52 protein-coding genes, 3 tRNA genes and 2 pseudogenes are annotated in these 56380 nt (G+C 69.5%); 42 read left to right on the top strand and 15 right to left on the bottom strand.

Annotated elements, in window-relative coordinates:
* Positions 1-236 precede the first annotated feature (236 nt).
* Complete coding sequence (locus AC3WLN_RS09795; RefSeq protein WP_492480811.1) at positions 237-1481, bottom strand: methyl-accepting chemotaxis protein; 1245 nt, start codon at positions 1479-1481, stop codon at positions 237-239.
* A gap of 319 nt (positions 1482-1800) precedes the next feature.
* Between AC3WLN_RS09795 and AC3WLN_RS09790 the strand changes: the two are divergent.
* From AC3WLN_RS09790 to AC3WLN_RS09780, 3 genes and pseudogenes are all read left to right on the top strand, one after another.
* Positions 1801-2439, top strand: a pseudogene (locus tag AC3WLN_RS09790) (transposase); the annotation flags it as partial.
* 39 nt (positions 2440-2478) lie between these two features.
* Positions 2479-3201, top strand: coding sequence for an autotransporter outer membrane beta-barrel domain-containing protein (locus tag AC3WLN_RS09785; RefSeq protein WP_492480823.1), 723 nt, complete (start codon positions 2479-2481; stop codon positions 3199-3201).
* On the top strand, positions 3194-3397 hold the full coding sequence (locus AC3WLN_RS09780) for a hypothetical protein (RefSeq protein ID WP_492480810.1): 204 nt from the start codon (positions 3194-3196) through the stop codon (positions 3395-3397). Before AC3WLN_RS09785 ends, AC3WLN_RS09780 begins: the two co-directional genes overlap by 8 nt.
* Before the next feature lie 105 nt (positions 3398-3502).
* Here AC3WLN_RS09780 and AC3WLN_RS09775 read toward each other — a convergent pair whose 3' ends face one another.
* Complete coding sequence (locus AC3WLN_RS09775) at positions 3503-4354, bottom strand: alpha/beta fold hydrolase (RefSeq protein ID WP_492480809.1); 852 nt, start codon at positions 4352-4354, stop codon at positions 3503-3505.
* 236 nt (positions 4355-4590) lie between these two features.
* The gene (locus AC3WLN_RS09770) at positions 4591-5400 is read right to left on the bottom strand and encodes a glutathione S-transferase family protein (protein ID WP_492480808.1); all 810 of its coding nucleotides are present in this window, start codon (positions 5398-5400) and stop codon (positions 4591-4593) included.
* 148 nt (positions 5401-5548) lie between these two features.
* On the opposite strand from AC3WLN_RS09770, the gene AC3WLN_RS09765 reads away from it, so the two are divergent.
* The 3 genes and pseudogenes from AC3WLN_RS09765 to AC3WLN_RS09755 form a co-directional block, all read left to right on the top strand.
* On the top strand, positions 5549-6202 hold the full coding sequence (locus AC3WLN_RS09765) for a TetR/AcrR family transcriptional regulator (protein ID WP_492480807.1): 654 nt from the start codon (positions 5549-5551) through the stop codon (positions 6200-6202).
* Positions 6199-7167: a quinone oxidoreductase family protein gene (locus AC3WLN_RS09760; protein WP_492480806.1), complete on the top strand. Its 969-nt coding sequence runs from the start codon at positions 6199-6201 to the stop codon at positions 7165-7167. Before AC3WLN_RS09765 ends, AC3WLN_RS09760 begins: the two co-directional genes overlap by 4 nt.
* A 253-nt stretch (positions 7168-7420) precedes the next feature.
* A pseudogene (locus tag AC3WLN_RS09755) lies at positions 7421-7594 on the top strand (IS481 family transposase); the annotation flags it as partial.
* A 289-nt stretch (positions 7595-7883) separates the two neighbouring features.
* Here the strand turns inward: AC3WLN_RS09755 and AC3WLN_RS09750 are convergent.
* Positions 7884-7959: transfer RNA gene (locus AC3WLN_RS09750), tRNA-Ile, on the bottom strand.
* Positions 7960-8290: 331 nt separating this feature from the next.
* On the opposite strand from AC3WLN_RS09750, the gene AC3WLN_RS09745 reads away from it, so the two are divergent.
* From AC3WLN_RS09745 to AC3WLN_RS09730, 4 genes are all read left to right on the top strand, one after another.
* Positions 8291-9382 carry an alkene reductase gene (locus tag AC3WLN_RS09745; RefSeq protein ID WP_492480805.1) on the top strand — a complete coding sequence of 364 codons (1092 nt, stop codon included), beginning with the start codon at positions 8291-8293 and terminating at the stop codon, positions 9380-9382.
* A 170-nt stretch (positions 9383-9552) separates the two neighbouring features.
* Positions 9553-11451, top strand: a complete 1899-nt coding sequence (locus AC3WLN_RS09740; protein ID WP_492480804.1) for a PAS domain S-box protein — start codon at positions 9553-9555, stop codon at positions 11449-11451.
* Entirely contained in the window at positions 11448-12167 is a 720-nt protein-coding gene (locus AC3WLN_RS09735) for an HAD-IA family hydrolase (RefSeq protein WP_492480803.1), read from the top strand. Before AC3WLN_RS09740 ends, AC3WLN_RS09735 begins: the two co-directional genes overlap by 4 nt.
* A gap of 32 nt (positions 12168-12199) precedes the next feature.
* Positions 12200-12424 carry a hypothetical protein gene (locus AC3WLN_RS09730; RefSeq protein WP_492480802.1) on the top strand — a complete coding sequence of 75 codons (225 nt, stop codon included), beginning with the start codon at positions 12200-12202 and terminating at the stop codon, positions 12422-12424.
* A 5-nt stretch (positions 12425-12429) separates the two neighbouring features.
* Here AC3WLN_RS09730 and AC3WLN_RS09725 read toward each other — a convergent pair whose 3' ends face one another.
* Entirely contained in the window at positions 12430-14880 is a 2451-nt protein-coding gene (locus AC3WLN_RS09725; protein WP_492480801.1) for a PAS domain-containing protein, read from the bottom strand.
* 108 nt (positions 14881-14988) lie between these two features.
* Positions 14989-15486 (bottom strand): outer membrane protein assembly factor BamE, encoded by a 498-nt coding sequence (locus AC3WLN_RS09720; protein WP_492480800.1) that lies wholly within the window; start codon positions 15484-15486, stop codon positions 14989-14991.
* A gap of 267 nt (positions 15487-15753) precedes the next feature.
* Here AC3WLN_RS09720 and AC3WLN_RS09715 point away from each other — a divergent pair, with 267 nt between their 5' ends.
* The 10 genes from AC3WLN_RS09715 (at position 15754) to AC3WLN_RS09670 (ending at position 25895) form a co-directional block, all read left to right on the top strand.
* Positions 15754-16353: a ubiquinol-cytochrome C chaperone family protein gene (locus AC3WLN_RS09715; RefSeq protein ID WP_492480822.1), complete on the top strand. Its 600-nt coding sequence runs from the start codon at positions 15754-15756 to the stop codon at positions 16351-16353.
* Complete coding sequence (locus AC3WLN_RS09710) at positions 16350-16904, top strand: YceD family protein (protein WP_492480799.1); 555 nt, start codon at positions 16350-16352, stop codon at positions 16902-16904. The genes AC3WLN_RS09715 and AC3WLN_RS09710 overlap by 4 nt, the downstream gene beginning before the upstream one ends.
* A 187-nt stretch (positions 16905-17091) precedes the next feature.
* Positions 17092-18126 (top strand): phosphate acyltransferase PlsX, encoded by a 1035-nt coding sequence (plsX, locus tag AC3WLN_RS09705; protein WP_492480798.1) that lies wholly within the window; start codon positions 17092-17094, stop codon positions 18124-18126.
* Positions 18127-18158: 32 nt separating this feature from the next.
* On the top strand, positions 18159-19151 hold the full coding sequence (locus AC3WLN_RS09700) for a beta-ketoacyl-ACP synthase III (protein ID WP_492480797.1): 993 nt from the start codon (positions 18159-18161) through the stop codon (positions 19149-19151).
* Positions 19152-19267: 116 nt separating this feature from the next.
* Positions 19268-19588 carry an integration host factor subunit alpha gene (locus tag AC3WLN_RS09695; RefSeq protein WP_056474070.1) on the top strand — a complete coding sequence of 107 codons (321 nt, stop codon included), beginning with the start codon at positions 19268-19270 and terminating at the stop codon, positions 19586-19588.
* A gap of 7 nt (positions 19589-19595) precedes the next feature.
* Positions 19596-20150 carry a MerR family transcriptional regulator gene (locus tag AC3WLN_RS09690; protein ID WP_492480796.1) on the top strand — a complete coding sequence of 185 codons (555 nt, stop codon included), beginning with the start codon at positions 19596-19598 and terminating at the stop codon, positions 20148-20150.
* Between the two features lie 137 nt (positions 20151-20287).
* On the top strand, positions 20288-20719 hold the full coding sequence (locus AC3WLN_RS09685; protein ID WP_492480795.1) for a 4-aminobutyrate aminotransferase: 432 nt from the start codon (positions 20288-20290) through the stop codon (positions 20717-20719).
* A 198-nt stretch (positions 20720-20917) separates the two neighbouring features.
* Positions 20918-22864, top strand: coding sequence for a PrkA family serine protein kinase (locus AC3WLN_RS09680; RefSeq protein WP_492480794.1), 1947 nt, complete (start codon positions 20918-20920; stop codon positions 22862-22864).
* A 105-nt stretch (positions 22865-22969) separates the two neighbouring features.
* Positions 22970-24271, top strand: coding sequence for a YeaH/YhbH family protein (locus AC3WLN_RS09675; protein ID WP_463776333.1), 1302 nt, complete (start codon positions 22970-22972; stop codon positions 24269-24271).
* 49 nt (positions 24272-24320) lie between these two features.
* Positions 24321-25895 (top strand): SpoVR family protein, encoded by a 1575-nt coding sequence (locus AC3WLN_RS09670; RefSeq protein WP_463776336.1) that lies wholly within the window; start codon positions 24321-24323, stop codon positions 25893-25895.
* A 200-nt stretch (positions 25896-26095) separates the two neighbouring features.
* On the opposite strand, the gene AC3WLN_RS09665 is transcribed toward AC3WLN_RS09670, so the two are convergent.
* The 4 genes from AC3WLN_RS09665 to AC3WLN_RS09650 all read right to left on the bottom strand — a co-directional run bounded on the left by AC3WLN_RS09665 (position 26096) and on the right by AC3WLN_RS09650 (position 29506).
* On the bottom strand, positions 26096-26407 hold the full coding sequence (locus tag AC3WLN_RS09665; protein WP_055950667.1) for an ETC complex I subunit: 312 nt from the start codon (positions 26405-26407) through the stop codon (positions 26096-26098).
* 38 nt (positions 26408-26445) lie between these two features.
* Positions 26446-26522: transfer RNA gene (locus tag AC3WLN_RS09660), tRNA-Pro, on the bottom strand.
* Between the two features lie 183 nt (positions 26523-26705).
* On the bottom strand, positions 26706-27833 hold the full coding sequence (locus tag AC3WLN_RS09655; protein WP_492480793.1) for an HD domain-containing phosphohydrolase: 1128 nt from the start codon (positions 27831-27833) through the stop codon (positions 26706-26708).
* Positions 27834-28027: 194 nt separating this feature from the next.
* Positions 28028-29506, bottom strand: a complete 1479-nt coding sequence (locus AC3WLN_RS09650) for a methyl-accepting chemotaxis protein (protein WP_492480792.1) — start codon at positions 29504-29506, stop codon at positions 28028-28030.
* Positions 29507-29957: 451 nt separating this feature from the next.
* On the opposite strand from AC3WLN_RS09650, the gene AC3WLN_RS09645 reads away from it, so the two are divergent.
* The 6 genes from AC3WLN_RS09645 (at position 29958) to AC3WLN_RS09620 (ending at position 31992) form a co-directional block, all read left to right on the top strand.
* Positions 29958-30161, top strand: a complete 204-nt coding sequence (locus AC3WLN_RS09645; protein WP_492480791.1) for a hypothetical protein — start codon at positions 29958-29960, stop codon at positions 30159-30161.
* 64 nt (positions 30162-30225) lie between these two features.
* Positions 30226-30447, top strand: coding sequence for a hypothetical protein (locus tag AC3WLN_RS09640; RefSeq protein ID WP_463776353.1), 222 nt, complete (start codon positions 30226-30228; stop codon positions 30445-30447).
* Positions 30448-30688: 241 nt separating this feature from the next.
* Entirely contained in the window at positions 30689-30961 is a 273-nt protein-coding gene (locus tag AC3WLN_RS09635) for a hypothetical protein (protein ID WP_492480790.1), read from the top strand.
* A gap of 118 nt (positions 30962-31079) precedes the next feature.
* On the top strand, positions 31080-31307 hold the full coding sequence (locus AC3WLN_RS09630; RefSeq protein WP_492480789.1) for a hypothetical protein: 228 nt from the start codon (positions 31080-31082) through the stop codon (positions 31305-31307).
* 88 nt (positions 31308-31395) lie between these two features.
* Positions 31396-31545, top strand: coding sequence for a hypothetical protein (locus tag AC3WLN_RS09625; protein ID WP_492480788.1), 150 nt, complete (start codon positions 31396-31398; stop codon positions 31543-31545).
* Positions 31546-31692: 147 nt separating this feature from the next.
* Entirely contained in the window at positions 31693-31992 is a 300-nt protein-coding gene (locus AC3WLN_RS09620; RefSeq protein ID WP_492480787.1) for a hypothetical protein, read from the top strand.
* 368 nt (positions 31993-32360) lie between these two features.
* On the opposite strand, the gene AC3WLN_RS09615 is transcribed toward AC3WLN_RS09620, so the two are convergent.
* The gene (locus AC3WLN_RS09615; protein WP_492480786.1) at positions 32361-32552 is read right to left on the bottom strand and encodes a hypothetical protein; all 192 of its coding nucleotides are present in this window, start codon (positions 32550-32552) and stop codon (positions 32361-32363) included.
* A gap of 40 nt (positions 32553-32592) precedes the next feature.
* Positions 32593-32826 carry a hypothetical protein gene (locus AC3WLN_RS09610; protein WP_492480785.1) on the bottom strand — a complete coding sequence of 78 codons (234 nt, stop codon included), beginning with the start codon at positions 32824-32826 and terminating at the stop codon, positions 32593-32595.
* A gap of 179 nt (positions 32827-33005) precedes the next feature.
* Between AC3WLN_RS09610 and AC3WLN_RS09605 the strand changes: the two genes are divergently transcribed.
* Complete coding sequence (locus tag AC3WLN_RS09605) at positions 33006-33710, top strand: glutathione binding-like protein (RefSeq protein WP_492480784.1); 705 nt, start codon at positions 33006-33008, stop codon at positions 33708-33710.
* Positions 33711-33717: 7 nt separating this feature from the next.
* On the opposite strand, the gene AC3WLN_RS09600 is transcribed toward AC3WLN_RS09605, so the two are convergent.
* Complete coding sequence (locus AC3WLN_RS09600) at positions 33718-34587, bottom strand: MBL fold metallo-hydrolase (RefSeq protein ID WP_492480783.1); 870 nt, start codon at positions 34585-34587, stop codon at positions 33718-33720.
* Positions 34588-34705: 118 nt separating this feature from the next.
* Here AC3WLN_RS09600 and AC3WLN_RS09595 point away from each other — a divergent pair, with 118 nt between their 5' ends.
* The 15 genes from AC3WLN_RS09595 to AC3WLN_RS09525 all read left to right on the top strand — a co-directional run bounded on the left by AC3WLN_RS09595 (position 34706) and on the right by AC3WLN_RS09525 (position 54928).
* Positions 34706-36010, top strand: a complete 1305-nt coding sequence (locus tag AC3WLN_RS09595; protein WP_492480782.1) for a glycosyltransferase family 4 protein — start codon at positions 34706-34708, stop codon at positions 36008-36010.
* A 64-nt stretch (positions 36011-36074) separates the two neighbouring features.
* Positions 36075-36398, top strand: coding sequence for a rhodanese-like domain-containing protein (locus tag AC3WLN_RS09590; RefSeq protein WP_463776383.1), 324 nt, complete (start codon positions 36075-36077; stop codon positions 36396-36398).
* A gap of 85 nt (positions 36399-36483) precedes the next feature.
* Positions 36484-37635, top strand: coding sequence for an efflux RND transporter periplasmic adaptor subunit (locus AC3WLN_RS09585; protein WP_492480821.1), 1152 nt, complete (start codon positions 36484-36486; stop codon positions 37633-37635).
* Between the two features lie 135 nt (positions 37636-37770).
* Positions 37771-40983 (top strand): efflux RND transporter permease subunit, encoded by a 3213-nt coding sequence (locus AC3WLN_RS09580; RefSeq protein ID WP_492480781.1) that lies wholly within the window; start codon positions 37771-37773, stop codon positions 40981-40983.
* 103 nt (positions 40984-41086) lie between these two features.
* A tRNA-Pro gene (locus tag AC3WLN_RS09575) sits at positions 41087-41164 on the top strand.
* Positions 41165-41606: 442 nt separating this feature from the next.
* Entirely contained in the window at positions 41607-41966 is a 360-nt protein-coding gene (locus AC3WLN_RS09570; protein WP_492480780.1) for a hypothetical protein, read from the top strand.
* Positions 41967-42552: 586 nt separating this feature from the next.
* The gene (locus tag AC3WLN_RS09565; protein WP_492480779.1) at positions 42553-43836 is read left to right on the top strand and encodes an efflux RND transporter periplasmic adaptor subunit; all 1284 of its coding nucleotides are present in this window, start codon (positions 42553-42555) and stop codon (positions 43834-43836) included.
* 63 nt (positions 43837-43899) lie between these two features.
* Positions 43900-47061 (top strand): efflux RND transporter permease subunit, encoded by a 3162-nt coding sequence (locus AC3WLN_RS09560; RefSeq protein WP_492480778.1) that lies wholly within the window; start codon positions 43900-43902, stop codon positions 47059-47061.
* Between the two features lie 101 nt (positions 47062-47162).
* Positions 47163-48725 (top strand): efflux transporter outer membrane subunit, encoded by a 1563-nt coding sequence (locus AC3WLN_RS09555; protein WP_492480777.1) that lies wholly within the window; start codon positions 47163-47165, stop codon positions 48723-48725.
* A gap of 236 nt (positions 48726-48961) precedes the next feature.
* A complete protein-coding gene (gyrA, locus tag AC3WLN_RS09550) occupies positions 48962-51700 on the top strand; it encodes a DNA gyrase subunit A (protein WP_492480776.1) in 2739 nt (912 codons plus the stop codon).
* A gap of 130 nt (positions 51701-51830) precedes the next feature.
* Entirely contained in the window at positions 51831-52331 is a 501-nt protein-coding gene (gene coaD, locus AC3WLN_RS09545; RefSeq protein ID WP_492480775.1) for a pantetheine-phosphate adenylyltransferase, read from the top strand.
* A 53-nt stretch (positions 52332-52384) separates the two neighbouring features.
* Positions 52385-52930 carry a peptidylprolyl isomerase gene (locus tag AC3WLN_RS09540; protein WP_492480820.1) on the top strand — a complete coding sequence of 182 codons (546 nt, stop codon included), beginning with the start codon at positions 52385-52387 and terminating at the stop codon, positions 52928-52930.
* 58 nt (positions 52931-52988) lie between these two features.
* On the top strand, positions 52989-53441 hold the full coding sequence (locus AC3WLN_RS09535; protein WP_492480819.1) for a UCP034077 family protein: 453 nt from the start codon (positions 52989-52991) through the stop codon (positions 53439-53441).
* Positions 53442-53445: 4 nt separating this feature from the next.
* Positions 53446-53904 (top strand): peptidylprolyl isomerase, encoded by a 459-nt coding sequence (locus AC3WLN_RS09530; RefSeq protein WP_463776407.1) that lies wholly within the window; start codon positions 53446-53448, stop codon positions 53902-53904.
* Between the two features lie 121 nt (positions 53905-54025).
* Positions 54026-54928: an EamA family transporter gene (locus AC3WLN_RS09525; protein WP_492480774.1), complete on the top strand. Its 903-nt coding sequence runs from the start codon at positions 54026-54028 to the stop codon at positions 54926-54928.
* 4 nt (positions 54929-54932) lie between these two features.
* Here the strand turns inward: AC3WLN_RS09525 and mobA are convergent, their stop codons facing one another.
* Positions 54933-55568 carry a molybdenum cofactor guanylyltransferase MobA gene (gene mobA / locus AC3WLN_RS09520; RefSeq protein ID WP_492480773.1) on the bottom strand — a complete coding sequence of 212 codons (636 nt, stop codon included), beginning with the start codon at positions 55566-55568 and terminating at the stop codon, positions 54933-54935.
* A gap of 5 nt (positions 55569-55573) precedes the next feature.
* Positions 55574-56380 (bottom strand): Mrp/NBP35 family ATP-binding protein (locus tag AC3WLN_RS09515; RefSeq protein ID WP_492480772.1); only part of this gene is annotated, 807 nt, incomplete at its 5' end.

Raw genomic sequence — 56380 nt, 5'->3', positions numbered from 1 at the left:
TTTTCCCTGGCCTGGTCCAGGATATCGGTCAGTTTTACCCTACAAAGCCGAATCAAGGAAAAGACCCGCATTTTTCGCAGGGCTCTCTACGGGATCGAAGCGGACGTCCAGCACACTTTCGAAATGCTCAAACGCTTCAGGCGAGTCATTTTACAACGCAAGAAGATCGAGGTCAGATTCTCAACCTTCGCCTCTTTGATGATCGAGTTCATGATTATCAAATTCATCCATTTGGCCTAAGAAGAATAGGACTTCACCTCTTGGCGCAATCGAGACGAATCATTACTCAGATTTGACGTTCGTTCTAGAATATTAGACGAGTTTCGCTTATTGTTGGAAACAACGGAACTCAGCTCATTGATGACATTGTTTAGAGACTGTGCTGCAGTGCTTGATATCTTCACCGCGTCGTCGATCTTGACGATCGCGTTGCGCTGCATCTCCAGATCCTTCCCCAGGGCCGACGTGTCGCCGCAGAGCTCATCGACGCTGCCGGAAACCTCTTGAATCGATCCCACGATCGCCGAGACGATCTGCTGGATTTCGCCGACACGAAGTTTGATCTCCTTCGCGGCAGTGGCCGAACCGACGGCCAGTTGCTTGACCTCCGAGGCCACCACGGAAAAGCCGCGGCCCGCCTGCCCGGCCCGCGCCGCTTCGATCGTGGCATTCAGCGCGAGGAGCTGTGTCTGGCTGGAAATCGAGCCGACGACGTCGATGATATTGCCGATCCGGCCGGCCGCGTCGGCTAAGCTGGCAACCGTTGCCTGGATGTCGGCGGCGCGCTTGGCGAGATCGGAGGTGCGGGACTGGCTGCCCTCCATCCGGCTGGAGACCATATCCACGGTGCTGCGCAGGCGATCGGTCGAATCCGCGATCGAAAGTGCCGTGGATGCGGACTCGTCCGCAGACGCCATCGCGGCCTCGATCCGGGTCGCAGCAATCTCGGCCGCGACCACCAGCTCCCGGGCGGAGGCGGTCAGTTCCTGCGCCGTGTCGGCGACCCGGTAGGCGACCATTGCGATCAGGCCGTCCTCGGCAAGCGCCTGGGCCGCCCTCTGCCGCAGGGCGTGCTCGGCCGCGAATGTGTCGAGATGTTCCACAATCGCGACAGAGCATCGCTCCGTCGGGTGTGGAATCGCCGTGACGGTCGACCTGACCGTCAGCGAAGTTCCATCGAGGCGCTTGAACGCCCACATGCGGCGGACGAACCCGTGCGCTTGGTAGGCCGCATTGAACGCAGCCATGGATTCCTTGACGGCGAGTCCGTCGGGCTGCTCGTCCGCCAAACGCTGCATGATCCCGTGGCCGAGGATGTCCTCGACCCGCTTGGCGCCGAACGCGGTGCAGCAAGCTGGGTTTGCAAAAACGATCGTGCCGTTGTGCAGAATGAGGATAGGTGAACTGAAGTGATCGAGTGTGGTCGATTTGACGGCCTCAAGGTCAAGCCCGACCTTCGATGTATCGGATGACTTGCGCATGCGTGCCGAACGCCATCGGCGCATCGTTCCAATCATAGTCGCCATCTCACACGGTTCGTTGCTATGCCTAGATTGCAATTTAGCTTTGCCATAATTAATACTAATTTTCTTTCGCGAGTCGTTGACGTGTCTAGCATGTCATTTATCTCTGACATGATTAACGCTCGTTTTCTGCGGTCAGAGGAAGACGCGCAACCATCGGTTCGTGCGCTGGCGATCAAGGAGCTATGCGGGAAACCGGGTGACGACGGTGGATTGAAGGCGGCGTATCGAGGCGGGTGTCGAGCCAGCCAGAACCTCTCGGCGAGAGCGAGACGCCATGGAGACGCCGATCAACATCGTCCGGCTTCGTCAGTCCGAGGCCATCGACGCCCCCCTGACCGAGGTGCTGCGGGCCGGGGCCCGGCGCCTGTTTGCCCAAGCCGTGGCGCTGGAGGCGGACGCCTTTCTGAGTGCACTGCAGGATCTGCGGCGGCCGGACGGATGCGCGCGGCTGGTGCGGCACGGACACGGGCCGGAGCGGGCGATCCAGACCGGCATCGGCCCGGTGGCGCGGGTCCGCGTCCGGGATCGCGGTGGGGCAGGACCTGCTGATCGGGTCCGGTTCCCCTCGACGCGCCTGCCGAAGTGGGCGCGGCGCACCCGCATCCTGGCTGCGCTGCTTCCGGTCCTGTACCTGCGCGGCATCTCGACCAACGACTTCCAGGAGGCGCTGGCCGCCCTGCTGGGTCGGGACGCCCCGACCCTGTCGCCGGCCGTCATCGCCCGGCTGACGGCAAGATGGGCTGACGAAGATGCCCGCTGGCAGGGACGCGACCTCTCGGCGCGCCGCCACGTCTCCGTCTGGGCCGACGGCGTCGACCTCCAGGCCCGGATGGAGGATCAGGCCGCGTGCAGGCTCGTGCTGATCGGGTCGATGCCCGAGGGCCGGAAGCAACTCGTCGGCTTCCAGGTCGGGGCCGCGAGAGCGCCCAACCGCGACTTCACGGCACCGGCGGTGACGGACAACAGCGCGCCGTCGCCGGACATCTCAACCGCTCCTACCTGTTTCAGGCGCAGGGCGACCTCGACACGGTGTTCTTTGCCCTCGACCGGACCGAGACGGCTGCGGGCCGCGCAGCTGGCCTCCAATCCCTGTCGGGCGAGGCCATCGGCAACGCCACGGCCGCGGCGGACCTCACCGGAGCGATCCCGTCCGCCGGCGGCGCGCCGGGGACGGAGGGACTATCCCTGTGGGCGCGCGCTCGGCGGCCCCGGCCGTGTCGGCGGTCGCAGCGGGTTCGATCTCAACCAGGCCGGCGTGCTGGTGGGCGCGGACAAGCAGTTCGATGGCGGCCTGCTCGGCGTGAGCTTCGGCTATGCCGACGGCACGACCACCGGCGTTGCGAGCCCGAACCGCAGCTCGGCCGGCGCCTATCAGGGCTCCGTCTACGGCGCCTTCGCATTCGATGCCGTCTTCGTGGACGCCGTCGCGGCCTACACCCACACCGACAACCGGACGAGCCGCGGCCTCAGCTTCGGCGACCTGTCGCGCACCGCCATCGGCAGCTTCGGCGGCGGCGACGTCAACACGGCGATCAGGCTCGGGACCCGTACGCGCATCGGCGCCCCCTACGCCGAGCCGAGCGTCGGCCTCGACTGGGACCGCCTGAGCCGTGACGGGGTTCGCCGAGCAGAATGCCGGATCGGCCGGCCGCCTCTCGCGATCCGAGGTGCATGACATCGTGCAGCCCTCGGTCGGCCTGCGGGTGGGTTCGGACTTCCTGCAGGACGGCATCCTCGTCAGGATTGCCACAGTCCGTGTGGTGGGTCAGTCCCGGCGCCGGCCGACGGCGCTCGATCGCCGCGCGCAGAGCTGCGATGGTCAGGCGTGCGTCGATCGACCGACCGGTAGGGCCGCCGACTGGCAGGCCTGACGATGCGCTCGTGGTCGACGGCGGTTACCGCCGGATCGAGCGCGTCGCCGACGAACAATTCATCGGGCTCGTGAACCAGCCCCACGCAGATCCGTCCGTCGGCGGTCACCTCAGGAAGGGGCGCAGCATCTCCACGAGCTTCGTCGGCTGTTCCTCCGGGATCCAGTGACCGCTCCCCGTCACCACGGACGCCGTGACGTCGTCGGCCAGTTGCCGCATCACCTGCCCGACCATCTCGCCCAGGCTGAACTCGGCGCCGAGGGCCAGCACCGGCATGGTCAGCCTGACGCGGGCGTTCTCCGTGTTGTTCGCGGCGTCGAGCGGGAACGTCCGGTAATGTGCGAACGCGGCCCGCAGGCCACCGGGCGCTTTCAGGCGATCCACGTAGAAGGCGATGTCGTCCTCGCCGACGGCATCGGGATCGTAGCTGAACTTGCGGATGAAGTCGGTGAAGAACGCGCGTTCGCGCCCGGCGATCAGGGTCTCGGCGACATCGGGGATGGAGAAGAACGGCACGTGCCAGACGTGCGGGAACTTGCCCACGTCCATCACCGCCTCCAGTCCGAAGCCGGGCAAGACGCTCTCCAGCACCGCGAGCCGGCGGACCTTGCCGGGGTTCCGGGCCGCATAGTCGTAGGCCACCAGCATCCCGACGTCGTGACCGACCAGGTTGATCTCGTCGAAGCCGAGATGGCGCACGAGGTCGGACACGTCCTGCGCGACGGTGCGCTTGTCGTAGCCCGTGAGGGGCCGGTCGGAGTCACCGAACCCGCGCAGGTCGGGCGCGATGACCGTATAGTCGGAGGCGAGGGACGGGATGACGTGGCGCCAGGTGCGCGAGCTCTGGGGGAAGCCGTGCAGCAGGACCAAGGGCGGCCCCTCGCCCGCGCGCGCGAAGCGGATGCGGATGCCGTTCACATGGGCGCTGTGATGGGTGACGGGGTGCGGATGGGCCATCGGCTGCTCCTTGGCGAGGCGAGCGGCGGCAGTGCCGCCGGCGCGCGTCGCAGGGATGTCGGGGTCTCTGGGGCGGGAAGGCCCGGCCGACGGGAGCCGTGCCCCCCATCGGCCGGACGAGGCATGCGAGATGGCTGGAGCTGCGCCCGACCACGTTGGGTCGGGGCACATCTCCAAGCCTTAGTTGTGCTGCGCTTTCTTTCGACGAACCGGCATCCATTTCGTCGGAAAGCGCTCTAGGCGGGCTCGAAGGCCAGCTTCAGTTCGGGATACCAGGTGGTCGTAACGGTCCGGATGAAGCGGCCGAGGTTCGGCAGCGTGCGGGCGAAGTCGGTGATCTCCGGGTGCATGCCGCGCGCCTGGAAGAACGCCTGGGTGAAGCCGAACACCGTGGCGTCGTAGGAGGTGGGGCGGTCGTCACCGAGCAGGAAGCGCTTGTCGCCGATGAGGACGTCGATCGCCTGGAGATCCCGCTTCGCCTTCTCGACGATCTCGGCGGGCGTGAAGCGCGCGATGCCCTGGTCGTAGCAGCGCTTGCGGAAGTCCTCGCGGCGCGCGGCGAGCGCGTCCTGGATCTCGACCGGCAGCGCGGACGGATCGCCGACCATCGCCTTCAGGATGAAGTCCCAGCCATTCTCGTCGAAGAACTCGTAGTAGATGATGACCCAGTAGAGGTGATCCTCCAGCGTGCCCTGGACCATCTGGCCCAGCGCCTTCTGAGCCGGGGAGAGATTCGCGTCGGGGTCGCCCACGGTGCGCTTCAGGTAATCGATGACGAGGCCGGAATCGGCGATCCGCGTGTCGCCGACGCTGACGAACGGCACCTTGCCGCGCGGGCCGACGTCCGGAACCGGCTCGGCGACGACCTCGTGCGGGACATTGAAGAGGCGGAAATACGCCTGCAGCCGCGCGCCGTAGGGAGACAGGGTCTGCACGTAAGGCGAGAGCGAACTCTCGCCGAGCATGACCGTGTGCAGCTTGAAGACGGTGCTGCCATCGACCTGGATGTCGTCGTAGCGGTTCTCGAAGATCGGATAGTGCTTCATTTCCAGTTCCAATCGGATTGAGACATTCACCCGCTCCGCCGAGTGGCTGGCGGAGGGACCGCGGGGGACCGGGGTTTTCCCTGGTGACTTCGTACCGCGATTTATGTACTATCCCGCATAGAAACTGCCGTCAAGGATTTTATGCGAGATGGTACAGAAAAGAGGAGACGCGGTCGCGAGACCCCGGGGCCGGCCGAGGAAGTTCGACGAGGCCGAGGTCCTGGAACGGGCGCGCGACGTGTTCTGGAACTACGGCTACGCCGCGACGTCGCTCGACGACCTCGCCGCGGCGACGGGGCTGAACCGACCGAGCCTCTATGCCGCCTTCGGCGACAAGCACGCGCTCTACCTGCGCGCGCTCGAGGAGAACCGGACCTGGTCGGTCGAAGGCATCCGACAGCGCCTCGACGGCGACGCGCCGTTGCGCGAAGCCCTGTACGATTTCCTCGTCGAGGCGGCGGCCAGCACGCTGGCCGGCGACATGGGTGCACGGGGATGCTTCGTCGTCTGCACGGCCGTGACCGAGGCCTTGCGCGACCCGGACACCCGTGCGGTCGCGGCAGGCTATGTCGAGGACGTCGACCGTGTCTTCCGAGAGCGCTTCGAGCGGTCGAGCGGCGAACTGACCGTCGGGGTCGATCCCGCTTCGGCTGCGGCGGTGGCCTCGGCGATGCTGCAGACGTTGGCGGTGCGAGCACGGACCGGCAGCGGGCGCGAGGCGTTGGCCGGCATCGCGCAGGTCGCCGTGACCCTGATCTGCGGGCCGCCCGACCAGCGTCGCGCAGCGGGAGCCGGAGCGTGAGGGCCGCGGTGGTCGACGCGGGCGGCGGCCCCGAGACCTTCCGCCTCGCGAAACTGCCCGATCCCCGCCCGGGTGAGGGGGACGTCCTCATTCGGGTCGAGGCGATCAGCGTCGAAGGCGGCGATCTCGCGGATCGACGCGACGGTCGGACGCTCAATCCCCGCGTCCTCGGCTATGCCGCCGCCGGGACAATCCTCGAGCTCGGCAGCGCGGTAGAGGGGTTCAGGATCGGTCAGCGGGTGACGACCTTCGCCTTCGCCGGGTCGCACGCCGAGTTGCGCGTCGCCCCGGCGGCGACGACCTTCGCCGTCCCCGACGGCCTCGACATGGGTGTCGCGGCGGCGATCCCGTGCGGGCCAGGGACGGCCGCGCTGGCGCTCGACCTCGGCCGGCTGAGTGCCGGGGATACGGTGCTCGTCACCGGCGCGACCGGTGGTGTCGGCACGGCCGCCGTTCAGCGCGCCGCCGCGTTGGGTGCGAGGGTCATCGGAGCCGCGCGAAGCCGCGCCGCCCTCGATGGGGTGAAAGCCCTCGGGTTGGCCGACGCGGTCGTGACCGGGGACCGGCCGGCGAGCGCGCAGGTCCGCGCCCTGACGGGCGGACGCGGCGTCGACCTCCTCATCGACACCGTCGGCGGCGGCGTCCTCACGGACGGGCTTCTGGCGCTGGCGGACGGCGGCCGGGCGGTGATGGTTGGGGTGATCGGCGGGTTCAACACCCCCATCGACGCGGGCCATCTCCTGGCCCATCGCCTGACGGTGACCGGCTGCTTCATGGGCGCCGTCATGGCCGACCCCGGAACGCGCCGACTGATCGAGGACCTGTTGCGCGACGGCGCGGACGGACGTTTCCTCGTCCCGGTCGATGCCGTGTTCCCGCTGTCGGACATCGCAGCGGCGCACCGCCACGCCGAGCGGGCCGGCCGGCTCGGCCGGGTCATCGTGAAGATCCCGAGGGCGGAGTGACTATCTTGGCCGGGTCCGCCGGCTCGGCCAAGGCACACTGACCAACACCGGCCGTTGCGGCCCGCGTGGACAAATCTTTCTCCGCACACAGAGGCGGTCCATCAAACTCACCGGCCGTGCGGAACGGACAGCTGGGCGTCCGAACGCACGAGGTAACTCCGAATCGAATCCCGGATGCAGACCCTCCCAGGTGTGCAGTCCCGTGGTGTGGTGGTGCCTTATTGGCGCTGGGGCGTCAGGCGCAGGATGCACTATGGCAGGACTTCTTCACGGCAGCGCCCGCACGACGCCGCGTATTCGAGCCGGGCTCCAAGCGTCGAAAGAAAGTAGCCGCTCCCTTGCCGCCCAGTATGGCCTGAACCCGAAGACAGTCGCGAAATGGCGCAAGCGGACGGTGACAACAGATGGGCCGATGGGGCCGAGAAAAGAGACGCGTGATCCTGCGCACCGGGATCGGGTATCAGACCCGTTCTGCCATTTGATCTTGCGCGCCGCCGAAGGCCGGGGTCACCCCTCGGAATGGCCTAAATCCCTGTTCCAACAAGCGAAGAACCGCAAAATCCCACCCCATCCCAGATGATCCCGCATCTGCCATCTGATCCAGCGCGTTACACGACGGACAAGCGTGCGGAACCGGAAGAAGCACCAAAAGGTGGGCACTCCCGTGGGCGCAGCCGGCGCGCCCGACGGAATGTCGCCTAAGCCTTTGAGGTTATTGGTGGGCCCGGCAGGACTCGAACCTGCAACCAGACCGTTATGAGCGGTCGGCTCTAACCATTGAGCTACAGGCCCTCCGCTGCGGCAGCGGTGGATAGAGCGATAGCCGAGTAGCGGGCGCGCGTCACCCCGGATTTGCCGGCCGGGCCCGTGCGGGAGGAACCCGACCCGCGCCGAAGGCCGGCCCGGCGATGCGAGGGGTTCGCGGCCGTGGCGGATCTGCCCCGGGGGTTCCGCGTGACGGTGCGGGGCGTGCGCCGGCGCACAAGGTTGCCGTCCGGGGTGGCGGTTCCGTCTGGCCGTGCCGGGGACGACAACCACATGAGGTTATCGGCAGACGCGGCGGAGGCCGCGCGCCGTCGCTCGTCCATTCCGTTTGTCCTTGAAACAACGTGAGACTGCCCGCATGCCCTCCCTCTCCGATCCGATCCGCATCGGCGCGATCGACGCCAAGAACCGCGTCTTCATGGCGCCGCTGACCCGCGGCCGCGCCTCCCGCACGCACGTGCCGACGCCGATCATGGTGGAGTATTATCGCCAGCGCGCCAGCGCCGGACTGATCCTGACGGAAGCGACCGGAATCTCGCAGGAAGGCCTGGGCTGGCCCTTCGCCCCGGGCATCTGGTCCGACGCGCAGGTCGAGGCCTGGAAGCCGGTCGTCCGGGCCGTGCACGAGGCGGGCGGCAAGATCGTCTGCCAGCTCTGGCACATGGGCCGCATCGTTCATCCGGACTTCCTCGGCGGCCGGCAGCCGATCTCGTCCTCGGCCACCACGGCCCCGGACGCTGCCCACACCTACGAGGGCAAGAAGCCCTACGCCGAAGCCCGTGCGCTGCCCGTCGACGAGATCCCGCGCCTGCTGGCCGATTACGACCGCGCGGCCCGCAACGCCATCGCGGCCGGCTTCGACGGCGTGCAGATCCATGCGGCGAACGGCTACCTCATCGACCAGTTCCTGCGCGACGGCGCGAACTTCCGCACCGACGCCTATGGCGGCTCCATCGAGAACCGCATCCGCCTGCTCACCGAGGTGACGCAGACGGTGGCCGAGGCCGTCGGCAAGGACCGCACCGGCGTGCGCCTCTCGCCCAACGGCGCCATCCAGGGCGTGGACGATTCGAACCCCGAGGCCCTGTTCGGCGCGGCGGCCGCCGCGTTGTCGAAGATCGGCATCGCCTTCCTGGAGCTGCGCGAGCCGGGGCCTAACGGCACCTTCGGCACGGCCAACCACGCCCCCGTCGCGCCGACGATGAAGGCGGCCTTCGACGGCCCCCTGATCCTGAACTCGGATTACGACGGCCCCCGCGCGCAGGCGGCCCTCGACGCGGGCCAGGCCGACGCCATCGCCTTCGGGCGTCCCTTCATCGCCAATCCCGACCTGCCCGAGCGGCTGTTCGCGGGCGCGCCCCTGAACAAGGACGAGGCGAAGACCTGGTACAGCCAGGGTCCGGAGGGCTACGTCGACTATCCGACCCGGGATGCGGCCCGGGCCGCCTGAGCGGCCGACCGGGTCGGGGCCGTCCGGGTCGTCTCCGACCCCGGGACGGCCCCTCCACCGGCGGAGGGCCCGGTCGATCGCGGAACGGTCCCGGACGCCTCAGTAGCGGCAGGCGCTATCGCTCGGAGGGGAGACACCCTATGTGTTGCCATCGACGGGGATAACCGCGCTTGCCTTCGACCGATGCCTGCTCAGCCGCGCCGACCGGATGGACCGAGTCCGATCGGCTGGCGGAGCTCGCCAGCCTCGATCTGACGGCGGCCGGGCGCGAGACCGCCTACGACGACCTGACCCGCATCGCGACCCTGGTCTGCGGCGCGCCCATCGCCCTGGTGAGCCTCGTGGAGGCGGACCGGCAATGGTTCAAGGGCCGCACCGGCGTCGACCTGCCCGAGACGCCGCGGCGGATGTCGATCTGCGCGCACGCCCTCGAGGCGGGGTCGCTCCTCGTCATCCCGGACCTGACCGCAGACCCGCGCACCCGGGACAATCCCCTCGTGAGCGGCGAGCGCCAGCTGCGCTTCTACGCCGGCGCCGTCATCCACTCCCGCGCCGGCTTGCCCCTCGGCACGGTGTGCGTCCTCGATCGGGTCGCGCGCCCGGACGGGATCACCCCGGTCCAGGCCGAGGCGCTGGAGGCCCTGGCCCGCCAGGCCGCCACGCTGATCGAGCTGACCCGGACGCGCCGCGAGGTCGATGCCCGCGAGGCGGAGCTCGAGGCGAGCGAGCGCCGCTTCCGGGTGATGACCGGCGCGATGCCGCAGATGGTCTGGACCACGCAGCCCGACGGCTACCACGACTTCTACAACGACCGCTGGTACGAATTCACCGGGATGCCGCCCGGCTCGACGGACGGCGAAGCCTGGAACGGGATGTTCCATCCCGATGACCAGGAGCGGGCCTGGACGCGCTGGCGCCACAGCCTGGCTACGGGCGAGCCCTACGAGGTGGAGTACCGCCTGCGCCACCATTCCGGAGCCTATCGCTGGACCCTCGGCCGGGCGATGCCGCTCTACGATGCCGAGGGGCGGATCGAGCGATGGTTCGGGACCTGCACCGACATCGAGGACCTGAAGCGGGCGGAGGCCGAGGCGCGCAAGCTCGCGGCCATCGTCGAGCAGTCACAGGACTTCATCGGCATCGCCGACCGCGAGGGATCGGTCCAGCACATCAACGAGGCCGGGCGGCGCCTCGTCGGGCTGCCCGACGTCAACGCCGTGGCCGGGACCCAGCTCCTCGACTACTTCATGCCCGAGAGCCAGGCGCTGGTCACCGGCACGGTCCTGCCCGCCGTCGAACGGCAGGGCTGGTGGGAGGGCGAGCTCGCCTTCCGGCACTTCGGCACGGGGGAGGGGATCGCGGTCCTCTACAACATCTTCCCGGTGCGCGACGATGCGGGCCGCTTCGTCGGCTACGCCACCGTCACCCGCGACCTGCGCGAGCGCAAGCGCGCGGAGGAGGCGCAGGACCTCCTGATCAAGGAGCTGTCGCACCGGATCAAGAACATCTTCGCGGTGGTGGGCGGCATCGCCGGGCTCTCGGCCCGCACCGACCCGGCCGCCCGGCCCTTCGTCTCGGCCTTCCGCGAGCGCCTCGGCGCCCTGGCCCAGGCCCACGAATACGTTCGGCCCCACTCCCCCGCCAGCGCCCCCGCGGTGAAGGGCCAGACCCTGTTCGGCCTGATGCGGCTGATCATGGCGGCCTACGTGCAGGATGGGCGGGAGCGGATCGTCGTCGACGGCGACGACGTGGCCGTGGGCGAGCGCGCCGCCACCGCGCTGGCCCTCATCATGCACGAGCAGGCCACCAACGCGATGAAGTACGGGGGCCTGTCGACCGAGACCGGCGGCGTCCGTCTCACCGGCCGGCGCGAGGGGGCCTTCTACATCCTGACCTGGGCGGAGAGCGGCGGCCCGACGGTCATCGGTCCGCCGTCGCGGCAGGGCTTCGGCACGGTCCTGGCGCAGCGCAGCGTCGTCGGGCAGCTCGACGGCACCCTGGAGCAGGACTGGGCCCCGACCGGCCTCGTGATGCGCCTCGTGGTGCCGGTGGACAATCTCGAGTCGTGAGCGGGCGCCCCTACCGCCTCGTCGTCTTCGATTTCGACGGGACCCTGGCGGACAGCTTTCCCTGGTTCGCCGGGGTCATCAACGGGGTGGCCGACCGCTACGGCTTCGCCCGCATCGCCGCGCACGAGACCGAGACCCTGCGCGGCATGGATGCGCGGGGCATCGTCCGGCATCTCGGCATTCCGGCCTGGAAGCTGCCGCTGATCACCCGCCACATGCACCGGCTCGCCGCCCGCGACATCGCCGCGATCCGGCTGTTCCCCGGGGTGCCGGACCTGCTGGCCGACCTCGACGGGGCGGGTCTGCGGCTCGGCATCGCCAGCTCGAACCGCGAGGCGACGATCCGGCGGGCGCTGCGGAAGGAGGCCCGGCGCTTCACGCACTATGCCGGCGGCGCCACGCTGTTCGGCAAGGCGCGGCGCCTGCGCGCCCTGATCCGCGATGCCGGGGTCGCCCCGTGCGACGCGCTCTATGTCGGCGACGAGATCCGCGACCACCAGGCCGCCTCCGAGGTGGGCTGCGCCTTCGGAGCCGTGGCCTGGGGCTATACCCGCGCCGACGCCCTGGCCGCCCGGGGGCCGGCGCACGTCTTCGCCGATCCCGGCGAGATCACCCGTGCCATCGTGTCGGGCCCGCCACAGGACGCTGGAAACTGCGCCGCGGGCCGGGCCGCCGGCTTGCCACCCGGTCCCGCGGCGCGCCAGGTTACCGCCTGATAGGTGCCGCTCGGCGCACGGGAAGCTCGCGCATGGACAAGTCGCCTCGATCGCCGCCGACCGGCCCGGCCGTCACGCCGGACCGGGAGCCGGCGGTCCGCCGCGTCCGGGCCCGCGGAGCGCGGTCGCACTTCTTGGTGGCCTGCCTCGCCGGCGGCCTGCAGGCCGCCTACCAGCCGCAGCCCGAAGCCGAGGTCTCCGACCGGTTCGCCGGCTTGATCGCCCGCCTCGAGTCCGGGGCGCCCGACGCGTCCTGACGCCGTCAGGATCGTTCGCGCCGACCGCGCCGGCTGCGCGCCACCGCCTTCCGCAACACCCGTGAGAGCTGCTCGACCGAGTAGGGCTTGTGCAGCAGCTCGAAGCCGTGCGCGCCTTCCTCGGCCAGGACGTGGCTGTAGCCGCTGGCCAGCACCACCGGCAGGTCGGGCCGGCGGCGGACGATCTCCTTGGCGAGCTCGATCCCGTTCATGCCCGGCATGACGATGTCGGAGAACACCACCTCGAAGCGGAACGGGATCTTCTCGAGCTGGCGCAGGGCGTCGGCGGCGGAGGTCGCCCAGACCGTGTGGTAGCCGAGCTCGGCCAGGGTCTGGGTCGCGAAGCGGCCGACCTCCGGGTTGTCCTCGACCACGAGGACGCAGGTGCCGTGCCCCTCGGTCAGGGGTTCGGCCTCCTCGGGGAGCCCGACGGTCTCCGGCACGCCCGCGACCCGCGGCAGGTAGAGGGTGAAGGTCGAGCCGTGCCCCGGCGCGCTCTCCACGACGACCTCGCCGCCGGACTGCTTGGCGAAGCCGAAGACCTGGGACAGTCCGAGGCCGGTGCCCTGGCCGACGCCCTTGGTGGTGTAGAACGGCTCGAAGATCCGATGGAGGTCGCCCGCCGCGATGCCGGAGCCGGTATCGGTCAGCGACACGGCCACGAAGGCGCCGGCCCGGATGTCGAGGGGCGGGATGCCCTCGACGGTGCCGACCCGGATCGTCAGCCGGCCCTGGCCGTCCATGGCGTCGCGCGCGTTGACCGCCATGTTCACCAGCGCGGTGTCGAACTGGCTCGGGTCGGCATGCACGTAGCAGGGCGTCTCGGGGACCTCGACCACGATGGCGATGCGGGCGCCCGTCAGGGTCCCGACCATCTCGCTGATCGCGGCGACGCCGGTGCCGACGTTGAAGGTCTCGGGTTTCAGGGCCTGGCGCCGGGCGAAGGCGAGGAGCTGACCGGTGAGCTTGGCCGCCCGCGCCACCGTGTCGGAGATCGCGTCGACGTAGCGGCGGCGGCGGTCCTCGGCGAGCCCCGGCCGCTTGAGGAGATCGGTGGAGGACTTGATGACCGTGAGGAGGTTGTTGAAGTCGTGGGCGACGCCGCCGGTGAGCTGGCCCACCGCCTCCATCTTCTGCGCCTGCCGCAGGGCCTCCTGGGCCTGGTCGAGGGCGGCCTCCCGGGCCTTCTCCTCGGTGATGTCGCGGCCGCTGCAATAGGAGCGCCCGCCCTCCGGCACCGCGGTCCAGGAGAGCCAGCGGTAGCCGCCGTCGCGGGTGCGATAGCGGTTCTCGAAACGGAAGACGGGCGTGCTGCCGGCGAGCGTCCGGATCGCCGCCTGCGTGCGCTCGACGTCGTCCGGGTGGATCAGGTCGATCACGGGGCGCCCGGCGATCTCCGATTCGGACCAGCCGAGCACCACCTCCCAGGCCGGGTTCAGGCGCTCGAAATAGCCGTCCGGGTGGAACACGCCGAGGAGGTCGGGGCTGACCAGCCAGGTCAGGCCGCGCTCGTTGGAGCGCAGGATGACCTGGCGCTCCAGATCGGCATTGAGGAAGCGCAGCTCCGCCTCGTTCCGGCGCAGGGCGATCTCGGCCAGCGCCCGGTCGGTGACGTCGACGCCATCGACGAAGATACCGGTGACGGCGCCGTCGTCGTCGAAGATCGGCTGGTAGACGAAGTCGAGATAGAGCTCGACCTCGGGTCCGTCGGCGGCCTTCAGGGTCAGTTTCGAGGCCGTCGCGGTGAAGGCCTCCCCGGTGCGGTAGACGGTGTCGAGCAGGTCGAGATAGCCCTGGGCGACGGCGTCGGGGAGGGCCTCCGCCACGGTCCGGCCGAGCACCGGCCGGTTGCCCACGAGGCGGCGATAGGCCGGATTGGCGAGCTCGAAGCGGTGTTCGGGCCCGCGCAGGACGGCCATGAAGCTCGGCGCCTGGGCGAAGAGCTGCTCGAGGCGCTCGTGCTCGGCCCTGGCCCGGCGCTCCGCCCGGACCCGGCCCGTGGTCTCGGCACAGGCGCAGAACATGCCGGCGACCCGCCCGGCCTCGTCGCGCACGGGCGTGTAGCCGAAGGAGAAATAGGTCTCCTCCGGGTAGCCGTTGCGGTGCATGATGAAGGCGATGCCGTCCATATGCGTCGCCTCGCCCGCATAGGCGCGGGCGAGGATCGGCTCCACCTGGTCCCAGATGTCGTGCCAGAGGTCGCGGAACGAGCCGCCGAGGGCGGCGGGGTGCCGCGCGCCGCACATGGCGGCGTAGCCGTCGTTGTAGAGCGTGATGTAGTCCGGCCCCCAGACGATCAGCATCGGCTGCTGCGAGCCGAGCATCACGCCCACGAGGGTCTTGAGCGCCTGGGGCCAGCCCGCCGGCGCGCCGAGGGAGGTCGCCGACCAGTCGTGCTGGCGCAGGAGCGCGCCGGTCTCGCCACCCTCGACGAGAAAGGCTTCGCGAAACGGCATCCTAGGGTCCTCTGCCGGCCCGGGGGCGAGCCCGGGCGGGCCGTTCATGGCATGGGCCGCCCGGCCCATTGGACAGCCGACCGGGCCCGCCCGCGCGGACCAGGCCGGTCAGAGGCCGCGATTGGCGCCCGGAACCACGCTGGCGCCGGACCCGCTGCCGAACGGCTCGTACTTGGTCAGGCCGCGGAAGAGCTGGCTGAGGAAGGCGCGGTCGGCGCCGCTGGTCGGCGTGGTGCGCTCGATGAAGTCGAACACCTTGCCGTCCTGCAGGCCGTAGAGCGCCACGCGCTCGACCTTGAAGGCCGGGGTGAAATAGACGGCGGTGACCTTCTGGTCCTCGACCTGCTCGCCGAGGAACAGGACCGTGCGGCGCGTGTTCTGGCTGATGTAGTACCAGGACTTGTTGCCGACGGTGGAGACGGTGGAGGGCGTACCGAGGATCTGCAGCACCTGCTCGGCGCTCATGCCGGGCTTCACCGTGGCGAGGGCCGCCTGGTCGATCTGGTAGCCGTGGCGGATGTCCTCGCCGATGCAGCCGGACACACCGGCTCCGATCACGCCGAGGACGGCGAGGCGAGCGAGCGACGAGACGAGACGGCGCGACATCGGCCACCCTTGCTGACAGTGAGAAACTGAACGCGTCTTCCGTGAAGGCGACTCCCGGAAGGCGTCCTCCGCGAGGGCATCTTCCAGGAAGGCATCCCGCGGCCCCGATGCCGACCCGGCACCGAGGGCGGAAGAATCCCGATGGAGGTTGCACCTTGACCGTTCGCTGCCGTAACGCGGGGTTATGGTTTTGACAAGGCAAGCCCGGCCACACCCGCCGGCCGTCCGCAGCGGTTCCGAGGCCGCGGGCCGGGGGAGACGCGCATGATGACGGGACTCCTCGACCGGCTGCGCGGCTGGGGGCGCTCGAGCCCGCGCGAGCGGGTGATCGAGACGCTGCACGGCCGCGTCAACGAGGCGGCGCGGCATCCGGACCTCTACCTGCGTCTCGGCGTGCCGGACACGCTGGAGGGCCGGTTCGAGTGCCTGATCCTGCACGTCATCCTGGTGCTGCGGCGCCTGAACCGGCTGCCCGAGCCGGCCGCGGACGTGGCGCAGGACCTCGTGAATTCGGTCTTCCTGCAGCTCGATTCGTCGCTGCGGGAATCCGGTATCGGCGATTTCGGGGTGCCGAAGCGCATGAAGAAGCTCGGCTCGGCCTTCTACGGCCGTGCCGAGGGCTACGATGCCGCCCTCGATGCCGGGGATGCGACGGCCCTGACGGCCGCGCTCGCCCGCAACGTCCTCGGCCTGGACGCGCCGGAGGCGGCGGCCGGGCTCGCCCGCTACGTCGTCGCCGGCGATGCCGCCCTGGCCCGGTCCGACCTCGACGGCCTGATCGGCCTCGGGCCGGCCTTCCCACCGCCGCACACCTTCGCCGCTCCGCCTGCCGGGCCGGAGGGCGCCACGACACGGACAGTTCCATGACCCGTCACGACAAGCCCCCTCACGACAAGCCTCGCCACGACACCCCGCGCCGCGACGAGCCTGGTCCGCTCTCGCGGGCCGTCAGCGTCGACCGCCTGCGCCGCAGCGACGGCCGCCTCGTCGTCACGGCGAGCCCGGAGGAATGCACGGCGCTCGCCGCGGATTTCGGAATCCCGGCCATCCGCGACCTCACGGGAACCTTCGAGACGAGCGGCCCGGCCTCGGCCTTCCGGGTGCGCGGGACCGTGACCGCCCAGGTGACGCAGGTCTGCACGGTGTCCCTCGAACCGTTCGAGGGCCCCGTCTCGGAGCCGGTGGACCTGCTGTTCACCGACACCGACCGGCTCGCCGGGACCGATGCGGAGGATGCCGACGTTCCCGATCCGATCGTCGGCGGCAAGATCGACTTCGGCACCATCACGGCCGAGTTCCTGGCCCTCGGGCTCGACCCCTATCCACGCAAGCCCGGCGTCGCCTTCGCGCCCCATATCGAGGACATGGACGAGCCGCCGCTGGCCGCCCTGCGCGGCCTGAAGCCGGCCAACGACTGAGCCGGCCGGGCCTTCGCCGGGACGGCGTTCCGCGAAAGGTTCAGATTTCGTTTGCCCGCCGGGCCTCAATCGCTATTTTCCGCCGCGCCGGGCAGGGGGCCGGTCGTCCGCCGGCACCCCGTCCACCGTGATGCCTTCCCGCCGGGAGGCAGCCCTTCCGCGTATCAGAGGCCACCGGCCACCCACCATGTCCCAGAGAGTGTGCATCTCGCTCGACGCCATGGGCGGCGACCACGGCCCCACGACCGTGGTGCCCGGCGCCGCCATCGCCCGCGAGCGCCATCCCGAGATGACGTTCCTGATGTTCGGGGATGAAGCCATCCTCACGCCGTTGGTGGCCGCCGAGCCGCGCCTAAAGGGCGCCGTCGAGATCCGCCACACGACCATGGCGATCGCCATGGACGAGAAGCCGAGCCAGGCGGTGCGCTCCGGGCGCGGCAAGTCCTCGATGTGGCGCGCCATCCAGGCGGTGAAGGACGGTGAGGCCGATGCCGCCGTCTCGGCCGGCAACACCGGCGCCCTGATGGCGATGTCCAAGATCTGCCTGAAGACTTTGGCGGGCATCGAGCGCCCGGCCATCGCCTGCCTCTGGCCGACGGTGCGCGGCGAGAGCGTGGTCCTCGACGTCGGCGCCACCATCGGCACCGATGCCGAGCACCTCGTCGAGATGGCGGTGATGGGCTCCGCCATGGCCCGGATCGTGTTCGACCTCGATCGGCCGACCGTCGGGCTCCTCAACGTCGGCACCGAGGAGATGAAGGGCAACGAGGCGGTCAAGGAAGCGGCGCGGTACCTGCGCGAGACCGACCTGCCGAACCTCGCCTATCACGGCTTCGTCGAGGGCAACGACCTCGGCAAGGGCACGGTGGACGTCGTCGTCACCGAGGGCTTCACCGGCAACATCGCCCTGAAGACCGCCGAGGGCACGGCCAAGCAGATCGGCAGCTACCTGCGGGCCGCCATGAGCCGGACCCTCTCGGCCAAGATCGGCTACTTCTTCGCCCGCCACGCCTTCAAGGCCCTGCGGGACAAGATGAACCCGAGCCGGGCCAACGGCGGCGTGTTCCTCGGCCTCGAGGGCATCGTCATCAAGAGCCACGGCTCCGAGGACGCGCACGGCTTCGCGGCGGCCGTCGACCTCGCCCACGACATGGCGCGGCACGACCTGATGCGCACCATCCGCGACATGCTCGACCTGACGCCGGCTGCGGCCGCATCGTGAGTGAGCCGGCCCGCGAACAGAAGGACGGCCCCATGACGGTCCCCCCAGGACGAGTCCTGCGCTCCGTCGTCGTCGGTTGCGGCTCCGCCCTGCCGGCCCGATGCGTCACCAACGAGGAGCTCAGCCGCACCGTCGACACCTCCGACGACTGGATCGTGCAGCGCACCGGCATCCGCCAGCGCTACCTTGCGGACGCCACCGAGACCACCTCGGTCCTCGGTGCCCGCGCCGCACGGGCCGCCCTCGACGAGGCGGGTCTGGCCGCCGACGACATCGATCTGATCATCTGCGCCACCTCGACGCCCGACCACACCTTCCCGTCCACCGCCACCGAGATCCAGGCGGCCCTGGGCCTGCGCGGCGGCTTCGCCTTCGACGTCCAGGCGGTCTGCGCCGGCTTCGTCTACGCCGTGACCGTGGCCGACAAGTTCCTGAGCACGGGCAGCGCCCGGCGCGCCCTGGTCGTCGGCGCCGAGACCTTCTCGCGGATCCTCGACTGGGAGGACCGCACCACCTGCGTCCTGTTCGGCGACGGCGCCGGCGCCGTGGTGCTGGAGGCCCGCGAAGGGGAGGGCACCAGCGCCGACCGCGGCGTGCTCACCGCGAGCCTGCGCTCGGACGGGCGCCACCGCGACAAGCTCTACGTGGACGGCGGCCCGGGCTCCACCGGCACCACCGGCCACCTGCGGATGACCGGCAAGGAGGTGTTCCGCTTCGCCGTCGGTTCCGTCACCGACGTGATCGACGACGCCTTCCGGGCGTCCGGCACCACGGCGGAGGACCTCGCCTGGTTCGTTCCGCACCAGGCCAACCGGCGGATCATCGAGGCCTCGGCCGACAAGCTCGGCATCGCCCGCGAGAAGGTGGTGCTGACCGTGGACCGGCACGGCAACACCTCGGCCGCCTCGATCCCCCTGGCCCTCGACGTCGCCCGCAAGGACGGCCGGATCCGGCCCGGCGACCTTGTGATGATCGAGGCGATCGGCGGCGGATTCACCTGGGGCGCGGCCCTCATCCGCTGGTAGGGGCGGGGCGTTCTGAAAACGGGACCTCACGCAAGGTTGACCGCAGGATGAACGCCGATTAGCGTGCGCAATCATAGAGATACTAAGAAAACTCGAATCGCCTTGGGGAATGTCGCATGACAGGAAAGACGGTCACACGCGCCGATTTGAGCGAGGCCGTCTACCAGCAGGTCGGCCTCTCGCGGACCGAGTCCTCCGCCCTGGTCGAGACGGTTCTGTCCGAGATCTGCGCCTGCCTCGCGAGCGGTGAGACGGTGAAGCTCTCGTCGTTCGGTTCCTTCGTGGTGCGCAGCAAGGGCCGCCGGGTCGGGCGCAACCCCAAGACCGGCGTCGAGGTGGCGATCGAGCCGCGCCAGGTCATGGTGTTCAAGCCCTCGAACGTGCTCAAGGCCCGGATCAACGGCCTGAACGGCGCGGCCGAGCACGACGACGAATAGGCCCGCCATGTCCCTCGCCGCGCGGATCGACGAAACGAAGTCAGACCCTCGCGACGGGGAGACGCCCGTGCGCGAGGCCCCCGAGAAGAGCGCGGGCGCCTTCCGCACCATCAAGGAAGCCGCCGACGAACTCGACGTGCCGCAGCACGTCCTGCGCTTCTGGGAGACGCGCTTCACCCAGATCCGCCCGGTCAAGCGGGCCGGCGGCCGGCGCTACTACCGCCCCGACGACGTCGATCTCCTCAAAGGCATCAAGCGCCTGCTGCACGGGCAGGGCTACACCATCAAGGGCGCCCAGCGCGTGCTGCGGGAGCGCGGCCTGCGCTTCGTCCAGTCGGTGGGGCGCGGCGAGGTCGTGGCGGCCGCCCCCTCGCTCCAGGATGCCGAGCACGAGGCACCGGCGGCCGGCCCGCTGGGCGGACCGCCTGCCGGAGACGCGCTCACCGAGGCGCAGCGGGCGGTGCTCGAAGCGGCCCTGGACGACCTGCGGGCCTGTCGCGCGGCGCTCGCCGGCCTGCGCCTGCCGCCGGAACCGGCCGGGGACATCGAAGGCGACCTCTAAGGACGGGAGGGCTCCGGACGTCCGAGACGGCCCGCGCCCACTCGACGCCCGCGCCCGCGATCCCCACATCCGCTGCACCCGGACCGAATCCCCCGCGTCCCGCGCGGATCGCCCGGCGTGATCGGAGTTCGTCCCGCATGCTGCTCGCCCGTTCCCTCACCCTCCTGACCGCCGGCGCCCTCCTGGCCGGGCCGGCCCTGGCGCAGACCACGGTCACCCGCAGCGAGACCGCCGCCAGCGGCAAGAGCGTGCGCCTCGCCATCGTGCCGAACCTGAAGAAGGACTGCTCCACCGGCCCGATGCCGGAGATCCGGGTCAGCGGCGCGCCGAAGAACGGCTCGCTCATCACCAAGGTCGGCAAGATCAAGACCCCGGCGAAGTACCGCTGCCCCAGCAAGGAGGCCGCGGTCCAGGCGGTGTTCTACCAGAGCAAGGACGGCTTCACCGGCAGCGACGAGGTGACGGTGGACGTCAAGGATTCCGACGGGAACGTCCAGACCCAGAACATCAAGATCACGGTGGGAGCGGCCAAGCCCGATGCGGCCAAGAAGGAGTCCACCGACCTGTGAGCCTGCCCCGGGGCCGCGGCGCACCGGCGTCCGCGGCCTCGGCCCCGAACCCGGGTGACCGGTCCGAGTGTTGCACTGTGGCACGCATCACACGCCCAAATTCCGTCGTGAATGCGCTGCGACAAAACTGGGCCTGTCAGTTGCATCCAAGGCGAGACAGGATGAAGCTGTCGCTGTCGTGAGGGGATCGGAAAGCCTATGCCGTCGACGAACGACCTGTTCCAGAGCTTCGCCCGTGGCTACGAGGCGCGTCGCGATACGGAGATGAGCCTCTCCGAGTATCTCGAAGCGTGCCGCGACGAACCCTTGATGTACGCCTCCGCCGCCGAGCGCATCCTCGAGGCCATCGGCAAGCCGGAATTCGTGGACACAGCGAAGGACCCGCGCCTGGGGCGCGTGTTCATGAACCGGACCATCCGGGTCTATCCCGCCTTCGCCGAGTTCTACGGCATGGAGGAGACGATCGAGCGCATCGTCTCGTTCTTCCGCCACGCGGCGCAGGGCCTGGAGGAGCGCAAGCAGATCCTCTACCTGCTCGGTCCCGTCGGCGGCGGCAAGTCCTCCCTCGCCGAGCGCCTCAAGGCCCTGATGGAGACCCACCCCATCTACGTGCTGAAGGCCGGCAACGAGGTGTCCCCGGTCTTCGAGAGCCCGCTGGGGCTGTTCGACCCCGAGACGATGGGGCCTGAGATCCAGGAGCGCTACGGCATCCCGCGGCGGCGCCTCACCGGCCTGATGAGCCCCTGGGCTCTGAAGCGCCTCGACGAGTTCAACGGCGACATCTCGAAGTTCAAGGTCATCAAGGTCCGGCCCTCGCGCCTGCGCCAGATCGCCATCGCCAAGACCGAGCCCGGCGACGAGAACAACCAGGACATCTCCAGCCTCGTCGGCAAGGTCGACATCCGGCGCCTGGAGACCCTCTCGCAGGCCGATCCCGACGCCTACTCCTACTCCGGCGGCCTCAACCGGGCGAACCAGGGCGTCCTCGAATTCGTCGAGATGTTCAAGGCCCCGATCAAGATGCTGCACCCCCTGCTCACCGCGACGCAGGAGGGCAACTACGTCGGCACCGAGAATATCGGCGCGATCCCGTTCACGGGCGTGATCCTGGCCCACTCGAACGAGTCCGAGTGGCAGACCTTCAAGACCAACAAGAACAACGAAGCCTTCATCGACCGGATCTACGTGATCAAGGTGCCGTACTGCCTCCGGGTCACCGAGGAGCAGCGCATCTACGAGAAGCTGGTCTCGGGTTCGGAGCTCTCCGAGGCCGCCTGCGCGCCGGGCACCCTGGAGATGCTGGCCCGCTTCTCGGTGCTCTCGCGCCTGCGCGAGCACGCCAATTCGAACGCCTTCTCGAAGATGCGGGTCTACGACGGCGAGTCCCTGCGCGAGGTCGATCCCCGCGCCCGCTCGATGCAGGAATACAAGGACGCCGCCGGCGTCGACGAGGGCATGGACGGGATCTCGACCCGCTTCGCCTTCAAGGTGATGGCGGCGACCTTCAACCACGACACCACGGAGGTCTCGGCCGATCCGGTCCACCTCATGTACGTGCTGGAGCAGGCCCTGCGGCGCGAACAGCTGCCGCCCGAGACCGAGAAGCGCTACCTGGAGTTCATCAAGACCGAGCTGGCTCCGCGCTACGCGGAGTTCATCGGCCACGAGATCCAGAAGGCCTACCTCGAATCCTACCACGATTACGGCCAGAACCTGTTCGACCGTTACATCGACTATGCCGATGCGTGGATCGAGGACCAGGACTTCAAGGATTCCGAGACCGGGCAGCTCCTCAACCGCGAACTCCTCAACCAGGAGCTGACCAAGATCGAGAAGCCGGCCGGCATCGCGAACCCGAAGGACTTCCGCAACGAGGTGGTGAAGTTCGCCCTGCGCTCCCGGGCGCAGCACGGTGGCCGCAATCCCTCCTGGACGAGCTACGAGAAGCTGCGCGAGGTCATCGAGCGGCGCATGTTCAGTCAAGTCGAGGAGCTGCTGCCGGTGATCTCCTTCGGCTCGAAGAAGGACGGCGAGACGGAGAAGAAGCACGGCGAGTTCGTCGACCGGATGGTGGCCCGCGGCTACACCGAGCGGCAGGTCCGCCGCCTGGTCGAGTGGTACATGCGGGTGAAGCAGGCGGGCTAGGGCATCGACCAAGCCTTGTCCGCACGGTGACGGGGCGGCCGCCACGGTGGCCGCCCCGCTCCGTCGATCCCACATTGGTCTTGAGGGCGAAGGCACACACACCGGATGCACATCGTCGACCGCCGTCTGAATCCCGGGGGCAAGAGCCTCGCCAACCGCCAGCGCTTCCTGCGCCGCGTGAAGGACGTGGCCCAGCGCGCCGTGCGGGAATCCGCGCGGGAGAAGGACATCAAGGACCTGGGCAAGGACGGCCGCGTCTCGGTGCCGGCCGACGGGGTCCGCGAGCCGCGCTTCGCCCGCCAGCCCGGCACCGGCCTGCACGACCACATCCTGCCCGGCAACAAGACCTACGTGGAGGGCGACCGAATCGAGCGTCCGCCGTCGGGCGGCGGCGGCAAGGGCTCGGGGGAGGGCGGCGAGGGCTCCGAGAACAGCGAGGACGCCTTCCGCTTCGTGCTGACCCGGGAGGAGTTCCTCGAGCTCTTCCTCGAGGACCTCGAACTGCCCGATCTCGCCAAGCGCCGGCTCTCGGTGGTGGAGACCGAAGGCCTGCGCCGGGCCGGCTACACCATCTCCGGCTCGCCGGCCAACCTCGCCCTGACGCGCACCCTGCGCAATTCGATGTCGCGCCGCATCGCCCTGAAGCGGCCGAAGCCCGACGAGATCGCCGCCCTGGAGGCGCGCATCGCCGCGACACCCTCGAGCGATCCCGACCTGCCGGAGCTGCTGCTGACGCTCTCGGCCCTGCGCGAGCGCACCAAGCGCATTCCCTACGTCGATCCCCTCGACCTGCGCTACCGCCGGTTCGAGACCTATCCGCGCCCGGTGGCGCAGGCGGTGATGTTCTGCCTCATGGACGTCTCGGGTTCGATGACCGAGCACATGAAGGACCTCGCCAAGCGCTTCTACATCCTGCTGCACATCTTCCTGACGCGGCGCTACAGGCACGTGGAGATCGTCTTCATCCGCCACACCGACAAGGCGACGGAGGTGGACGAGGAAACGTTCTTCGGCTCGCGCGAGACCGGCGGCACCCTGGTCTCCTCGGCGCTGGTCGAGATGAAGCGCGTCATCGCCGAGCGCTACGATCCCAACGATTGGAACATCTACGCGGCGCAGGCGTCGGACGGCGACAACGTCTCCAGCGACGGTCCGACCTCGACGGAGCTGCTGCGCGCCCACATCCTGCCGGCCTGCCAGCACTTCGCCTACCTGGAGGTCGGCGACGAGAACGGCCCGCGGGCCGGCTTCGTCGAGCACCGCACCACCCTGTGGCGAACCTACGAGAGCCTGGCGAAGACGGGCGCGCCCATCGCCATGCGCAAGGTCAACCACCGACGCGACATCTACCCGGTGTTCCGCGAACTGTTCGGGCGCAAGGACGCCCGGGCGGAAGCCGAGGCCTGAGGCCGCGCGCCGCGCGGGACACGAACCCTCCGAGGAAGGCCTACATCCTATGGTCGGCAGCATCATCCGCCCCACGCCCCAGCGGATCTCCGGCGGCCAGGAGCCGCTCTTCACCGGGAACGACTGGGATTTCGACACGATCCGGCGCATCCACGACGCCTGCGAGTCGATCGCCGGCGCGGAACTCGGCCTGTCCTGGTACCCGAACCAGATCGAGATCATCACCGCCGAACAGATGCTCGACGCCTACGCGTCGATCGGCATGCCGCTGTTCTACAAGCACTGGTCCTTCGGCAAGCACTTCGCCCAGCACGAGGCCGGCTACCGGCGCGGCATGATGGGGCTCGCCTACGAGATCGTCATCAACTCGGACCCGTGCATCTCCTACATCATGGAGGAGAACACGGCGACGATGCAGACGCTGGTCATCGCCCACGCGGCCTTCGGCCATAACCACTTCTTCAAGAACAACTACCTGTTCAAGCAGTGGACCGACGCCGAGGGCATCCTCGACTATCTCGACTTCGCCAAGGGCTTCATCTCGCGCTGCGAGGAGCGCTACGGCCACGCCGCCGTCGAGGCGGTGCTCGACGCCGCCCACGCGCTGATGAGCCAGGGCGTCCACCGCTACCCGCGCAAGAAGCGCCCCGACCTCGCCTCCGAGCAGCGCCGGGAGCGCGAGCGCGCCGAGCACGGCGAGCAGATCTACAACGACCTCTGGCGCACCCTGCCGCAGAAGGTCGCCGGCGCCCGCCCCGACCTTGCCGCGGAGCGGCGCAAGGCGCTCCTCGAACTTCCGCAGGAAAACATCCTCTACTTCCTCGAGAAGGCGGCCCCGCGCCTGCGGCCCTGGCAGCGCGAGATCCTGCGCATCGTCCGCCTGGTGGCGCAGTACTTCTATCCGCAGCGCCAGACCAAGGTGATGAACGAGGGCTGCGCCACCTACTGCCACTACCGGATCATGAACTCCCTCTCGGAAAAGGGCCTGATCGGCGAGGCGGCCTACCTCGAATTCCTGCAATCGCACACCAACGTCGTGCGCCAGCCGAACTACAACGAGCGTGGCTACAACGGTCACAATCCCTATGCCATCGGGTTCGCCATGATGCAGGACATCGCCCGCATCGTGGAGCAGCCGACGCAGGAGGACCGAGAGTGGTTCCCCGAGATCGCCGGCACCGGGGACGCCATGGCGACCCTGCGCGACATCTGGGCGAACTACCGCGACGAGAGCTTCATCGCCCAGTTCCTCTCGCCCAAGCTCATGCGCGACATGCGGCTGTTCCACGTCGTCGACGATCCCGACGAGTCCGACCTCTACGTCGAGGCGATCCACGACGAGCGCGGCTACCGCAAGATGCGCCGCTCCTTCGCCCGGCAATACGACGTCGCCTGGCTCGACCCGGACATCGAGGTGGTGGACGTGGACCTCGAAGGCGACCGGCGCCTCATCGTGCATCACCGCGCGCTGAATCGCATCACCCTGCAGAAGGACGACGCCAAGCGGGTGCTGCAGCACCTGGCCGATCTCTGGGGCTACGATGCGGTGCTGAAGGAGATCGACCCGGCCAACGACGCGGTGCTGGCCGAGCACCATGCCAGCGCGCGGCCGATCTTCTTCTGAGCGTGGGGCCCGCGCCGGGGCTCCGGTCCATCGGAGGATTGGCGGCGTCCGGCGCAGGCGCTAGCGTGGGGCCATGATGAACGACGACCTGCGCGAATCGCGCGCCGCCCTGATCCTGCTCGCCGCCGCGGTCGGCTCCGTCCTGATCTTCGGAGCCGTCACGATCCTGATCCAGCTCTGACGCGCCGGAGGCGGCGCCCTCAATGCGTCCAGGGCGCGGTGCGGTTGAACTTGAAGTTGTCCGAGTAGGACAGACCCTTGCGCAGGATCGGCTTCTGCGGCTCCTCGACCCGGTAGGACAGGCCGGCCCGCGTCGCGTAGGCCACGGCCTCCTCGCGGGTCTCGAATTCGAGATGGACCTGCTGCAGCATGTCGGAGGAACCGGTCCAACCCATCAGGGGGTCGGTCTCGCGCGGCGCCGTCTGGTCGAATTCGAGCACCCAGGCCTTGGCGCGCGCCGTCCCGGACTGCGTCGGATCCTTCGCGGGCTGGTAGATGCGGGCGCTCGACATCGGGTCGTCCAACTCCAGGGAGCCTCGGCGGAAAACAATGGTCGGGGCGATAGGATTCGAACCTACGACCCTCTGGTCCCAAACCAGATGCGCTACCAGACTGCGCTACACCCCGACACGCTTGCGCGTAAAGGGGAAGTACGGTTTCGGCGGTCAAATGGCAACCGGCGCACGGGGCGATCTGGCCGATGGCCGGCGCCGGCCGGTGGCGTTCGGGACCGACCCTCCCGGAACGCGCACCGATTTCGGTCCCCTCTCGGATCGAGGCATTCCGGGAGGATCGGATCGTCGGTCTTCGCTAGGCCGGCAGCAGGCGGCCCTCGTCCTGCACCTCGCGCAGCAGTTCCGGCACGCGGGCCCAGGGCGCCGTGGGGCGCCCGAACGTGGTCTCCCGCGTCCCGGTGGCCATCGCGCCGACCGCGAGCACGTCCGGCCAGCGCGCCACGAAGGCCGCGACGCAATCCGGATCGAAATGCCGGCCGCTGTCCGCGCGCAGACAGCGCAGGGCCTCCTCCGTGGGCATGGCCGCCTTGTAGGGTCGGACCGTCGTCAGCGCGTCGAACACGTCGGCCACGGCCACGATCCGCGCCGAGAGCGGGATCGCCTCGCCCGCCAGTCCCTTGGGGTAGCCGCTGCCGTCCCACTTCTCGTGGTGGGCCTCGGCGATCTCGGCCGCGAGCCGGATCAGCTCCGACGTACTGTCGTCCAGGATGCGCCGGCCGATCGCCGTATGGGTGCGCACGACCGCGAATTCCTGGGGCGTCAGGGGTCCCTTCTTGAGCAGGATGCCGTCCGGCACCGCGACCTTGCCGACATCGTGCAGGGGCGCGGCGAGGTAGAGGCGGTGGCAGAGCTCGGGGGACAGGCCCAGGGCCTCGGCGATGATCTGGCTGTAGCGCGCGACCCGCCAGGTGTGATTGCCGGTGTCGTTGTCCCGGTATTCCACCGCGAGCGCGAGGCGGAAGATGATCTCCTCCTCGCGTTCGCGCAGGTGACGCACCGACGTCTCGATCTCACCGGCCAGCCAGGCCGCCTGATCGTCGAGACGGCGGACGGCCGCCGCGAGCCTGACCTGGTTGCGCAGGCGGACGCTCAGTTCGAGGCCCTTCAGTCTCTTGTCCAGGAAATCGGAGGCCCCCGCTTCCAGGGCCGCCAACCGGACCGCGTCGGTCACGTCGCTGGTGACCATGACGATCGGCACCTGCGCGTAATGCGGGATGGCGCGCATGCGCCGGATGAAGGTGGTGCCGTCCATGACCGGCATGTGGTGGTCGACCAGGATGAGGTCGAACGCCCGCGTCTGCGCCTCGATGAGCGCCTGGTCCGGACTCGTCAGCGCCGTGACGCAGGCCCCGTGCTCCTGCTCCAGGAGGTACTGGAGCCGCAGCAGCATCGTCTGACTGTCGTCGACAAGGAGAGCGTCCACAATTCAGCTTTCTCGGGTTCTCGATGAGGTCGGTCTTCGGATCGATACCGTTCCGCTCGGGCGCTGGCGGACTCTCGAAGGCGGCGAGACGGGGATTCCGTCCCGGGGCGCCACGAGAGAAACCCGCCCCCGGGAGTCCCGGCGAAGCACGCGGAGGAGCCGGACTCCCGGCCCCTGGGTCGGCACCGCCGGGCTCAGGCCACCATGCTGCGGGATGCCTCGCGGACCTGACGGGTCGAGCCGTCGACCTCCTGGGTCGAGGAGGCGATTGCGCTCACGTTCTGGCTGATCTCCGCGACCGCTTTCGTCATGGCCTGCATGTTGGCCGACATTTCCTGCGCCACCGCGGCCTGCTGCTCGATCGCGCTCGAAATCGCGGCGGAGATCTCGTTGACCTCCCCGATGGTCGCGCCGATCCCCGCGATCGCGGCGGCCGCCTCGTTGGCGGCGGACTGGGTCGCGGCGATCTGGCTGGTGATGTTCTCCGTCGCCTTGGCGGTCTGCGCCGCCAGGCTCTTGACCTCCGCCGCGACGACCGCGAACCCCTTGCCGGCCTCGCCGGCCCGCGCGGCCTCGATGGTCGCGTTCAGGGCGAGAAGGTTGGTCTGGCTGGCGATCTTGTCGATCATGTCGACGACCTCGCCGATGCGCTGGGCCGCCGTCGCCAGCCCGGCCACCACCACCGACGTGGCGGTCGCCTGCTCGACGGCCCGCCCCGTCACCTGGAGCGAGCGATTGACCTGGCGGTTGATCTCGCCGACCGAGGCGGCCAGCTCTTCGGCGCCCGCGGCGACGCTCTGCGTGTTGCCGGAGGCCTGTTCCGCCGCGCTCGCGGCGCTCGTGGCCTGCCGGGAGGCCCGGCTGACGGAGAAAGCGACACCGTCGAGGTCGCGGTCGATGGCACGCTGGAGGTCGGCCCGCCGGTGCCGCTCCGTCACGGCCTCGGTGATGTCGGTGGCGAACTTGACGACCTTCATCACGCGGCCGGCGGCATCCCGCACCGGGTTGTAGGTCGCCTGGATCCAGGCTTCGCGACCACCCTTGCCGATGCGCTTGAACTCGGCCCGCTGATACGTTCCGCCGCGGAGCGCATCCCAGAACGCGCGGTAGGCGGCGCCGTCCCGCTCCGCGGCATCGACGAAGATCGAATGATGGCGGCCGCGCACCTCGTCGAGACCGTAGCCGACGATGGCGAGGAAGTTCGCGTTCGCCGTGACGACCTTTCCGTCGAGGTCGAACTCGATGATTCCCTGGGAGCGGTCGAGCGCATTGAGCTTGCCCTCGAAATCGGCGTTGCGCAGCTTCTGCGCGGTGATGTCGGTGGCGCACTTGAACACGCCGTAGGGCTTGCCGTTGCGGCCCATGAGGGGGCTGTAGGAGCCCTGGATCCAGACCTCGCGTCCGCCCTTGCCGATGCGCCGGAACTCGGCGGTCTGAGCCTCGCCGCGTCGCAGGGCCTCCCAGAACTGCTGGTAGGCCGGCGTGGCGCGCTCGTCCGGGTCGACGAACAGGCTGTGATGCTTCGAGCGAATCTCCTCCAACGAGTATCCGATCGTCGTGAGAAAGTTCTTGTTGGCAGTGATGACGGTGCCGCTCAGGTCGAATTCTATGGTCGCCTGAGTGGCGTCGAGCGCCCGCAACTTGGCATCGGACGAAGAGTAGGAGAACAACATCGACCCAACTTTCCCGGATATAATCTCATTGGTTGTTTTTGTATTCCCATCAAGATGGACCTAAATTTCTAATTTATGGTTTAGATTACGAGCCGATGAATTTTTAGTTCTGCAATCGACATATCTGTCTGATCTGTTTTGGGTCATCTGTAGCCATATGCTGTCCGCACTGGCCTCTTTCTGCAGATGAAGGGGTGTCCTCGGACTGCTTCTCCGGGACGCCGGGCACACCGGCCGTTCCGGAGCGGTCTCGCAACGTCAGGGACGGGGGCGAAGATCCTCCGCCCGTTTCCGCGCTCCCTGACGGGCGCCCCGGTCGCCGAGCCCTGCTCGTCCGACATGCGCCGCCCTCGTGCGACCCTTTAGACCCAGGCGCGTGAGGAACGCCCGACATCGCGGTGCATTCCCTGCTCACATCCGAACAGCCCTGGCATACCAACGGGATTCCCGCATGCGCAACCACATCACGCCCGACGAGTCCGCCTGGGCGAACGCATCCCGGCAGGCGCACTTCGCCGCGACCGCGGCCAACAGCAACCAGCGGCTGGACCTGGTGCACGACGAGCGGGCCGAGCCGGCCGCCGGAGCCATCGTGGACAGGCCGGCCTCGGTCCTGCCCGCCTCCGACTTCGAAGGCTTCGGCTCGTTCTCCTGAAGCCGCGCCGCGCGATCACCGATCAGGCCCTCGAGCGCATCGCTCACCACCCACAGGACATCCGATGACCACGCTGACCCATCTCGACGCCAATCCGCGCCAGACCACCGACCCCGTCCTCAACGCCGACGCCAACCGGGCCGGGCCCGAGAGCACCTCCATGAAGCGGGAGCATCGGGTCGGGAACACGGTCGACAAGGTCGATCAGGTCAGCAGCGTGACGCTGCTCGGCATGGCGGTCGCCGGCTCGGCCGTGATGCTGCTGGCGCACTGGATCCTGGGCTGAGACGACCCTCGGGAGGGCGTCGACCGGACGCTCTTCCCGGCAGCCGGCGAGGCGGGCTCGCGACCCGCGGGCCCGGGGACGAAGACACGCCCGTCGGTGGACAGGTCCGCGTTCGTCGGTTTGCGGGCCGGCGCCACGACCCTTCGCTGACGCGCCGAAGATGTCCTGAAATCCGTCGTTGCGCGGAGCCGCCCGCCGGGACACGGTCGCGTTGCACGGTACGGGAAAGCAGGGGACGGGCATGGCCGACGACGGCACCTCGGATCAGGAACAGTTCTTCGCGCTGGAGACGGCCGAGCAGGTCGAGTTCGACGGCGAGGGCCCGTTCATGTTTCCGCTCTGCGAGGCCAGGGCCGGCATCCTGATGGGGGAGGATGTCGGGATCGTCGTCCTGAAGACCATCGACGGCGATCGGTTCGGCATTCCCCTTGGACACGAGGCCCTGTCGACCCTCTATCAGGTGCTGGGGGAAGCGCTGCGGGGACTGAAGCCCGACGGCGAGGTGATCCAGTGAGCGACTCACCCGGCGGGTAGACCGTCGCTCTCGCCGGTTCTCGTCCCGGAACCGTCGGGCGAGGCAACGCCACAGGCTGCCGCGCCCACACACCATCCTCACAGCAACGGGGCGCCTCGTGAAACTCACTCTCTACATTGCCGGGGCGTTGCACATCGCGTTCGGGATCTTCTTCCTGCTCGCCTCCTCCGGCGCGCCGGCCTCCGAAGGGGGCGCCTATCTCGGTCCGGCGCTCGGAGGCACGATCGGCGGGTTCGTGATGCTGGCCCTCGGTCGCGCGATCCAGCTCCTGAAGCGGATCGAGCGGAACGTTCGGCCCGTGCCGGAGGAGACACCGAACCCCTGAATCGCCCGCGCGGCCGCGCGCCTCTCTGGACAGCCGCGATCGCGCCCCGCCACCATCGCCGGAGCGAACCGAACCGACGGAGCCGGATATGAACGATGCGAAAATACGCGCCCTGGAGGCGCGCATCGACGCATTGGAGACCGAGGTCAAACGCGCCCGCAGCGACATCCAATGGGCGATCGCCCTGATGTTCGTCGTGCCGGTCGGGCTCCTGATCATCCTGCGGGTCTGGTCGTGAGCGACGCCGCCCGCCGTCGGATCGGCGCAACATCGCGAATGTCTTAACAATGCGATTCCGATCGTTAACGCGGCGGTCACGATGACAGCAACCCATCCCATCCTCGGGGGCGAACCATGGTATAGAGGTTCGAACGAGGGTCGCTCGATGTTTCTGATCTTACTGTCCGCCATCGGCGGAGGCATCATCTCCACGGCGCTGCTGTTGCCGTACGGCATCTGGACCGCCTTGATGTGCGCGCCCCTCACGGGAAGTCTTTGCGCCGCCGCGGCCGGCGCCGTGCTCATGCTGCGCCGCGGCGAGGACTGGAACGCCGAAGCGACCTTCGAGGACAACACGGACGACCAGACCGACGCCATGGTGAAGATGCTGCGCGACATCGCCGCCAAGGGCCGCGACGCCGACGCCCCCGCGCAGCGCCCGGCACACAAGAGCAAGGCTGCCTGAGGCCGCCGTCACCGGCCGCCATCGGACCATGGTGCCCGCGCGAAGACCTGCGCTCCCGGCACGACGGCGACCGATGGCGGAGTGCTTCCATCCGCGAGGCTCCGTCGAGACCCTCGAACGAGCGGTGGAGCGCCACGGGCCGAGGCCGCCCCGATCCTCCTCCGAAAACGGGTCCGTTTCCCCATCCGGCTTCGAGCGACCTGTCCACGCCCGAAGCCGCTCCGGCTGGCGCTGGGATCAGCTGAGATCAAGGTCGCGACCGCCCGGGCTTTCCGGGCGCGCGTCTTGACCGCCCCGGTCCCTCCCGAGAACGCAGCAGGCGGCGATGCAAGCCGCTTCCGGCGAGATCCCGCGAGGTCGGAGAGGCCCTAGACGCGTAGGTCGACCACGCGGCGCTGGCCCGGCATCCCGTCCCGCTCGGCCGCAGGCGCGCGCTCCACCTCGACGGAAACGGTGCGCGGCTCGGTCTCGTGGCGCCGGGCGGCGTCGTTCCGGGCGCCGTGCACGATCTCGGTGGCCCGGAGGATGCCGACCTGGGTGATCGGAACGGTGATCGTCATGGGCGTCGATCCTTCGAATGTCTTCGAGGGGCGCCGGTCCTCAGGCCAGGATGTCGAGGACCCGGCGCTCGGAGTCGAGCGTGGATTTCAGGATGGCGGTGTTCATCCCGACATTGGCCTTTTCCTGCAGGAGCTGGACGGCGGTGGTCGAGAGATCGACCTGGGTCGCGCTCGGCAGGCTGGTGCCGATCGCCGCGATGCCCTCGGCCGCCGTGGCGTAACGCTGGGTCGCGGCCTGGAGGCCGCCGCTGCTCGCCGAAATCGCGCTGATCATGCCGCCCCCCTCGTTTCATCGAGGCAACCACACGCCCCTGAAGACCCGCTTGCGAAACTGCCGCGCATTTGAGCGATCCGTCGCGGCCGGGCGCCACAAGCTTGACCCTGCCCGCTCCGAGCCCCACCTCGGCGTCGAGGCGACCGGGCGGAGCCCGGGCGCGCAGCCCGGAGACCGCGATGATCGATCTGTATTATTGGCCGACCCCGAACGGCCATAAGATCACGATGTTCCTCGAGGAGGCGGGGCTCGACTACACCCTGAAGCCCGTGAACATCGGCAAGGGCGACCAGTTCAAACCGGATTTCCTGGCGCTCGCCCCGAACAACCGCATGCCGGCGATCGTTGACCATGCCCCGGCCGGTGGCGGTGCCCCGGTCTCGCTGTTCGAATCCGGTGCGATCCTGCTCTATCTCGCCGAGAAGACCGGGTGCTTCATCGCCCGCGACGTGGCCGGCCGCGCCGAGGTGCTGCAGTGGCTGTTCTGGCAGATGGGCGGCCTCGGGCCCATGCTCGGCCAGAACCACCACTTCACCCAGTACGCGCCGGAAAAGGTGCCCTACGCCATCGACCGCTACGTCAAGGAGACGAACCGGCTCTACGGCGTCCTCGACCGGCGCCTCGCCGACCGGCCGTACGTCGCCGGCCCCGAGTACTCGATCGCCGACATGGCCTCCTATCCCTGGATCGTGCCCTACGAGAAGCAGGGCCAGCGCCTCGAGGACTTCCCGAACCTCCAGCGCTGGTTCCACGCCATCGCCGAGCGCGCGGGCACGAAGGCCGCCTATGCCCGCGCCCCGGAGGTCAACCCGGATTTCGGGAAGACCATGAGCGAGGAGGCCAAGAAGGTCATGTTCGGCCAGACCGCGGCGACGCGGGGCTGACGCGCCCTCAGCGTCTCAGGGTGTCGAGCGGCACCGGGGCGGCGTGCGGGCGGGTCGCCAGCATGCCGTCGATCAGGGCCAGCACCTCGGCCCGGCCGCAATTGGCGGCCGGCTCGAAGGGCGTCCAGGTCTGGGTGAAGTCGAGCTGGGCGAAGACGTCGCGGTAGCGCCGCAGCTCATTCGTGGTGAGCGGCACCCCGCGCACGAAGGCCTTGTGCGCCGAGATGGTCAGCGCCCGCCGAAAATCCTGCGGGTCGAGCTCGAACTTGAGGGCGTCGCCGCAGAACAGAATTTTTCGCGATCGGTCGAACAGCACGGCATGGCCGTCGAAGTGGCCGGCGGTGCGGTGGAGCTCGAGGCCGGGCAGAGGCTCCAGGAAGTCGTCGTAGGGCCAGGAGACCTGCAGCGCCGCGCTCCAGGTGAAGTCGGCGGCCGGCAGGCAGAGTTCCGGGTCGAAGCGGTCCTGCAGCTGCACGAGCGCGCCGTAGGCGTGCGGATGCGAGGAGGACAGAACCTGCATCCCACCGAGCCCCGCGATGTGCTGGAGGGCGGCCTCGCTGAAGACCGGGCAGGCCTCGAAGCCCATGTTCCCGGACGGCGTCTGGATCAGATAGGCGCTCGGGCCGATGCCCGAGACGGGGTCGTTCCAGAACCGCCACACACCGGGCTCCAGCTCCTCCCAGTGGCAGGGGAAGCGCGCCTGCGCCTCGCGCTCGGTCCAGAACTGCCAGCCCTTCTGCGGCACCACGTGGCGGGCGTCGAGGCACATCGGGCAAGCGGCGGGGGTCTCGAAATGGCGCTGCCAGAAGCCGCAATTGTCACAGGTGTAGGCGGGCAGGTCGAGGGCGCCGGCGAAGGGCAGGTATCCGGGAGACACGAAGCGTTGCTCTCGTTGGCGGCGTCGGCCGCGGGTAGCCTCGGGCTGAGGCGTGCGCATATAGGCGCGAGGCGCGGAGAGGCCATACGGCTCCGCACCTGAACGCCACCGGAGGATCATGCCCGTCCCGAGCCTCGCCTTCGACCTGACCCGCCTGATCACCCGCCTGCGGCATGCCAGCCCGAGCGGCATCGACCGGGTCGATCTCGCCTATGCCCGCCACGTCCTGGCCCAGGACGGAGACCGCTTCGGGCTGGTCTCGACGGCGTTCGGCCCGCGGGTGCTGGGCCGGGCCGAGGCCCGCGCCATCGTCGAGGCCGTGGCGGCCGGCTGGGTCGAGGACCGCGACGCGACGCAGGACCCGGTCTACCGCCGGCTCGCCGCGACCCTCGGGTCGGACGCCGAGGCGGGCCTGCCGGCCGGCCTCGCGAAGCGCGACGGCAGCGGGGAAAGGCGGCGCATCCAGGCCCGGACCAGGGCGACGGTCCTGCGCGCGCGCGGCCCCGAGATCCTGCCCCCCGGAACCGTCTACCTGCACACCTCGCACCTGCGCCTCGACAAGCCGGGGCGCTTCGACTGGCTCTACGACCGGCGCGACATCCGCCCCGTCTTCTTCGTCCACGACCTGATTCCCATCGACTATCCGGAATACGGCCGACCCGGGGAGGCGGAGCGGCACCGGGTCCGGATGGAGACCGTCGCCCGCCACGCCGCGCACGTGCTCGTCAATTCCGGCGATGTCGGCGCGCGCTTCGCCCGCCACTGCGCGGCGCGGGGCCTGCCCGCCCGGCCCGTGACGGTGGCGCTCCTCGGGGTCGAGCCGGTGTTCCGGCCGGCGGGGGAGGGGCCGTCCTTCACGCCGGGGCGTCCGACCTTCGTCGCCTGCGGCACCATCGAGCCGCGCAAGAACCACCTGGCCCTGCTGCATCTCTGGCGCGACCTCGCCGAGCGGCACGGGCCGGACACGCCCCACCTCGTCCTCGTCGGCCGGCGCGGCTGGGAGGCGGAGAACATCATCGACATGCTGGAGCGCTGCCCCGCCATCCGCACCCACGTGAGCGAGGTCGGCGGCCTGTCGAGCCACGGCCTGGCGGCCCTGCTGCGCTCGGCCACCGCCCTGCTGATGCCCTCCTTCGCGGAGGGCTACGGCCTGCCGGTGGTGGAGGCCGCCGCCTGCGGGCTTCCGGTGGTGGCCTCGGACCTGGCGGTCCACCGGGAGATCGGCGCCGGATTCGCGCGCTTCCTCGATCCCCTCGACGGCCCGGGCTGGCGCCGGACGGTGGAGGATCTCTCGGCATCGGCCTCACCCCTGCGCGCCGACCTCGCGGCCCGGGTGGCGGAGGCCGCCCTGCCGAACTGGACGAATCACTTCGCAACGGTGGAGGAAACCCTGGGGCGGGTGATTTGCGGTCCTGATACCTGACGCATATGAACACTCGTCAGTGAGCGGCCGACCCACCGGGGCGGTCCGAGAGGGGAATGGGCGGATGAAGGTTGTCGACCTCGACCGGGATGCGATCAAGGCCGGCCTCGCCGACCGCTCGATGCTGGTGATCGACGTGCGCGAACCGCACGAGTTCGCGCAGGGGCACATCCCCGGCGCGGTGCCGCATCCGCTCTCGACCTTCGACACCGGCGCCATCGCGGCGCTGATCGCCGAGGACGGCCGGCGCCCGGTCTTCTCCTGCATGTCGGGCGTGCGCTCGGTCCATGCGCTGGCGGCGGCGCAGAATGCCGGCCTGCCGATCGAGGCGCATTATGCCGGCGGGTTCAAGGACTGGGCCGGTTCGGGTGAACCGGTCGAAGTCTGAAGATGACCAGAACATGTGTGGCAACGCACGACACGATCCGGCCCGGACCTCTAGCTGGCGCAGCGTAGGGAATAACCAGATGCGCATGCGCTCCTTCTTCAGTTTTCTTCCGGCTCTCGGGCTGGCGGCCGCAGCGCTCGTCGCGCCGGCCCTCGTCTCCCCCGCCGAGGCCCAGGCCCCCGGCGGTCCTCCGCCGAAGGTCACCACCGCCAAGCCGGTGGTGCGCCAGATCGTCGAGACCGACACCTATACGGGCCGCTTCGACCCGGTGGACATCGTCGACGTCCGGGCCCGCGTCACCGGCTACCTCGACAAGGTCAACTTCACGGACGGCGCCACGGTGAAGAAGGGCGACCTGCTCTTCGTCATCGACCGGCGGCCCTACAAGGCGGCCCTCGACCAGGCCCAGGCGGCCCTGGTCTCGGCCAAGGCCCGGCTGAACTTCTCGCAGACCGACCTCGACCGCGCCCAGACCCTCAGCAAGTCCGGCAACATCTCCGAGCAGGTGACGGACCAGCGCCGCCAGGCCTCGCAGACCGCGCAAGCCGACGTCGACAGCGCCGACGCGCAGCTGCGCCAGGCCCAGCTGAACTACGACTTCACCGAGGTGAAGGCCCCGATCTCCGGCCGCATCAGCCGGCGCCTGGTCACCGAGGGCAACATCGTCATCACCGACCAGACCCTGCTGACGACGATCGTCTCCCTGGACCCGATCTATTTCGGCTTCACCGTCGATGAACGCTCGTTCCTGAAGTACCAGGGCAGCCTCGGCATCGGCATGGGCGAGACGCAGAAGGGCAAGGGCGTCCCGATCATGATCGCGCTCACCGGCGAGGCGAAGCCGACCCGCAAGGGCACCCTCGACTTCGTGGACAACCGGGTCGACAACGCCACCGGCACGGTGCTCCTGCGCGCCACGGTGGAGAACCCCGATGGGTTCATCAAGCCCGGCCTGTTCGGCGTCGTCTCGCTGCCGGCCACCAAGCCGTTCCAGGGCATCCTGCTGCCCGACGAGGCGGTCTCGGCCAACCAGGACAAGCGCATCGTCTACATCGTCGCCGACGACGGCACGGTGGCCCTGCGCGAGGTCAAGCTCGGCCCGAAGGTCGACGGCTACCGGGTGATCCGCGAGGGCCTGAAGGGCGACGAGAACGTGGTGGTGAACGGCGTCAGCCGCGTGCGCCCCGGCGCCAAGGTCGCGGCCGAAACCTCGACCCTGCCGCCCAGCAAGACCTGATCGGGCGAGACCCGGACCCGACACGAGACATCCCCGGCCGCTCGCGGCCGGGAGGCGACCCACAGACCGCTGACGAAGAAACGGTGCCGCCTCGAACCCGCCCCCGCGGGCCGCATGCGGCGAGAGGTTCAAGCGATGCGTTTTGCCCACTTCTTCGTCGATCGGCCGATCTTCGCGTCGGTCACGTCGATCGTCTTCCTCATCCTCGGCTACGTCGCCTACCTGTCGCTGCCCGTCGCACAGTATCCCGAGATCGTGCCGCCGACCGTGACGGTGCGCGCGAGCTTCCCGGGCGCCAACGCCGAGACGGTGGCGGCCACGATCGCGACCCCGATCGAGCAGGAGGTCAACGGCGTCGACAACATGCTCTACATGACGTCGCTGTCCACCAACGACGGCAACATGCTGCTCACCGTGACCTTCAAGGTCGGCACCAACCTCGATATCGCCAACGTCCTCGTCCAGAACCGTCTCTCGGTGGCCCAGCCGCGCCTGCCGCCCGACGTGCGCAACCTCGGCGTCACCGTGCGCAAGGCCTCGCCGGACCTGATGCTGGTGGTGCACCTGCTGTCGCCGAAGAAGACCTACGACCAGAACTACCTCGCCAACTACATCTACCTGAACATCCGCGACGAGCTCCTGCGCCTCGACGGCGTCGGCGACATCACGATCTTCGGCGGCAACGAGTACGCCGAGCGCGTCTGGCTCGACCCGAACAAGCTCGCGGCCTACGGCCTGACCACCTCCGACGTGATCACGGCCCTGTCCGAGCAGAACGTGCAGGTGGCCGCCGGCGCCCTGAACTCGCCGCCGGCCGCCACGGGACAGGCCTTCCAGCTCATCGTGCAGTCGCAGGGCCGCTTCCAGAGTCCCGAGGAATTCGCCGACGTCATCGTCAAGGCCTCCGACGGGCGCCTCGTCCGGGTGAAGGACATCGCCCGCGTCGAGATGGGCCAGAAGGACTACACCACCAACTCGTTCCTCAACGACACGCCCGCCATCGGCATCGGCGCCTTCCAGCGTCCCGGCACCAACGCCCTCGACGCCGCCGCGTCGGTGCGCAAGGTGATGGACAACCTGAAGCAGAACTTCCCGCCGGACATCGAGTACCGCATCGCCTACAACCCGACCGAGTTCATCGAGGAGTCGATCCACGAGGTCTACAAGACGCTCTTCGAGGCCGTCGCCCTGGTGGTGATCGTGGTGCTGGTCTTCCTCCAGAGCTGGCGCACCGCCCTCATCCCGGTCATCGCGATCCCAGTCTCGCTCGTCGGCACCTTCGCGGCCATGTCGGCCTTCGGGTTCTCGCTCAACAACCTCACGCTGTTCGGGCTGGTGCTCGCCATCGGCATCGTGGTCGACGACGCCATCGTGGTGGTGGAGAACGTCGAGCGCAACATGGCCGAGGGCCTGTCCCCGGGCGACGCCGCGCACAAGACCATGGACGAGGTCGGCGGCGCCGTCATCGCCATCGCGCTCGTGCTCTCGGCGGTGTTCATTCCCACCGCCTTCATCCCCGGCATCACGGGCCAGTTCTACAAGCAGTTCGCCCTCACCATCGCGGCCTCGACCATCATCTCGATGTTCAACTCGCTGACGCTGTCACCGGCGCTCTGCAAGCTGCTCCTCAGGCCCCACCACGAGCACGCCAAGCCGAAGTTCTTCCTCTTCCGCTTCGTCGCCTGGCTCGCGGACATGTTCAACAAGGGCTTCGACTGGCTCTCGAACACCTACGGCCGGATCATCTACGGCCTGACCAACTACGCGATCGGGCTGATCGCGATGCTGATCGTCTATGCGGGAGTCATCGCCGCCACCCTCCACCTCGTCCAGACCACGCCCACGGGCTTCATCCCCGACCAGGACCAGGGCTACCTCATCGGCGTGGTGCAGCTGCCCTCGGGCGCCTCCCTCGACCGCACCACCGAGGTGGTGAACCGGGCGGCGGCGGCGGCCCGCAAGATCGACGGCGTGACCAACACCGTCATCATCGCGGGCTTCGACGGCGCCACCTTCACCAACACCACCAACTCGGGCGTGATGTTCATCACCCTGGCGGGCGCCAAAGAGCGCGCCGCGCAGGGCCGCAGCGCGGGCGTCATCACCAACGACGTGATCAAGGCCACCGCCGACATCCAGGAAGCCCGCATCATCGTCATCCCGCCGCCGCCGGTGCGCGGTCTCGGCCAGGGCGGCGGCTTCAAGATGCAGATCGAGAGCCGGCAGAGTTCGGCCATCGGCCCGCTGCTGGGCGCCGTCGGCGAGGTGCTCGGCAAGGCCAACCAGAGCAACGACGTGCAGCGGGTGTTCACCACCTTCGGCAACGACACGCCGCAGCTCTACCTCGACATCGACCGCACCGTGGCGCGCATGCTGAACGTGCCGCTCGGCAACGTCTTCTCGACGGTGCAGACGGCGCTGGGCGGCGCCTACGTCAACGACTTCAACACGCTCGGCCGCATCTATCAGGTGCGCGTGCAGGGCGACGCGCAGTTCCGCGTCTCGAAGCAGGACATCGAGCAGCTCAAGGTCCGCTCCTCCACCGGCGCCCTGGTGCCGATGGGGACCCTGGCCACGATCCGCGAGATCACCGGCCCGCAGATCGTCCAGCGCTTCAACCTGTACTACTCCGTGCCCGTCCAGGGCACGGCCAAGCCCGGCATCTCCACCGGCCAGGCGCTGGATGCCATGGAGGCCCTTGCCAAGGACACCCTGCCGGACGGCTATTCCTACGACTGGACCGAGATCGCCTACCAGCAGAAGGCGGCGGGCAACACGGCGATCTACGTGTTCGCGCTCGGCGTGCTCCTGGTCTTCCTGGTGCTCGCGGCACAGTACGAATCCTGGGCGCTGCCGCTGGCGATCCTGCTCGTGGTGCCCACGGGCGTGCTGGCGGCCCTGTTCGGGGTGCAGCTGCGGGGCCAGGACAACAACATCCTGACCCAGATCGGCCTGATCGTGCTCATCGGTCTCGCGGCCAAGAACGCCATCCTGATCGTGGAGTTCGCGCACCAGCTGGAGGAGACCGAGCGGAAGGGCCCCGTGGCCGCCGCCGTCGAGGCCTGCCGCCTGCGCCTGCGCCCGATCCTGATGACGGCCTTCGCCTTCATCCTCGGCACGGTGCCGCTGGTGATCGCCACCGGCCCCGGCGCCGAGATGCGCCAGGCGCTGGGCACCGCCGTGTGCTTCGGCATGATCGGCGCCACGGTGTTCGGCCTCTTCCTCACGCCGGTCTTCTACGTGGTGATCCGGAACTTCCTGATCTGGCTCGCCAAGAAGCGCGGCAAGGACCCGCACAACACCACGCCGGACAAGCACGACCCGCACGCGGCGCCCTCCCACGCCTGAGACCGAACCGAGCCCGGATGCGGACCCCGCATCCGGGCTTGGTGTTTTGGGGTTGCGCCCCGCAGACCGGAAAGCTAAAGACCCCTCACCCCGCGAGGGGCGTCGGAGCGTAGCGCAGCCCGGTTAGCGCACTAGTCTGGGGGACTAGGGGTCGGAGGTTCGAATCCTCTCGCTCCGACCATTAACATCAGCCGATCCCCCCAGGTGGCGGACATCCGCGAGGCGGCCGGCCTATCGGCCCTCCTGGTCCGGTTCCCGCGGTTTTCATCCTGCTTCGCGATCGCCGAATGGATTGAGCCAGGGTTCGAGCCGGACAGCGTTTCGAAATCTCCTGCGCGAACGACCGGCCCCGGCCTTCCGGGCGCCCCATGGTCGCCGGGATCCTGAGCCTTCTCCACGAGGCGGACGGTGCAGGCCATGGACAGGCCGTCGGCTCCGGCCGTCACGGTGACGGATGACCGATGGCGATGCCGCCCCGGTGAGCGAGAGGTCCGCCCCCGCGCCCCCCTGAGCGGCCGGGAAACCGGAGCGGCTCGCGCCGGACGGATCTTGCGCGCAGAATGCCTGCCGGATTACGGGGCGATGGCGCGGTCCGTGGGACGCGGGGGCACGGGAGGCATGCCGTGAAGGGCACGCGATGGTCGACCATGGTCGCGACGGGCTTCCTGCTCGGCCTCGCCCCGGCCGCGGCCGAATCCAGCATGCGCAAGTTCCTCGAAGGCCGGTGGGTCGGCGACGGCCTTCAGATCCGCGTCGATCAGGATGCCGTTCAGGCGAACGACAATCCGGAGAAGCCGTTCGAGTGGAGCCCGCTCAACATCCGGGACGTGACCGGTGGCATGATCGTGTTTCAGATCGGCTCTCGCCAGTACATCGGACTGATCGACGGCCAGCAGATGACCGTGACGATCACGGGGTCGAGCAGTTCGCACGTGCTGACGAAGGTCCCCCCCTCGCTACCGGTCCAGCAGGGCCGCCCGTAACTCTCCCCGGAAGCCGGCGGCCCGGCGCGGACGGAGAATCGCCGCCTTTTCGCGCCCCGTCCGGATCGAGGCAGGGCGGACGCGGCCTGGACCGACGCGGCTCGGACAACACGAAATCGTCAGCCGCTTCCAACCGCCCGTCGCGCAGCGGCCGGGCGCCCTCCGGACCCGCCGACGGCGGATTGACTCGCGGGCAAGCTTGGCCTTCTCACTCCGCCCCGGAGGCCTCGCGAGCACGCGGCGCCGGCCAAGGCGGGCCACCGATCTCGGCGCTCGGGCGACCCTTCGCGCGAAGCGCCCGCCCGGCGGACGGCCGACGGCGCCTGCCGGCGGCTCGGGAGCCCATCGAAAATTTGCCACGAACAGCGTCACACAAAAGCGGAGCGACTTGATTTAAGACAATCTCGGCCGATTCCTTTGACCTGTCCGACCCTCGAACAGGAACGCTCAGATCTGGTGGGACGCGTATTCGCCAAGAAGAACCATCCTGAAATACAGCACTCCGGGTCCTCCCCAAGGCCTCCGAAACACCCATCCGCCCGCGACCCGTCCTCCGGCGCTCAACCTGAAAGCTCTCCTGCGGCACATGACCGGGACAAAACGCACGATCGCGACCATTCTCGCGCCCCTCGGACTGCTGATCTGCGCGCTGGTGGCCGCTAGTCTCTGGCCCGGCCCGGTCATGAGCGTCTTCACGGGGTTGAGCACGGCGATCCGGGAGCGTCTCGGGGCGGGCGGGGCCGAGACCGCCGCGGGCGGCGAGCCGCGCGAGGGCGGCCCGGCCCGCCTCTTCCGGCCGAGCCCGGCGCAGCGCGCTGCCCTCGACATCGTGCCCGTCGCGGCGGTGAACTTCCGGCCCGAAGGCCTGGCGGAGGGCCGCATCGCCCTCAACGACGACGACAACGTCCCGGTCACCTCGCCCTATGCCGGCCGGGTGACCCGGGTGCTGGTGCGCGCCGGCGACGCGGTGAAGGCCGGCGACGTGCTCCTCACCCTCGAGGCCTCGGACATGGTCCAGGCCCAGAACGACTACCAGACCGCCCTCAACACCCTCGCCAAGGCCACCGCGCTGCTGAAGCTCGACCAGACCATCGCGGCGCGCCAGCAGGAGCTGTTCCAGGCCAAGGCCGTGGCCCTGAAGGACTACCAGTCGGCCCAGAACGACGTCATCGGGGCGCAGAGCGACCTGAAGACCGCCGAGGCCGGCCTCGAGGCGGTGAAGAACCGCCTGCGCCTCCTCGGCAAGACCGACGCGGAGATCGCGGCCTTCGAGAAGAAGGGGACCCTCAGCCCCGAGACCCAGATCCGGGCGCCCATCGCCGGCACCATCGTCCAGCGCAAGGTCGGCCTCGGCCAGTACCTCTCCACCTCCAGCGATCCGGTCTTCGTGATCGGCGACCTCTCCACGGTCTGGCTGGTCGCCAACGTGCGCGAGAGCGAGATCCCGCGCATCCGGATCGGCCAGGAGGTCGAGGCGACGGTGGCGGGCTTCGGCGACCGGATCTTCAAGGCACGGGTCGACTACCTGTCCGCCAGCCTCGACCCGGCCACGCGCCGCCTCGCGGTGCGCAGCGAGGTCGAGAACCCGGACCAGGTCCTCAAGCCCGAGATGTTCGCGAGCTTCACGATCTTCACCGGGCCGGGGCAGACCGCGCCGGCCGTGCCCGCCGCCGCCATCGTGTACGAGGGCGCCCGCGCGCATGTCTGGATCGCGCGGCCCGACGGGGCCATCGAGGCTCGCGACGTCACCCTCGGCCTGACGGCCCGCGGCATGGTGCAGGTCACCGCCGGGGTCGCGGTCGGGGAGGCGATCGTCACGCGCGGGGCCGTGTTCATGGATCGGGCGACGAGCGGTGACAAGGCGTCCTGACCCGCCGGGCCCGGGGCCCCTTCCTCGTTCTCATTCTCGGGCCGCGGCCGGAAATCCTCTGCGATGAACAGCCTGATCGTCTTCGCCCTGCGCCAGCGCGTGCTGGTCTGCCTGCTGTTCCTGGTGATGCTGGCGCTCGGCTATGCCAGCTACACGCAGCTCAACATCGAGGCCTATCCCGACCCGGTGCCGCCGCTGGTCGACGTCATCACGCAGAATCCCGGGCAATCGGCCGACGAGATCGAGCGCTACATCACGATTCCCCTGGAGGTGCAGCTCGCCGGCATCCCCAACGCCACCGTGGTGCGCACCATCTCGCTGTTCGGCCTCTCGGACGTGAAGGTGCAGTTCACCTACGCCTTCACCTACCAGGAGGCGCTGCAGCGGGTGCTCAACCGCCTGTCGCAGCTGCCGCCCCTGCCGGGCGGCGCCCAGCCGCAGATCTCGCCCACGAGCCCCGTCGGCGAGATCATGCGCTACAAGGTGACGGGGCCGCCGGGCTACTCCTCCACCGATCTCAAGACCCTGCAGGACTGGGTGCTGCAGCGCCGGTTCAAGGCGATTCCGGGCGTGGTCGACGTGACGGCCTTCGGCGGCCGGACCAAGGAATACGAGATCGCCGTCGACCTGAACCGGCTCCAGGCCCAGGGCATGACCCTGGTCCAGCTCGTCACCGCGCTGAACAATTCGAGCATCAACGTCGGCGGCCAGACCCTGAACGTGGGCGAGCAGTCGGCGGTGGTGCGCGGCATCGGCCTCATTCGCGACATGGACGACATCCGCGACACCATGCTGACCCAGGTCAACGGCGTGCCGGTGCTGGTGCGCGACGTCGCCGAGGTGCGGGTCTCGCACGCGCCGCGCCTCGGGATCGTCGGGCACGACGGCGACGACGACATCGTCGAGGGCATCGTGCTGATGAGCCGCGACGGCGAGAGCCTGCCGACCCTGCGCCTCGTCAACGCCGAGATCGACAAGATCAACGCCAGCGGCCTCCTGCCCCCGGACGTGCGGGTGGAGCGGATCTACGACCGCAGCGGGCTCATCCACACCACCACCCACACGGTGATGCACAACCTCGTCTTCGGCGTGACGCTGGTCTTCGTGGTGCAGTGGCTGTTCCTCGGCTCCCTGCGCAGCGCGATCATCGTGGCGGCGACGATTCCCTTCGCGCTGGGCTTCGCCATCCTGATCCTCGTGCTGCGCGGCGACTCGGCCAACCTCCTCTCCCTCGGCGCCATCGATTTCGGCCTCATCGTCGACGCCACCGTGATCATGGTGGAGAACGTCTTCCGGCACCTCGCCGAGCCGGAGCACGGCGAGGGCCAGGCGCCGCCGGGCGGCCTGACCGGGCGCCTCGGCACCATCGCCCTCGCGGGCGCCGAGGTGAACCGGGCGATCTTCTTCTCGGCCACGATCATCATCGTGGGCTTCCTGCCGCTCTTCACGCTGACCGGCGTCGAGGGGCACATCTTCGGGCCGATGGCCAAGACCTACGCCTACGCGCTGCTCGGCGGCCTCATCGCCACCTTCACGGTCTCGCCGGCCCTCTCGGCCCTGATCCTGCCCAAGCACGTGGAGGAGCGCGACACCCTGATCGTGCGGCTCCTGCGCTTCGGCCACGTGCGGATCCTGCGCTTCGGCCTGCGCAACAAGGTGCTGTCGCTCCTCGTGATCCTGGCGATGCTCGGCGTCTCGGGGCTCGCCGCCCGCAGCCTCGGCCTCGAATTTCTGCCCAAGCTCGAGGAGGGCAACCTCTACATCCGCGGCACCATGCCGGCCTCGATCTCCCTGGAGGCCGGCAACGCCTACGTGGAGCGCCTGCGCAAGATCATCGCCGCGGTGCCGGAGGTGGTCACCGTGCTCTCGCACCAGGGCCGCCCCGACGACGGGACGGACGCCACCGGGTTCTTCAACGTCGAGATCCTGGCGCCCCTGAAACCCTTCGACACCTGGCGCAAGGGCCTCGACAAGGAGACGCTCGTGCGCGACCTCTCGGCCCGGCTCGACGAGGCCTTCCCGGGCATCGAGTTCAACTTCTCCCAGTACATCGAGGACAACGTCCAGGAGGCGGCCTCCGGGGTGAAGGGTGAGAACTCGGTCAAGATCTACGGCAACGACCTCAACGACCTGACCAGGACCGCGGAGGCGATCAAGGCCACCCTGGCGAAGGTGCCCGGCATCGCGGATCTGGCGGTCTTCGCCTCCCTCGGACAGCCCACGGTGCGGATCGACATCGACCGGCGCAAGGCCGCCCGCTACGGCCTGTCGCCCGGCGACGTGAACACCACCGTCCAGGCGGCCATCGGCGGCCAGACCGCGGGCGACCTCTACGAGTACGGCTCGGACCGGCACTTCCCCATGCGGGTGCGCCTCGCGCCCCAGTACCGCCGCAGCCTGGAGACCATCCGCAACATCACCGTCGGGGCGGCCAACCCGGCGGGCGGCGTGGTCCAGGTCCCGCTCTCGGAGATCGCCACCGTGGAGCTCGTCTCCGGCGCGGCCTTCATCTACCGCGAGAATCAGGAGCGCTACATCCCGGTGAAGTTCTCGGTGCGCGGGCGCGACCTCGGCGGCGCGGTGCTGGAGGCGCAGGCCCGCATCGCCGAGGAGGTGGCCCTGCCGCCCGGGTTCCACCTCGAATGGGTCGGCCAGTTCACCAACCTGCAGGATGCCGTGCAGCGCCTGACCATCGTGGTCCCGGTGACGATCGCGCTGATCGCCCTGCTGCTCTACGTCAACTTCAACTCCGTCACCGATATGGGGCTGACGCTGAGCGTGATCCCGATGGCGATGATCGGCGGCATCTTCGCGCTGTTCCTGACGATGACGCCGTTCTCGATCTCGGCGGCGATCGGGTTCATCGCGCTCTTCGGCATCTCGACCATGGAGGGCGTGATCCTGCTCTCCTACTACAACCAGCTCATCGACGAGGGCTGGGCCCGGACCGAGGCGGTGTGGCACGCCGCCAACGTGCGCATGCGCCCGGTGATGATGACCTGCGTCGCCGCCTGCGTCGGCCTGCTCCCGGCGGCGATCTCCACAGGCATCGGCTCGCAGGTCCAGAAGCCGCTCGCCCTGGTGGTGGTCGGCGGCATCCTGCTCGCGCCGAACCTCATCCTCGTGGTGGTCCCGATCCTGATCGCCCTGTTCTCCCGGCGCGTGCCGGCCGCGCGCCCGACGGAGGCCGCCGCCCGGGCGGCGGCCCAGGCGGAGCACGCGTGATGCGCCGATCACGGACCCGCGCGCGCGCCGCCGGCCGCGTTGACTTCGGCCCCGCCCCGGCGCCTCTACGGCGCCGCACGGCGACAGGAATTCTCGGCACGATGGTGGCATCCCCCCAGAACGCGGCACCCGCCGGACGGGGCCGGAGACGCCGCCTCCGCGAGGGTCTGCTCGTGCTCGCGGTCACGGGCCTGGGCGGCTGCGTCGTCGGCCCGGACTACGTGCCGCCGGCCGATCCGCCGGTGACCCGCTACACCCGCGAGCCCCTGGGCAACCCCACCGCCGCCGACAACATCCGCACCGTCCATGGCGGCTCGGCCGACCAGAGTTTCGTCTCGGGCGCCGACGTCCCGGGCCAGTGGTGGACGCTGTTCCGCTCCCCCGCCCTCGACCGCCTGGTGGCGGAGGCGCTCGCCAACAACCCGAACCTCGACGCGGCGCAGGCCGCCCTGCGGATCGCGCAGGAGAACGTCGAGGCGCAGCGCGGCACCCTGTTCCCGGTGGTGACGGCCAACGGCCTCGGCTCGCGCCAGAAGGCGCCCGGCGGCGCCCTGCAGGGGCCGCTCAACGACACCCGGCAGCTGTTCTACAGCCTGTACACGCCGCAGGTGACGGTCTCGTTCACGCCCGACGTGTTCGGCGGCAACCGGCGCCAGATCGAGTCCCTGGAGGCGCAGGCCGAGAACCAGCGCTTCCAGCTCGAGGCGACCTATCTGACGCTGACCACGAACGTCGTCCTGGCGGCGATCCAGGAGGCATCGCTGCGTGCCCAGATCGACGCCACCCGCAAGGTGATCCAGGCCCAGACCGACGTCCTGAACCTCTACAACAAGCAGCTCTCCCTCGGGCAGATCGCCGGGGCCGACGTGGTGGTGCAGCAGGCCGCCCTCGCGGTCTCGATGCAGCTGCTCCCGCCTCTGGAGAAGCAGCTCGCCCAGCAGCGCAACCTGCTGACCGCCCTGGTCGGGCGCCTGCCCAGCGAGGAGATCGCGCCGACCTTCACCCTGGCCTCCCTGCGCCTGCCCACCAACCTGCCGGTGAGCCTGCCCTCGCGCCTCGTGCAGCAGCGCCCGGACGTGAAGGCCGCGGAGGCCAACGTGCAGCAGGCGAGCGCGGCGGTGGGGGTCGCGGTGGCGAACCGCCTGCCGCAGTTCAACATCACGGCCAATGGCGGCGCCAGCGCGGTTCGGATCGCGCAGCTCGCGACCTCGGCCGCCTCGTTCTACGGCATCGTCGGCACGGTGGCGCAGCCGATCTTCGATGCCGGGACCCTGTTCCGGCGCCAGCGCGCGGCGGAGGAGACGCTGAACGAGGCCCAGGCCCAGTACCGGGCGGTGGTGATCGGCGCCTTCCAGAACGTCGCCGACACCCTGCGCGCGCTCCAATCCGACGCCAAGGCGGTGGCGGCGGCCTCCGCCGCCGAGCGGGCCACCGGCGAGAGCCTCGGCCTCATCCGCAAGCAATACGCGGCCGGCGCCCTCAACAGCACCCAGGTGCTGATCGCGCAGCAATCCTACCTCTCGGCCCTCGTCACCTCGGCGGGCGCGCGCGCCAACCAGTATGCCGACACCGCCGCCCTGTTCCAGGCCCTCGGCGGCGGCTGGTGGAACCGCACCGACGTGAAGCCGGCCCCGCCGAGCACGGACCCGGCGAAGTTCCTCTAGGGGCAGGCCGCGAACCGCCGTCCCGGGCAGACCGGAGCGGCACGGGCAAACCGTTCGTTACCAGGGGGTTAAGCGGCGATTTGTTGGCCTGGGCCGACGAGATGCGCTATAGGTTCGGGCAGCACATCGCACGGTTCGGCTCAGCGGCCGGAGACGCGCGCGACAACGCCGTGAGCGGGCGGACCCGACCCTTGCCGCCGACGCTCCGGACCCCGGACAGGTAGAGACCGAAGACCTTGGCAGAGAACAACATTCCGGGCGCCGGCACGCCGCCGCCCGCCTCCGACATCAAGCCCGTGTCGATCACCGACGAGATGAAGCGCTCCTACCTCGATTACGCCATGAGCGTGATCGTGAGCCGGGCGCTGCCGGATGCGCGCGACGGCCTCAAGCCCGTGCACCGGCGCATCCTCTACTCGGCCTACGAGAGCGGGCACCTGCCCGAGCGCAAATACGTCAAGTCGGCCCGCATCGTCGGCGACGTGATCGGTCTCTACCACCCGCACGGCGACCAATCGATCTACGACGCCTTGGTCCGCATGGCGCAGGACTTCTCGATGCGCCTGATGCTCATCGACGGGCAGGGCAATTTCGGCTCGGTGGACGGCGATCCGCCGGCGGCCATGCGCTACACCGAATCGCGCCTCGCCAAGCCGGCCAACGCGCTGCTCGCCGACATCGACAAGAACACCGTCGACTTCCAGCCGAACTACGACGAGTCGCGCGAGGAGCCGACCGTCCTGCCGGCGCGCTTCCCCAACCTGCTGGTCAACGGCGCCGGCGGCATCGCGGTCGGCATGGCCACCAACATCCCGCCGCACAATCTCGGCGAGCTGATCGACGCCTGCGTCGCCCTCATCGACGATCCCGGCCTCTCGATCGAGCAGCTCACCGAGTTCGTACCGGGCCCCGACTTCCCCACCGGCGGCTCGATCCTGGGCCGCGCCGGCACGCGCCAGGCCTACGCCACGGGCCGCGGCTCGATCATCATGCGGGCGAAGTCCCATGTCGAGGAGCTGCGCAAGGAGCGCGAGGCGCTGATCTTCACCGAGATCCCGTATCAGGTGAACAAGGCGACGCTCATGGAGAAGATCGCCGAGCTGGTGAAGGAGAAGCGCGTCGAGGGCATCTCGGATCTCCGCGACGAATCCGACCGCGACGGCATGCGCATCGTTGTCGAGATCAAGCGCGACGCCATGGCGGACGTGGTGCTGAACCAGCTCTACCGCTTCACGCCGCTGCAATCCTCCTTCGGCTGCAACATGGTGGCGCTGAACGGCGGCCGCCCCGAGCTGATGAACCTGAAGGACCTGCTCCAGGCCTTCATCGACTTCCGCGAGGAAGTGGTCTCCCGGCGGACCAAGTTCCTCCTCAACAAGGCCCGCGAGCGCGCCCACGTCCTGTGCGGCCTCGCCATCGCGGTCGCCAACATCGACGAGGTCATCCGGCTGATCCGGACCTCGCCCGATCCCAACACCGCCCGCGACGCCCTGATGGCGCGCAGCTGGCCGGCTCACGACATCGCGCCGCTCATCGCCCTCGTGGACGATCCGCGCCACCGGGTCGCCGAGGACGGGACCTACCGCCTCTCCGAGGTGCAGGCCCGCGCCATCCTGGACCTGCGCCTGCAGCGCCTCACGGCGCTCGGCCGCGACGAGATCGGCGACGAGCTCAAGAAGCTCGCCGACGAGATCGCCGACTATCTCGACATCCTGCGCTCGCGCCTGCGCATCATGGGCATCGTCAAGGACGAGTTCGCGGAGGTCCGCGAGGCCTACGCCACCCCGCGCCGCACCGTGATCCTGGACTGGGACTCGAACGTCGAGGACGAGGACCTGATCCAGCGGGAGGACATGGTCGTCACCGTGTCCCATGCCGGCTACGTCAAGCGCGTGCCGCTCTCGACCTACCGGGCCCAGCGCCGCGGCGGCAAGGGCCGCTCCGGCATGGCCACCCGCGACGAGGATTTCGTCACCCGCCTGTTCGTGGCCAACACCCACACGCCGGTGCTGTTCTTCTCGAACCAGGGCCAGGTCTACAAGGAGAAGGTCTGGCGCCTGCCCATGGCGGCGCCGAACGCCCGCGGCAAGGCGCTGGTCAACATCCTGTCGATGGATGCCGGCACCGAGCGCATCACCACCATCATGCCGCTGCCCGAGGACGAGGCCTCCTGGGAGACCCTCGACGTCATGTTCGCCACGGCGAGCGGCAGCGTGCGCCGGAACAAGCTCTCGGACTTCGTGCAGGTGAACCGGGCCGGCAAGATCGCCATGAAGCTCGACGAGGGCGACCACATCGTCCACGTGGAGATCTGCCGCGCCGACCAGAACGTGCTGCTCACCACCCAGGCCGGCCAGTGCATCCGCTTCCCCGTCGAGGACGTCCGCGTCTTCAAGGGCCGCGATTCCACCGGCGTGCGCGGCATCAACCTCGCCAAGGACGACCGTGTCATCTCGATGACGATCCTCAACAGCTTCGATGCCTCGCCCGAGGAGCGGGCGGGCTACCTCAAGATGCGCCGCGCCGTGATCGGCGACGGAGTGGAGGGTGAGGAGACGGCGAGCCCCGAGGCGGAGGAGGGGGTGGCCGAAGCCAGCGCCATCTCCCTGGACCGCTACAACGAGATGGGCGCCAACGAGCAGTTCGTCCTCACCCTCTCCGAGCGCGGCTTCGGCAAGCGGACCTCGTCCTACGAGTACCGGACCTCGGGCCGCGGCGGCAAAGGCATCACGGCGATGCGGGTCAACGCCCGCAACGGCAATCTCGTGGCGTCCTTCCCGGTTCAGCCCTCCGACCAGATCATGCTGGTCACCGATGGCGGCCAGCTCATCCGCGTGCCGGTGGACGACATCCGCATCGTTGGGCGCGCCTCGCAGGGCGTGACGGTGTTCAACACGGAGAAGACCGAGAAGGTCGTGTCCGTCGAGCACATCGAGGGCGAGGACGAGAGCGAGGGCGGCGACGAGGCCGTGTAGCGCCTCGCGAACCGCACCCCCGTGGCGGGGCGGCCCGGCGGCCGTCCGCGCACCGCCGAGCGGCTTACGCCGTTTTCGTGTCCGGGCCGGAGGTTCCGTTTCGGGTCGAAATGCTCTACCCCGGGCCGCGATGATCCGCACCGCCCTCTACGCCGGCTCGTTCGACCCGGTCACGAACGGACACCTCGACGTCATCCGTCAGGCGTGCCGGCTCGTGCAGACCCTCGTCATCGCCATCGGCGTGCATCCCGGCAAGGCGCCGATGTTCTCACCCGAGGAGCGGGCGGAGCTGCTGCGCGCCACCTGCGAGCCCCTGGCCGAGGCCGAGGGCACGGCGCTGACGATCGTGACCTTCGACGACCTCGCGGTCACGGCGGCGCGGCGGGTCGGCGCCAGCGTGTTCATCCGCGGCCTGCGCGACGGCACCGACCTCGACTACGAAATGCAGCTCGCCGGCATGAACGGCGCCATGGCGCCGGAGGTGCAGACCGTGTTCCTGCCCGCCTCCACCGGCGTCCGCCCGATCACCGCCACCCTCGTCCGCCAGATCGCCGCCATGGGCGGCGACGTCTCGCCCTTCGTGCCGCCGCTGGTGGCGGCGCGCCTCGCCGAGCGCTTCGCGGCGGCCTGAACCTTCCTCACCGTCACGACCAACGAAAGCATGCTGCCCCCATGGCCCTTGGACTGAATCGCCGCCTCGCCCTCCTCAGCCTCGCCGGCCTGCTCGCCTCGACCCCCGCGGCCTGGGCGCTGGACGAGAACACGGTGTACCTCGACACCAAGGACGGCCGCGTCACCATCGAGCTGCGCCCGGAGATCGCCCCGAAGCACGTCGCCCAGCTCAAGACCCTGATCAAGCAGGGCTTCTACAACGGCCTGAAGTTCCACCGGGTGATGGACGGCTTCATGGCCCAGACCGGCGACCCGAAGGGCAACGGCACCGGCGGCTCCAGCCTGCCGAACATCCCGGCCGAGTTCTCGCAGGCGCCGTTCAAGCGCGGCACCGTCGGCATGGCCCGCTCGTCCGATCCGAACTCCGCCAACTCGCAGTTCTTCATCTGCCTCGGCGACGCGCCGTTCCTGAACGGTCAGTACACCGTGGTCGGCCTCGTCTCCTCGGGCATGGAGGCGGTGGACGCGATCAAGAAGGCGTCCCCCGGCGCGCCGGGCGGGGCGGTGCAGAACCCCGACAAGATCGTGAAGATGCAGATGGCGCAGGGAGCCAAGTAGCTTGCGGGGCGGCGCCCATCTCGGGGCTCTCGCGGCGCTCCTCGCCGTCGGGCTCCCCGTGCGGGCGGCGCCCCCCACGGGCCCGCTGACCCTGCCGGAGACCCTGCGGGGCACCGTCCAGGTTCCGCTGAACGGCATGGCCGACGGCGAAAAGCCCCCGGATGGCAGGAGGCTTCCCGACACCCGGGAGCCGGCCGACACGCTTCGGGCGCTCTATCCCGCGCTCGCCGCGTGCTGGGAGGTCCCGGAGGGCCTGGCCCGCTTCGAGCGTACCGAGATCACCGCCCGCTTCGCCCTGCGCCGGGACGGCTCCGTCATCGGCACGCCCCGGGTGACCTTCTCGACGCAGGATTCGGACACCCGCGCCTACCGCATCCTCACGGATGCGACCCTGGCGGCGATCCGGCGCTGCACGCCCGCCCGGATCACCCCCGCCCTCGGCGCGGCCATCGCGGGGCGCCCGATCGCGCTCCGCTTCATCTACCAAGGACCCAAGGGAAAAGGAGTCTAGACCCATGGCAGAGACCGAGACCATCATCCTGGAGACCACCAAGGGCCGCGTCGTGATCGGGCTGCGCCCCGACCTCGCCCCCAACCATGTCGAGCGCCTGAAGACGCTCGCCGCGCAGGGCTTCTACGACGGCGTGCCGTTCCACCGCGTGATCGACGGCTTCATGGCCCAGACCGGCGACCCGACCGGCACCGGCTCGGGCGGCTCCGAGCTGCCCGACCTCAACGCCGAGTTCAACGCCGAGCCGCACGTGCGCGGCACCTGCTCGATGGCGCGCACCAACTTCCCGCACTCGGCCAACTCGCAGTTCTTCATCTGCTTCGGCGATGCCCGCTTCCTCGACAAGCAGTACACCGTCTGGGGCAAGGTCGTGGAAGGCATGGACGTGGTCGACACCCTGAACAAGGGCGAGCCGCCGCGCTCGCCGGACAAGATCGTCAAGGCGACCGTCGGCGCCGCCTGATCCCGGCCGGCCGATCGATCGACGTCCGAGGGAAGTGTCCGCGCGAACGTGCGGACACTTCTTTCGTTTCGGGGCGATGCGAGACTTGGCACGCCACCCCGAGGCTGGAAAACGGCGGGCCATGACCGGCACCCTCCCGCTCCGCGACGTCCTCCTCGCCCTGGCGGTGGTGGCGGTCTGGGGCACGAACTTCGTCGTGATCCGGATCGGGCTCGACCACCTGCCGCCGCTGCTGTTCGCCGCCCTGCGCTTCGTGCTCGCCGCCCTGCCGGGGGTGTTCCTGCTGCGCCGCCCGGCGGTCCCCTGGCGCAACCTCGCCGCCTACGGCCTGCTGATCGGGGCCGGACAGTTCGGCCTGCTGTTCATCGCCCTGCGCGGCCACATCGCCCCCGGCCTCGCCTCGCTGGTGATCCAGATCCAGGTCTTCTTCACCATCGGCCTCTCGGTCCGCCTCGCCGGCGAGCGGGTGTCCGGCCACCAATGGGCGGCCCTCGGCCTCGCGGCGGCGGGCCTCGCCGTCATCGCCGCCCACACCGATGCCGCGACGACGCCCCTCGGCCTCGGGCTCGTGGCCTGCGCCGCCCTGAGCTGGGCCGGCGGGAACATGGCGGCCAAGCGCAGCGGCGTGCGGGCGATGCTGCCCTACGTCGTCTGGGCGAGCCTGTTCTCGGCGCCGCCGCTCCTCGCCGCCTCGTTCCTCCTCGAAGGCTGGGACGCCATCCGCGACGGCATCCTGCGGGCCGACCGGGCGACCTGGGCCGCGGTGGTCTGGCAATCGGTGGGCAACACGATGTTCGGCTACGCGGCCTGGGGCTGGCTGCTGGCGCGCCACCCCGCCGCCCTGGTCACCCCGATGGCCCTGCTGGTGCCGGTCTTCGGGATGGGAGCCTCGGCCCTCTGGCTCGGCGAGCCGCTGCCGGGCTGGAAACTCGGCGCCGCAGGCCTCGTCCTCGGCGGCCTCGCCCTCGGGCTGCTCTATCCGCGCTGGCGGGCGCGCGCCGCAATGAAAAGCGCGCCGACCTGACGCGTCAGGCGTCCTCGGTCCCGGCGAGGCGTGTCTCGGCGAGGCGGGCCTCGGCCGCCGCCAGGTCCTCCGGCGCGTTGATGTTGGCGAAGGGGTCGTGGGGCTCCGCCGGCCAGGACACCGCCACCGCGCCGTGGCGCCTCAGGAAGGCGCCGACCCGGCGCTCGCCGCGCTCCACCAGGGCCGCGCGCAGGTCCGCCCGCAGGGCCACCGGCCAGAGCGCCACCGTGAAGTGCTCGCGTCCGCCCGAGGCCGCCATGGCGATGGCGTCGTCCTGCCCGGCCGCCCCGGCGAGGCGCGCGACGAGGTCGCGGGGCAGGAACGGCGCGTCGCCCGAGACGCTGGCGAGGTGGCGCACGTCCGGATGATGGGCGGCCGCGTGCTCCAGCCCGGCGAGGATGCCAGCGAGAGGGCCGGGATTGTCCGGCACGCCGTCGGGCACGATCGCGCCCGGAAAATCGGGAAAGCGGCCGGGATCGCCGTTGGCGTTGAGGATCACGCCGGCCGCGCACTGGGGCGCGAACCGGGCGAGCACCCGGTCGAGCAGGGTGCGGCCCCCCAGGAGACGCAGAGGCTTGTCGCCCCCGCCCATCCGGCGCGCCAGCCCGCCGGCGAGGATCACGCCCAGCACCGGCGCCATCGCGGCTACTCGATGACGATGCGGGGGGCCGCCCGCGGGGCCGGGCCGCCGGTCAGGTTGCCCCAGAGCTTGGCGGCGATGCCGCGATAGACCTGCGCGTGCGGGCCGTCCGGGTCCACCGCCACCACGGGGCGGCCGGCATCGGAGCTCTCGCGGATCGTCATGTTCAGCGGCACCTCGCCGAGGAACGGCACCTCCAGCCGCTCGGCCTCGGCCCGCGCGCCGCCATGCCCGAAGATGTGCGAGGCCGTGCCGCAATGCGGGCAGACGAAGGTCGCCATGTTCTCGATGACGCCGAGGATCGGCACCGCGACCTTGCGGAACATCGTGACGCCGCGGCGGGCGTCGATCAGGGCGAGGTCCTGCGGCGTCGAGACGATGACCGCCCCGGACAGGGGGGTCGCCTGCGCCATGGTGAGCTGCGCGTCGCCGGTGCCGGGGGGCATGTCGACCACCAGCACGTCGAGCTCGCCCCAGGCGACCTCGCGCAGCATCTGGGTGATGGCCGACTGCACCATGGGCCCGCGCCAGATCATCGCCGTCTCGGGCTCGATCAGGAAGCCGATCGACATCACCTTGATGCCGAAGCCCTCCATCGGGGCGAGCAGGCGCTCCTCGATGACGCGGGGCTTGCCCGACAGCCCGAACAGCTTGGGCACCGAGGGGCCGTAGATGTCGGCGTCGAGCAGCCCGACCTTGAGGCCCTGGGCCGAGAGGGCGAGCGCGAGGTTGCAGGCCGTGGTCGACTTGCCGACGCCGCCCTTGCCCGAGGCGACGGCCACGATGTGGCGCACGCCCGGAAGGGCGGGGCC

The organism is Methylobacterium sp. FW306-05-D (genome assembly GCF_058782155.1).
The sequence above is the reverse complement of the archived record's forward strand: the minus strand, read 5'-3'. Positions and strand labels throughout refer to the sequence as shown.

Coding starts and splice junctions, on each gene's coding strand:
- AC3WLN_RS09720 (WP_492480800.1), bottom strand. CDS start 15,486: ATGTCGCGCCGTCTCGTCTCGTCGCTCGCTCGCCTCGCCGTCCTCGGC.
- AC3WLN_RS09695 (WP_056474070.1), top strand. CDS start 19,268: ATGACAGGAAAGACGGTCACACGCGCCGATTTGAGCGAGGCCGTCTAC.
- AC3WLN_RS09715 (WP_492480822.1), top strand. CDS start 15,754: ATGACGGGACTCCTCGACCGGCTGCGCGGCTGGGGGCGCTCGAGCCCG.
- AC3WLN_RS09580 (WP_492480781.1), top strand. CDS start 37,771: ATGCGTTTTGCCCACTTCTTCGTCGATCGGCCGATCTTCGCGTCGGTC.
- AC3WLN_RS09675 (WP_463776333.1), top strand. CDS start 22,970: ATGCACATCGTCGACCGCCGTCTGAATCCCGGGGGCAAGAGCCTCGCC.
- plsX (WP_492480798.1), top strand. CDS start 17,092: ATGTCCCAGAGAGTGTGCATCTCGCTCGACGCCATGGGCGGCGACCAC.
- AC3WLN_RS09700 (WP_492480797.1), top strand. CDS start 18,159: ATGACGGTCCCCCCAGGACGAGTCCTGCGCTCCGTCGTCGTCGGTTGC.
- AC3WLN_RS09765 (WP_492480807.1), top strand. CDS start 5,549: ATGGTACAGAAAAGAGGAGACGCGGTCGCGAGACCCCGGGGCCGGCCG.
- coaD (WP_492480775.1), top strand. CDS start 51,831: ATGATCCGCACCGCCCTCTACGCCGGCTCGTTCGACCCGGTCACGAAC.
- AC3WLN_RS09625 (WP_492480788.1), top strand. CDS start 31,396: ATGAACGATGCGAAAATACGCGCCCTGGAGGCGCGCATCGACGCATTG.
- AC3WLN_RS09645 (WP_492480791.1), top strand. CDS start 29,958: ATGCGCAACCACATCACGCCCGACGAGTCCGCCTGGGCGAACGCATCC.
- AC3WLN_RS09670 (WP_463776336.1), top strand. CDS start 24,321: ATGGTCGGCAGCATCATCCGCCCCACGCCCCAGCGGATCTCCGGCGGC.
- AC3WLN_RS09745 (WP_492480805.1), top strand. CDS start 8,291: ATGCCCTCCCTCTCCGATCCGATCCGCATCGGCGCGATCGACGCCAAG.
- AC3WLN_RS09640 (WP_463776353.1), top strand. CDS start 30,226: ATGACCACGCTGACCCATCTCGACGCCAATCCGCGCCAGACCACCGAC.
- AC3WLN_RS09665 (WP_055950667.1), bottom strand. CDS start 26,407: ATGTCGAGCGCCCGCATCTACCAGCCCGCGAAGGATCCGACGCAGTCC.
- AC3WLN_RS09635 (WP_492480790.1), top strand. CDS start 30,689: ATGGCCGACGACGGCACCTCGGATCAGGAACAGTTCTTCGCGCTGGAG.
- AC3WLN_RS09585 (WP_492480821.1), top strand. CDS start 36,484: ATGCGCTCCTTCTTCAGTTTTCTTCCGGCTCTCGGGCTGGCGGCCGCA.
- AC3WLN_RS09555 (WP_492480777.1), top strand. CDS start 47,163: ATGGTGGCATCCCCCCAGAACGCGGCACCCGCCGGACGGGGCCGGAGA.
- AC3WLN_RS09590 (WP_463776383.1), top strand. CDS start 36,075: ATGAAGGTTGTCGACCTCGACCGGGATGCGATCAAGGCCGGCCTCGCC.
- AC3WLN_RS09525 (WP_492480774.1), top strand. CDS start 54,026: ATGACCGGCACCCTCCCGCTCCGCGACGTCCTCCTCGCCCTGGCGGTG.
- AC3WLN_RS09615 (WP_492480786.1), bottom strand. CDS start 32,552: ATGACGATCACCGTTCCGATCACCCAGGTCGGCATCCTCCGGGCCACC.
- AC3WLN_RS09730 (WP_492480802.1), top strand. CDS start 12,200: ATGGACAAGTCGCCTCGATCGCCGCCGACCGGCCCGGCCGTCACGCCG.
- AC3WLN_RS09530 (WP_463776407.1), top strand. CDS start 53,446: ATGGCAGAGACCGAGACCATCATCCTGGAGACCACCAAGGGCCGCGTC.
- AC3WLN_RS09560 (WP_492480778.1), top strand. CDS start 43,900: ATGAACAGCCTGATCGTCTTCGCCCTGCGCCAGCGCGTGCTGGTCTGC.
- AC3WLN_RS09685 (WP_492480795.1), top strand. CDS start 20,288: ATGCTGCTCGCCCGTTCCCTCACCCTCCTGACCGCCGGCGCCCTCCTG.
- AC3WLN_RS09650 (WP_492480792.1), bottom strand. CDS start 29,506: ATGTTGTTCTCCTACTCTTCGTCCGATGCCAAGTTGCGGGCGCTCGAC.
- AC3WLN_RS09595 (WP_492480782.1), top strand. CDS start 34,706: ATGCCCGTCCCGAGCCTCGCCTTCGACCTGACCCGCCTGATCACCCGC.
- AC3WLN_RS09710 (WP_492480799.1), top strand. CDS start 16,350: ATGACCCGTCACGACAAGCCCCCTCACGACAAGCCTCGCCACGACACC.
- AC3WLN_RS09610 (WP_492480785.1), bottom strand. CDS start 32,826: ATGATCAGCGCGATTTCGGCGAGCAGCGGCGGCCTCCAGGCCGCGACC.
- AC3WLN_RS09565 (WP_492480779.1), top strand. CDS start 42,553: ATGACCGGGACAAAACGCACGATCGCGACCATTCTCGCGCCCCTCGGA.
- mobA (WP_492480773.1), bottom strand. CDS start 55,568: ATGGCGCCGGTGCTGGGCGTGATCCTCGCCGGCGGGCTGGCGCGCCGG.
- AC3WLN_RS09605 (WP_492480784.1), top strand. CDS start 33,006: ATGATCGATCTGTATTATTGGCCGACCCCGAACGGCCATAAGATCACG.
- AC3WLN_RS09620 (WP_492480787.1), top strand. CDS start 31,693: ATGTTTCTGATCTTACTGTCCGCCATCGGCGGAGGCATCATCTCCACG.
- AC3WLN_RS09725 (WP_492480801.1), bottom strand. CDS start 14,880: ATGCCGTTTCGCGAAGCCTTTCTCGTCGAGGGTGGCGAGACCGGCGCG.
- AC3WLN_RS09795 (WP_492480811.1), bottom strand. CDS start 1,481: ATGCGCAAGTCATCCGATACATCGAAGGTCGGGCTTGACCTTGAGGCC.
- AC3WLN_RS09680 (WP_492480794.1), top strand. CDS start 20,918: ATGCCGTCGACGAACGACCTGTTCCAGAGCTTCGCCCGTGGCTACGAG.
- AC3WLN_RS09775 (WP_492480809.1), bottom strand. CDS start 4,354: ATGGCCCATCCGCACCCCGTCACCCATCACAGCGCCCATGTGAACGGC.
- AC3WLN_RS09770 (WP_492480808.1), bottom strand. CDS start 5,400: ATGAAGCACTATCCGATCTTCGAGAACCGCTACGACGACATCCAGGTC.
- AC3WLN_RS09690 (WP_492480796.1), top strand. CDS start 19,596: ATGTCCCTCGCCGCGCGGATCGACGAAACGAAGTCAGACCCTCGCGAC.